The organism is Proteiniphilum sp. (genome assembly GCF_034331125.1).
Classification (GTDB): Bacteria; Bacteroidota; Bacteroidia; order Bacteroidales; family Dysgonomonadaceae; genus Proteiniphilum; species Proteiniphilum saccharofermentans.
Genome location: NZ_JAXQGC010000014.1, coordinates 1 through 57,671, shown reverse-complemented (window position 1 = coordinate 57,671; position 57,671 = coordinate 1). Strand labels below are relative to the sequence as shown.

The 57,671-nt window shown below is 42.4% G+C and carries 48 protein-coding genes, 3 tRNA genes and 2 pseudogenes (1 of these 53 running past the window's edge); 36 read left to right on the top strand and 17 right to left on the bottom strand.

The window, feature by feature from the left end:
• From U2P89_RS04015 to U2P89_RS03980, 8 genes are all read left to right on the top strand, one after another.
• Window positions 1-578, top strand: partial view of a 2-C-methyl-D-erythritol 4-phosphate cytidylyltransferase gene (locus tag U2P89_RS04015; protein ID WP_091906710.1) — the 3' portion only. It extends 115 nt beyond the left edge of the window; only the last 578 of its 693 coding nucleotides appear in the window; its start codon lies beyond the left edge, outside the window; it ends in the stop codon at window positions 576-578.
• Between the two features lie 124 nt (window positions 579-702).
• Entirely contained in the window at window positions 703-1,176 is a 474-nt protein-coding gene (locus U2P89_RS04010) for an Lrp/AsnC family transcriptional regulator (protein WP_091906708.1), read from the top strand.
• Between the two features lie 410 nt (window positions 1,177-1,586).
• Window positions 1,587-2,786, top strand: a complete 1,200-nt coding sequence (locus tag U2P89_RS04005) for a hypothetical protein (protein WP_091906706.1) — start codon at window positions 1,587-1,589, stop codon at window positions 2,784-2,786.
• Between the two features lie 10 nt (window positions 2,787-2,796).
• Window positions 2,797-4,050 carry a quaternary amine ABC transporter ATP-binding protein gene (locus U2P89_RS04000; protein WP_091906704.1) on the top strand — a complete coding sequence of 418 codons (1,254 nt, stop codon included), beginning with the start codon at window positions 2,797-2,799 and terminating at the stop codon, window positions 4,048-4,050.
• 213 nt (window positions 4,051-4,263) lie between these two features.
• On the top strand, window positions 4,264-5,130 hold the full coding sequence (locus U2P89_RS03995) for an ABC transporter permease (RefSeq protein WP_091906702.1): 867 nt from the start codon (window positions 4,264-4,266) through the stop codon (window positions 5,128-5,130).
• Between the two features lie 36 nt (window positions 5,131-5,166).
• Window positions 5,167-6,015 carry a glycine betaine ABC transporter substrate-binding protein gene (locus tag U2P89_RS03990; protein ID WP_313379792.1) on the top strand — a complete coding sequence of 283 codons (849 nt, stop codon included), beginning with the start codon at window positions 5,167-5,169 and terminating at the stop codon, window positions 6,013-6,015.
• Between the two features lie 330 nt (window positions 6,016-6,345).
• On the top strand, window positions 6,346-6,921 hold the full coding sequence (locus tag U2P89_RS03985) for a hypothetical protein (protein ID WP_091906700.1): 576 nt from the start codon (window positions 6,346-6,348) through the stop codon (window positions 6,919-6,921).
• 2 nt (window positions 6,922-6,923) lie between these two features.
• Entirely contained in the window at window positions 6,924-7,220 is a 297-nt protein-coding gene (locus tag U2P89_RS03980) for a winged helix-turn-helix domain-containing protein (protein WP_076931729.1), read from the top strand.
• 29 nt (window positions 7,221-7,249) lie between these two features.
• Here U2P89_RS03980 and U2P89_RS03975 read toward each other — a convergent pair.
• A tRNA-Pro gene (locus U2P89_RS03975) sits at window positions 7,250-7,323 on the bottom strand.
• A gap of 83 nt (window positions 7,324-7,406) precedes the next feature.
• On the opposite strand from U2P89_RS03975, the gene U2P89_RS03970 reads away from it, so the two are divergent.
• The 12 genes from U2P89_RS03970 to U2P89_RS03915 all read left to right on the top strand — a co-directional run bounded on the left by U2P89_RS03970 (window position 7,407) and on the right by U2P89_RS03915 (window position 23,913).
• Window positions 7,407-7,479, top strand: a tRNA-Gly gene (locus U2P89_RS03970).
• Between the two features lie 633 nt (window positions 7,480-8,112).
• On the top strand, window positions 8,113-9,576 hold the full coding sequence (locus tag U2P89_RS03965) for a hypothetical protein (RefSeq protein WP_322190697.1): 1,464 nt from the start codon (window positions 8,113-8,115) through the stop codon (window positions 9,574-9,576).
• A 150-nt stretch (window positions 9,577-9,726) separates the two neighbouring features.
• A complete protein-coding gene (locus U2P89_RS03960; RefSeq protein ID WP_175533516.1) occupies window positions 9,727-10,071 on the top strand; it encodes a helix-turn-helix domain-containing protein in 345 nt (114 codons plus the stop codon).
• A 1-nt stretch (window position 10,072) separates the two neighbouring features.
• Window positions 10,073-10,306: a helix-turn-helix domain-containing protein gene (locus tag U2P89_RS03955; RefSeq protein ID WP_091910238.1), complete on the top strand. Its 234-nt coding sequence runs from the start codon at window positions 10,073-10,075 to the stop codon at window positions 10,304-10,306.
• Window positions 10,303-11,832, top strand: a complete 1,530-nt coding sequence (locus U2P89_RS03950) for a DNA primase family protein (RefSeq protein WP_313379822.1) — start codon at window positions 10,303-10,305, stop codon at window positions 11,830-11,832. The genes U2P89_RS03955 and U2P89_RS03950 overlap by 4 nt, the downstream gene beginning before the upstream one ends.
• Window positions 11,833-11,940: 108 nt before the next feature.
• A complete protein-coding gene (locus U2P89_RS03945) occupies window positions 11,941-13,227 on the top strand; it encodes a DUF6371 domain-containing protein (protein WP_322190696.1) in 1,287 nt (428 codons plus the stop codon).
• 127 nt (window positions 13,228-13,354) lie between these two features.
• The gene (locus U2P89_RS03940) at window positions 13,355-15,016 is read left to right on the top strand and encodes an RNA-binding domain-containing protein (protein WP_322190695.1); all 1,662 of its coding nucleotides are present in this window, start codon (window positions 13,355-13,357) and stop codon (window positions 15,014-15,016) included.
• Window positions 15,017-15,577: 561 nt separating this feature from the next.
• Window positions 15,578-20,467, top strand: coding sequence for a DEAD/DEAH box helicase (locus U2P89_RS03935; protein WP_313379825.1), 4,890 nt, complete (start codon window positions 15,578-15,580; stop codon window positions 20,465-20,467).
• Window positions 20,468-20,636: 169 nt separating this feature from the next.
• Complete coding sequence (locus tag U2P89_RS03930; protein WP_091910025.1) at window positions 20,637-21,527, top strand: hypothetical protein; 891 nt, start codon at window positions 20,637-20,639, stop codon at window positions 21,525-21,527.
• An 88-nt stretch (window positions 21,528-21,615) separates the two neighbouring features.
• Window positions 21,616-22,695, top strand: coding sequence for a Fic family protein (locus U2P89_RS03925; protein WP_092025568.1), 1,080 nt, complete (start codon window positions 21,616-21,618; stop codon window positions 22,693-22,695).
• 307 nt (window positions 22,696-23,002) lie between these two features.
• Window positions 23,003-23,341, top strand: a complete 339-nt coding sequence (locus tag U2P89_RS03920; protein ID WP_322190694.1) for a DUF6922 domain-containing protein — start codon at window positions 23,003-23,005, stop codon at window positions 23,339-23,341.
• Window positions 23,296-23,913: a nucleotidyl transferase AbiEii/AbiGii toxin family protein gene (locus U2P89_RS03915; RefSeq protein ID WP_322190693.1), complete on the top strand. Its 618-nt coding sequence runs from the start codon at window positions 23,296-23,298 to the stop codon at window positions 23,911-23,913. The genes U2P89_RS03920 and U2P89_RS03915 overlap by 46 nt, the downstream gene beginning before the upstream one ends.
• A 178-nt stretch (window positions 23,914-24,091) precedes the next feature.
• On the opposite strand, the gene U2P89_RS03910 is transcribed toward U2P89_RS03915, so the two are convergent.
• On the bottom strand, window positions 24,092-24,385 hold the full coding sequence (locus U2P89_RS03910; protein ID WP_322190692.1) for a hypothetical protein: 294 nt from the start codon (window positions 24,383-24,385) through the stop codon (window positions 24,092-24,094).
• A 1,287-nt stretch (window positions 24,386-25,672) separates the two neighbouring features.
• On the opposite strand from U2P89_RS03910, the gene U2P89_RS03905 reads away from it, so the two are divergent.
• From U2P89_RS03905 to U2P89_RS03870, 7 genes are all read left to right on the top strand, one after another.
• On the top strand, window positions 25,673-26,452 hold the full coding sequence (locus tag U2P89_RS03905; RefSeq protein ID WP_322190691.1) for a hypothetical protein: 780 nt from the start codon (window positions 25,673-25,675) through the stop codon (window positions 26,450-26,452).
• 556 nt (window positions 26,453-27,008) lie between these two features.
• Entirely contained in the window at window positions 27,009-27,977 is a 969-nt protein-coding gene (locus tag U2P89_RS03895; protein ID WP_322190689.1) for a hypothetical protein, read from the top strand.
• A 58-nt stretch (window positions 27,978-28,035) separates the two neighbouring features.
• Window positions 28,036-29,943: a RagB/SusD family nutrient uptake outer membrane protein gene (locus U2P89_RS03890; protein WP_322190688.1), complete on the top strand. Its 1,908-nt coding sequence runs from the start codon at window positions 28,036-28,038 to the stop codon at window positions 29,941-29,943.
• A gap of 403 nt (window positions 29,944-30,346) precedes the next feature.
• Window positions 30,347-30,985 (top strand): DUF6266 family protein, encoded by a 639-nt coding sequence (locus tag U2P89_RS03885; protein ID WP_322190687.1) that lies wholly within the window; start codon window positions 30,347-30,349, stop codon window positions 30,983-30,985.
• A 163-nt stretch (window positions 30,986-31,148) separates the two neighbouring features.
• Window positions 31,149-31,652, top strand: coding sequence for a hypothetical protein (locus U2P89_RS03880; RefSeq protein WP_322190686.1), 504 nt, complete (start codon window positions 31,149-31,151; stop codon window positions 31,650-31,652).
• Window positions 31,649-32,236, top strand: a complete 588-nt coding sequence (locus U2P89_RS03875; protein ID WP_322190685.1) for a hypothetical protein — start codon at window positions 31,649-31,651, stop codon at window positions 32,234-32,236. The genes U2P89_RS03880 and U2P89_RS03875 overlap by 4 nt, the downstream gene beginning before the upstream one ends.
• A gap of 24 nt (window positions 32,237-32,260) precedes the next feature.
• On the top strand, window positions 32,261-32,842 hold the full coding sequence (locus U2P89_RS03870; RefSeq protein WP_322190684.1) for a hypothetical protein: 582 nt from the start codon (window positions 32,261-32,263) through the stop codon (window positions 32,840-32,842).
• 574 nt (window positions 32,843-33,416) lie between these two features.
• On the opposite strand, the gene U2P89_RS03865 is transcribed toward U2P89_RS03870, so the two are convergent.
• From U2P89_RS03865 to U2P89_RS03845, 5 genes and pseudogenes are all read right to left on the bottom strand, one after another.
• Entirely contained in the window at window positions 33,417-33,653 is a 237-nt protein-coding gene (locus U2P89_RS03865) for a hypothetical protein (RefSeq protein WP_322190683.1), read from the bottom strand.
• Between the two features lie 978 nt (window positions 33,654-34,631).
• Window positions 34,632-34,973, bottom strand: coding sequence for a hypothetical protein (locus tag U2P89_RS03860; protein WP_322190682.1), 342 nt, complete (start codon window positions 34,971-34,973; stop codon window positions 34,632-34,634).
• A 118-nt stretch (window positions 34,974-35,091) separates the two neighbouring features.
• Entirely contained in the window at window positions 35,092-35,994 is a 903-nt protein-coding gene (locus U2P89_RS03855; protein WP_322190681.1) for a nucleotidyl transferase AbiEii/AbiGii toxin family protein, read from the bottom strand.
• On the bottom strand, window positions 35,987-36,751 hold the full coding sequence (locus tag U2P89_RS03850) for a type IV toxin-antitoxin system AbiEi family antitoxin domain-containing protein (protein WP_322190680.1): 765 nt from the start codon (window positions 36,749-36,751) through the stop codon (window positions 35,987-35,989). Before U2P89_RS03850 ends, U2P89_RS03855 begins: the two co-directional genes overlap by 8 nt.
• 204 nt (window positions 36,752-36,955) lie before the next feature.
• A pseudogene (locus U2P89_RS03845) lies at window positions 36,956-37,099 on the bottom strand (ORF6N domain-containing protein); the annotation flags it as partial.
• Between the two features lie 32 nt (window positions 37,100-37,131).
• Between U2P89_RS03845 and U2P89_RS03840 the strand changes: the two are divergent.
• The 5 genes and pseudogenes from U2P89_RS03840 to U2P89_RS03820 all read left to right on the top strand — a co-directional run.
• Window positions 37,132-37,416 (top strand): annotated as a pseudogene (locus U2P89_RS03840) (DUF4038 domain-containing protein); the annotation flags it as partial.
• Complete coding sequence (locus tag U2P89_RS03835) at window positions 37,405-37,773, top strand: putative collagen-binding domain-containing protein (protein WP_322190716.1); 369 nt, start codon at window positions 37,405-37,407, stop codon at window positions 37,771-37,773. The pseudogene U2P89_RS03840 and the gene U2P89_RS03835, both read left to right, overlap by 12 nt.
• A gap of 105 nt (window positions 37,774-37,878) precedes the next feature.
• Complete coding sequence (locus U2P89_RS03830) at window positions 37,879-38,838, top strand: bifunctional enoyl-CoA hydratase/phosphate acetyltransferase (RefSeq protein WP_322190679.1); 960 nt, start codon at window positions 37,879-37,881, stop codon at window positions 38,836-38,838.
• 96 nt (window positions 38,839-38,934) lie between these two features.
• Entirely contained in the window at window positions 38,935-40,014 is a 1,080-nt protein-coding gene (buk, locus tag U2P89_RS03825; protein WP_322190678.1) for a butyrate kinase, read from the top strand.
• Window positions 40,015-40,079: 65 nt separating this feature from the next.
• Complete coding sequence (locus U2P89_RS03820; protein WP_322190677.1) at window positions 40,080-41,363, top strand: hypothetical protein; 1,284 nt, start codon at window positions 40,080-40,082, stop codon at window positions 41,361-41,363.
• A 16-nt stretch (window positions 41,364-41,379) separates the two neighbouring features.
• Here U2P89_RS03820 and U2P89_RS03815 read toward each other — a convergent pair whose 3' ends face one another.
• Together U2P89_RS03815 and U2P89_RS03810 are read right to left on the bottom strand one after the other, a co-directional pair.
• Entirely contained in the window at window positions 41,380-42,759 is a 1,380-nt protein-coding gene (locus U2P89_RS03815; RefSeq protein WP_313380002.1) for a dipeptidase, read from the bottom strand.
• Window positions 42,760-42,866: 107 nt separating this feature from the next.
• The gene (locus U2P89_RS03810) at window positions 42,867-43,748 is read right to left on the bottom strand and encodes an SMP-30/gluconolactonase/LRE family protein (RefSeq protein ID WP_322190676.1); all 882 of its coding nucleotides are present in this window, start codon (window positions 43,746-43,748) and stop codon (window positions 42,867-42,869) included.
• A 209-nt stretch (window positions 43,749-43,957) separates the two neighbouring features.
• Between U2P89_RS03810 and U2P89_RS03805 the strand changes: the two genes are divergently transcribed.
• A complete protein-coding gene (locus U2P89_RS03805) occupies window positions 43,958-46,024 on the top strand; it encodes a hypothetical protein (RefSeq protein ID WP_322190675.1) in 2,067 nt (688 codons plus the stop codon).
• 131 nt (window positions 46,025-46,155) lie between these two features.
• Window positions 46,156-46,242: transfer RNA gene (locus U2P89_RS03800), tRNA-Ser, on the top strand.
• Window positions 46,243-46,653: 411 nt separating this feature from the next.
• On the opposite strand, the gene U2P89_RS03795 is transcribed toward U2P89_RS03800, so the two are convergent.
• The 4 genes from U2P89_RS03795 to U2P89_RS03780 form a co-directional block, all read right to left on the bottom strand.
• Entirely contained in the window at window positions 46,654-46,818 is a 165-nt protein-coding gene (locus tag U2P89_RS03795; RefSeq protein WP_322190674.1) for a hypothetical protein, read from the bottom strand.
• A gap of 46 nt (window positions 46,819-46,864) precedes the next feature.
• The gene (gene feoB / locus U2P89_RS03790) at window positions 46,865-49,381 is read right to left on the bottom strand and encodes a ferrous iron transport protein B (RefSeq protein WP_313379855.1); all 2,517 of its coding nucleotides are present in this window, start codon (window positions 49,379-49,381) and stop codon (window positions 46,865-46,867) included.
• 102 nt (window positions 49,382-49,483) lie between these two features.
• Window positions 49,484-50,038 carry a PepSY-associated TM helix domain-containing protein gene (locus U2P89_RS03785; protein ID WP_076931691.1) on the bottom strand — a complete coding sequence of 185 codons (555 nt, stop codon included), beginning with the start codon at window positions 50,036-50,038 and terminating at the stop codon, window positions 49,484-49,486.
• Entirely contained in the window at window positions 50,019-50,564 is a 546-nt protein-coding gene (locus U2P89_RS03780) for a hypothetical protein (RefSeq protein WP_092025621.1), read from the bottom strand. Before U2P89_RS03780 ends, U2P89_RS03785 begins: the two co-directional genes overlap by 20 nt.
• Before the next feature lie 535 nt (window positions 50,565-51,099).
• Between U2P89_RS03780 and fumC the strand changes: the two genes are divergently transcribed.
• Together fumC and U2P89_RS03770 are read left to right on the top strand one after the other, a co-directional pair.
• Window positions 51,100-52,497 (top strand): class II fumarate hydratase, encoded by a 1,398-nt coding sequence (gene fumC, locus U2P89_RS03775; protein ID WP_092025636.1) that lies wholly within the window; start codon window positions 51,100-51,102, stop codon window positions 52,495-52,497.
• A 109-nt stretch (window positions 52,498-52,606) separates the two neighbouring features.
• Window positions 52,607-54,247 (top strand): fumarate hydratase, encoded by a 1,641-nt coding sequence (locus U2P89_RS03770; RefSeq protein ID WP_091909935.1) that lies wholly within the window; start codon window positions 52,607-52,609, stop codon window positions 54,245-54,247.
• 129 nt (window positions 54,248-54,376) lie between these two features.
• Here U2P89_RS03770 and U2P89_RS03765 read toward each other — a convergent pair whose 3' ends face one another.
• From U2P89_RS03765 to U2P89_RS03750, 4 genes are all read right to left on the bottom strand, one after another.
• The gene (locus U2P89_RS03765; RefSeq protein ID WP_092025624.1) at window positions 54,377-54,817 is read right to left on the bottom strand and encodes a PepSY-like domain-containing protein; all 441 of its coding nucleotides are present in this window, start codon (window positions 54,815-54,817) and stop codon (window positions 54,377-54,379) included.
• A 106-nt stretch (window positions 54,818-54,923) separates the two neighbouring features.
• Window positions 54,924-55,364 carry a PepSY-like domain-containing protein gene (locus U2P89_RS03760; RefSeq protein ID WP_322190673.1) on the bottom strand — a complete coding sequence of 147 codons (441 nt, stop codon included), beginning with the start codon at window positions 55,362-55,364 and terminating at the stop codon, window positions 54,924-54,926.
• A gap of 72 nt (window positions 55,365-55,436) precedes the next feature.
• Window positions 55,437-56,708 (bottom strand): HAMP domain-containing sensor histidine kinase, encoded by a 1,272-nt coding sequence (locus tag U2P89_RS03755; RefSeq protein WP_322190672.1) that lies wholly within the window; start codon window positions 56,706-56,708, stop codon window positions 55,437-55,439.
• Between the two features lie 6 nt (window positions 56,709-56,714).
• Window positions 56,715-57,392, bottom strand: coding sequence for a response regulator transcription factor (locus U2P89_RS03750; protein WP_076932322.1), 678 nt, complete (start codon window positions 57,390-57,392; stop codon window positions 56,715-56,717).
• Window positions 57,393-57,671 lie beyond the last annotated feature (279 nt).

The window sequence follows — 57,671 nt, the reverse complement described above, 5'->3', positions numbered from 1 at the left end:
ATACCATCAAAGCTTTTTATGATTATGACTACAGGATACGTATTGTCGTGGTGCTTCCGGAGGAAGCGCAGTTGTTGTGGTCACAATTGTGTGAGGAACATCGATTTCCTGTCCCGCATACAGTCGTGCCTGGTGGAGAAACACGATTCCATTCTGTGAAAAACGGGTTAGAAGAAATTTCGGAAGAGGAGATCGTAGGTGTTCATGATGCAGCACGACCGTTTGTAACACCACTGCTGATTGGGCGATGTTTTGAAGCTGCCTTCGAGAATCAGTGCGGAGTGATTCCGGTAATAGATGAAGTGAACAGTGTGCGTCAACTCACAGGAACAGGAAGCCGGATGGTCGACCGGAAACAGTTGAAACTCGTTCAGACACCACAGGTCTTTCCGGCGGGGGAATTGAAAAAATCTTATGAGGCCGGTTTTGATCCTTCTTTTACCGACGATGCATCGGTAGCGGAGAAATGGGGTATGGGTATTCAACTGGTTGAGGGGGAGGTGACCAATATCAAAATCACCACCCCTTTCGATATGGCACTTGCCGATTATTACTACCAGTTGATGGCAAATCGATAGGTTTTCGGTATTTTCTTCAGTAAATGGTATAGAAAAGTGGGCTAATTCAAAAAATATCATTCCATTTTGTCAAAATATCATAGAAATTTATTACTTTTGAAGGATCAATCAAAAGCAGACACCTATGGAAAAAATAGATAAGTTAGATCGGCAGATTCTGGAAATTATTTCCCAAAATGCCCGGATTCCTTTCAGAGATGTGGCGGAGCAGTGCGGTGTGTCGCGTGCCGCTATCCATCAACGTGTGCAACGGATGATCGAAAATGATGTGATTACCGGTTCCGGATACCATGTAAACCCAAAAGTGCTTGGTTATGCCTCCAGTGCTTATATCGGGGTAAAACTCGAAAAAGGATCGATGTATAAAAATGTGATCCCCGAATTCGATAAGATTCCTGAAGTGACCGAATGTCATTTTACTACCGGTCCCTATACCCTTTTGGTGAAAATTTTTGCCCGCGACAATGAACACCTGATGGATCTGCTGAATAACCGGATCCAGGAAATACCGGGTGTGGTAGCCACGGAAACCATGATATCACTCAGCCAGAGCGTGAAGCGGGGTATCCCCATCGTAAAAGGAGCGGATGATATATAACCATCGCGGTATTATAAAATACATATATACTAAGAAGCTGTTTAAATTTGTTTCGCAGGAAATTTAAACAGCTTCTTGGTATTTATAATCAGGATGTTGATCCGGCTCTCCCCGGATTTTATGGTCATTTATTTTTTATCGGGTCATTTTTTTTATACCTTTGTGCCACATTTTGCAATTCTATAAAGGTGCAATTGCAGTCATAGCAGGTTAATTGTTAACGGTCGCACACTGACAGCGGCCAACCGGCTGTATAGCTTTTATTTTCCCTGATTGTTAAAATCGGTTACGGGATTACCCTCAACATCATATGGGGGTGTCTTTGTGTGTCGGAATCGCCCGGCTCCTTCTTCTGTTTTTTTCCGGGGGATTGTTTTTTGGGAATATAAGTTAAATCAAATAATGTATATATGGATTTAAAAAGAACGATTTTTATTTTTTCACTGTTAGTTTTTTCAAGTTTAGTTATTGCACAACCGCAGGAGCGGGAAGATGGCTTCAAGATCGGGGGCGCGATGCGGTATAATATTTTGTCGACCAACTACGAGAGCGGCGGGAGTAAGTTGAACCCGGATGCTACCTGGGATACCTGGCGGTTGAACGTCGACGGGTCGATGTCGGGCATTGACCTCAGTTTTGAATACCGCTTCTATCCTACTTTCGACACCCACTTTATTCATCATGGATACCTCGGATATGCTTTTTCTGACAAGGTATATATGAAACTGGGCGTGTCGCAGGTGCCTTTCGGTATCCCCGGTTTCGCGTCCCACTCCTGGTGGTTCCAGATACCTTATTACCTGGGACTGGAAGATGATTATGATATGGGCCTCAGCTTCGATCTGAAGCCGGCCGAAAATCTCGACCTGTCGCTGGCGTACTTCCGGCAGGCCGAACCGCAGGGGCCGGGGGCAGACGCTTCCACCGGGCGGTACTCCTACGATATAGTGCCGGGAACCGGCGCTTTTGTGAATAATGATGGTGAAATCGATGGTGCTACCGCAAGCCTGCGGGAACTGGACCAGTTCAATGCCCGTCTTGTCTGGCATTTTACCGACAACTGGCAGGTAGGACTGTCGGCCCAGGCCGGAGGAATTTATAATTCAGCACTCGACGAGACCGAACTCTCCACTGCCTTTGCCGGACATGTGACCGGTGATTTCGGGCGGTTTAATCTGAAAGCCGAGGTGATCCGGTATGACTATAATGCCAAAGGCGATGAGGGACAGGATCTCGATGTGGTGCAAATGGGCGGATACGGCTACGCCTATGGCGGTGGCGACGGATACACCGGCGGTGTGGCATCAAAAGCCAATATCTACGTGGCCGGACTGGCTTATACCATTCCGGTGAAGTGGGGTCCCATCACTTCTATCCAGCCCTATATCGACTATTCCATGGTAGATAAAGATGTGGATATCTTCCATGATACCCACCACCTCGTGCCGGGTATGATGGTCACTGCCGGACCGGTATATACCTACATTGATTATGCGTTAGGCAAAAACCAGCCATGGCTGACCGACGATTTCGGGAAGGGACTCGGCTCGGGCGTGGAAGACGCGGACTGGAACAGCCGGTTCAATGTAAATATAGGTTACTATTTTTAAAGAGAAGAGAATGGCAAAGATCGATAAAGAGAAGAAAGTAAAACTGAGGGTGGAAAACCTGACCCTTATCTTCGGTAAAAGGAAGAAAGAAGCGCTGGCGATGCTCAATAAAGGGGTTTCCAAGGAGGAGATCCTGCGTAAGACCAAATGTACGGTCGGCGTCAATAAGGCTAACTTTGAAGTGTATGAGGGTGAGATATTCGTCGTCATGGGACTCTCGGGGAGCGGAAAATCAACTTTGGTCAGATGCCTTAACCGTCTGAATGAACCGACGGCAGGAAAGGTTTTCTTCGGCGAGGAAGATATTACCCGCAAAGGGAATAAAGAGCTCCAGGATACGCGCCGGCATGAGATGAGTATGGTTTTCCAGAAATTCGGATTGCTCCCACATAAAACCATCCTTGAGAATGCCGCCTTTGGGCTTGAGCTCAGGGGCGATCCCCGGGAAGAACGGGAAGCGAAAGGGATGAAAGCGCTTGAGACTGTCGGGCTGCAAGGCTACGAGGAGCAGTATCCATCGGAACTCTCCGGCGGGATGCAGCAGCGTGTGGGACTGGCACGGGCGCTGGCCAATGATACCGATGTATTGCTGATGGATGAGGCGTTCTCTGCCCTCGACCCGCTGATCCGGTCCGATATGCAGGATGAACTCCTGGAGATACAGAAGAAACTGAAGAAGACCATCGTGTTCATTACACACGATCTGGATGAGGCGATCAAGATCGGCGACCGTATTGCCATCATGAAAGATGGTGTGATTGAGCAGATAGGAACCGCAGAGGAGATCCTGACCAATCCAGCAAGCGAGTATGTGGAGACTTTTGTGGAGAAAGTGGACCGTAAGACGGTGATCACTGCCGAAACCCTCATGTTCAGGAAACCGACGCTCCTGCAACTGCAAAAAGACGGTCCGATGCAGGCTATCCGCAAGATGCGCTCCGCCGGGCTGGATATGTTGCCGGTAGAGGATGAAGAACGGGTGTTCAAGGGATATGTAAGGCTGAATGATGTGCTGGCCCTCAGCAAGGCGGGGGAGAACTCCCTTGAAAAGGCGTTGAGGACCCAGGTTCCCAGTATTTACAAGGAATATACGGTGGAGGAGATGCTTCCCCTGATCTCCGGGAATATTTATCCCCTGGCGGTGGTCAGCCGCGAAACAGGGCAGTTGCTCGGTTTAGTCACACAGACATCGGTGATCATCGAGTCTACTCGCTATGGTGATGAAGAGGTAAGCCAGTTGAAAGAGAAAGCCAACGAAATTTAATGGTCAATGGTATGTAATTTCCCCATTTACCTGCGAAAGTTCACTATATTAGCGTAATAAGAAATAATTAAACCCAGGTTTCGCATGCAGATTTGTAATGTATGCAGCTAAAGTGGAGACATTTAGATCTTTTATGGGTCACAAAATATCGTCAGACGCATGCTTTAGTTGCAATCATACGACTTACGAAACTTGAATAATTAAACCGAACATATGAGAAAAGTAATTGATTTAGGAAAATATATTGAGATCGGGATTGATGCCCTGGAGGAGAACCTTTCTGTCCTCTGGCGGGCGATAGACGATGGTATCTCGTGGACGGTAGACCACATGAGCGATCTGCTGCTGGGAACCCCTTTCTGGTTGTTTATACTGTTGGTCGTCCTGCTGGCATACTATGCCAAATCAGGCCGCAGATTTTTGACGAAAGAGGGGATGAAAGCAGGGGGCGGACTTGCCCTTTTCGTACTCTCCGGCTTTCTGCTGATTTACCTCATGGGCTACTGGAGAGAGGCGATGCAAACCACCACGCTGGTGATCATCTCTACCGTGATTGCCCTCTTCTTTGGTATTCCCTTCGGTATCCTGGCGGCCAAGAACAAAACGGCAGATCTCATCATCCGCCCCATACTCGATTTTATGCAGACCATGCCGGCGTTTGTTTATCTTATTCCGGCCATCTTCTTCTTCAGTGTGGGGAATACACCGGGGGTGATTGCCACGGTGATCTTTGCTTTACCGCCTGCCGTGCGGCTAACCAGCCTCGGGATACGGAATGTGCAACCCGATGTAATTGAAGCGGGACGCGCTTTCGGCGCTACCGAGAACCAGATCCTGATGAAGATACAGTTGCCACTGGCAATGCCTACGATCCTTACCGGCGTGAACCAGGTGATCCTGCTAGCCCTGTCAATGGTGGTGATCGCTTCGATGGTAGGCGCACGGGGACTGGGAAGTGTTGTCTACCAGGGCATACAACAGAACGATATTGCAAAAGGGTTCGAGTCGGGACTGGGGATCGTGATCCTCGCTATCATCCTCGACCGGATCACACAGTCATTCGCGAATAAAAAAGGTTAAAAAGTTTACATGTAAAATTGGAAAATTATGAAAAAGATGAAGTATTTAGTAAGCCTGTTGCTGGCCGTGGCCATCACATTTTCGATGAGCTCATGCGGAGGTAGCAGCAGTGGCGGTAGTGACGAGGTGACTATCCTGTACCCTAACTGGGCCGAAGGGATCGCCTTTACCTACCTGGCAAAAGTAGCGCTTGAGGACCACGATTACGCAGTGGACCTGATCAATCTCGAACCGGGACTGATCTACGGTGAGTTGTCGAAAAGCAATTCGAAAGGGGATGTTTTCCTTGATGCGTGGTTACCCTATACCCACGAGGATTACTGGAACGATTATGGCGATGACCTGGTAAAGCTGGGTGAGTCGTTCAGCGAAGGGACAACCGGGTTGGTAGTGCCTTCCTATGTAGAGATCAATTCCATTGAAGAGTTGAATGCCCACCGCGACCGTTTTGGCGGTGAGATCATTGGGATCGGTAGTGGTGCCGGTATTCATCGTAATACCCTAAAGGCGATAGAGGAATACGATCTTGATTTCGAACAGGTGACCTCCAGCGGGCCGGCCATGATAGCCAGCCTCGACAAAGCGGTGAAAAACAACGACTGGATCGTGATCACCGGTTGGAAACCTCATTTCAAGTGGTCTAATTTCGACTTGAAATACCTTGATGATCCCAAAGGGGTTTATCCTATGGATGTGTGTGCTATTATTTCCAGAAGGGGATTTGAAGAAGATATGCCCGAGGTGGCGGATTTCTTTAAGAAGTTCAACCTCGAAGAGGAACAGCTCTACAGCCTGATGGCCGCGATTGATGAGGATGGAGAGGAAGCCGGGGCTCAGAAGTGGTATGAAGCCAACCAGACCCTCGTGGATGGGTGGTTTGAATAATCCCTGATGATAACTCCTGCCATTTGGAGCACTACACTTTGCGTGCGTGTTGCCGGAGCCGGATAAAAACCGGAGCCGGATCAGTTTATATATGTGAGGCCGTCTTTTGAAGCGGCCTCACTTTTGTATTGGCCGCTTTTGTATAGGGGCATTTTGTATAGGCCTCACTTTTGTGTCGTACGGTGACACTTCCTGAAGGGGGTCGTTCCCGAAAAAATAAAATAATAATTTTTCCATTTATATTTGGTTTATAATATAAACTGATTTATATTTGCAGTGTTATTGCGGTTTAAAATATAAACCGATTTATTAATTATAAAATAAAAAGCAATGGAAGAGAGGCAATTGAACGAGAAGGAAAGTTTGGAACTTATCGCTCGAATGATCCAAAACACGCAACGGAAAATGGAGAAAAGCAACGGAATGCCATTTCTTGTCTGGGGATATACTACGATTGTGGTGTCTTTACTGATATGGTATTTTTTATCAACAACAGGGGATTACCGGATACATTATTTGTGGTTTCTGATCCCGGTGATAGCCGGTCCTATGATGTTCGTTCTTATCAGGAAATATGAAAAAGGCGTCAAAACCTATATCGACAGGGTAGTTGGGTATGTCTGGATAGTGATAGGGGTGACCGGTTTTATGATATCGATAACAGCTATGTTTTTCTGGAATTTACCGATACTGTTCATCGTTATTCTGCTGATGGGGAGTGGTACCGCAATCACCGGGCTGGTTATACGTTTTACCCCGATAGCGGTTGCCGGGTTTGTGGGAATTGTGTTATCACTTGCCTGCCTGTTTACGCAAGGTACTGATCAGATATTGGTTTTTGCCGGCTTATTTCTTGTGATGATGGTCATTCCCGGTCATATTCTCTATGCAAAAGGAAGGGGATAGTTATGTTTGCATCGCTCGATCCTTTATTACATTCCGAACTTCGTCTCGCTGTGATGTCCATCCTTATTTCGGTGGAAGAGGCAGATTTCGTTTACCTCCGCGAGAAGACCGGAGCTACTGCCGGTAACCTCAGCGTGCAGATCGACAAACTGAACGAAGCAGGGTATATTGATGTGGAACGGGGATTCGCCGGTAAGCGTACACGTACTGTCTGCCGCATTACGCAAAAAGGCATGCATGCTTTTCAACTGTACGTGCAAGCTTTGCAGAGTTACCTGAATCCGCCGAAAGAGGAATAAAAAAAGGCTGACATTCAGCCTTTTTAATGTCGGGATGAGGTGACTCGAACACCCGACCTCCACGTCCCGAACGTGGCGCGCTAGCCAACTGTGCTACATCCCGATCAATTGTGGGTGCAAAGGTAAATAATTTTTTCCTATTCCGAGAGGAATTATATGAAAATTGATTATTTTTGCATCTGTAATGCGGCAATAGCTCAGTTGGTAGAGCACTAGCTTCCCAAGCTGGGGGTCGCGAGTTCGAGTCTCGTTTGCCGCTCAATCACTTACGGCCGAAAACCGTAGGTGATTTTTTTATTTGGTCGAGCCCTGGTCGAGCAAAAGTCCATAAACATCAAAAATAAAACATTCACTATAACTATTCATTGAATCCAATTTTGCCTCTGTATATCACAATCGTTTACCCGCTTTACCCGATCAACCCCAATATTCCGTCCTGTCACAACCTGTCGATGTTCCCTTCAATTATTTCACCCAAGAAACATCCTGTTTCAATAACAAAACCATAACTATCCGAAAATCGTTTAGTAATTGTAAGAGAGGTGTAAGTCATTATCATAGCGTGAATCTATACCTGCACGCCATGATAGTTAGAGAGGATTGAAAAATTGACAGAATCTGATTATTCTTTTGCGCAACAATTCGGCTACTGTTTTTGTGCCCTACCTCTGGGCCACCGGATATCGGGTTATCTATATTGAATAATCTTGTCAGGTTCATTGTGTAACCCAACAGAATAGCTTGGGTAATTATTATCTGAATTTTGGTTAGAAGTTTTTCATGTCGTATTAGAGAATGAATGTGTTATGAGAGCCAAAGAATACCTTGAGATTAATAAGAAAAAAATTTACCATTATGATCTGGTAAAAAAGCTGTTTACGATCTTTACTCTTTGAGAAATAATAAAAGACAGACAGAAGCCTATTTCAATCAGTATCTTTTTGCGGATGCAAGATACCGGAGTCATGCACAATATTATGCAAATAAGTCACCCTCAACAATTTTCAATGAAAGTGAGAATGAAATTGACAAAACCATTGCCCATAAGGTCAGGATGGAAATACTCAATGTTATCTCCGGGGACGATACATTTGTTTTCGCCTACAATATTATAGCATTGGGAGCAAATAAGTACGATGACAACCATCCAATAATGACCGTTAACCTGAAAGAAGAAAATCTGAATACTGTTTCCTACATTGAAGATGTATGTAAAAAATACAAGGAGGATTACCCCAAGGCCAGTTTGGCGGATTATTTATTGGATGATGACAATAGGGCGATTTTTTACAATAAAAGATGCGACTTGCTGAAAGATGAAGAATGGTGGCTTTGTGCTTTCAATAAAGCCTATGAGATTTTTGACCGGCTACGTGTCAAGATCTCTGATCCGTTCAAAGCGCAATACATTGTGAAAAATATCTACTTCAATGATAAAGTCCTGGAAAGTACCATCGTTGGAATTATTAAAAGCCTTATCGACAATTACACTTATGATCTGACCGACGCACAGAAGAAAAAGTTTGCAATGTTATCCGATAATATCAATGGATATGGGAATGACCGTTTCAAAAAAATAGATGAAACGTATCTGGCAAATATATATGACATAAATCTGGATGAAACAAACTGGCTCAAATCGACACAGATGTTTAATTACGATATTATTTCTATGTGGGCCACACATGAAGCCTTTAATCTCGAACAAAGACTGCATATTATCGAGCTCATAGAAAAGAGATACCTCATCGAGAGGGAAAAACATCCCGATATTTTTATTTACGATCTCTCGCAGTTCTTTGTTTCACTTCGTGAATATGTCTGTTCCAATTGTGTGGCAGAATCCGGAGAAGGCCGTTATTCACAAACCCGATTGGAGAGGGTAGGGGAACTCAAAGAACAGATACAGCAACTCAATCAAATCATCAATGAAAAATCGGAAGAAATTGAGACACTGAAAAACACGATCGGGCAACTTAACCGGTTGCTCGATGGAGAAAAACAAAAAATCAGACAACTCAAAACCAAACTCCGGTCAGAAACACAAACACTCAAAAATACGATAGCAAAACTCACTGAAGAAACCAACACCAGGGGAATGACCATGCCCCAGCAGGTATTGGCATTTTATTATCTTTTCAACGAGATGGGGATAAACTTCAATAACTCCGACAAAACTCAATGGGCAAGATTTATCAACACCTTCACCGGAAAGAATTTCCAAAACATCCGGACCGAACTCAATATCGATTTCGAGTGCAAAAAAACACAGAAGAACCTAAGAATAGTCGCTGATCTTTTTGCAGAATTATTCCCGAGGATCCAACAAAAAGTAATAAACGATAGCCAAATCTAAAATTGTAGTGCCGGCTGTAGTCCGGCACGTAGCAAGCAACACGCACTACAAGGTTATTATTGCTTCTCATATTTGAACCACTTTCTCACTTCCGGGGAAGTGGTTTACTTTCCTATTGGTACGGAAGTGAACCTACATACCGATAGTATCATGACTGAAAAAACAATCACTTTTAACGATGTACCTGAAGCAATGACCTACCTGATTGAAAAATTAGACAGGTTAGAAAATTTAATCGAATCCGCAGTCTCCCCTAAAACCGATGAGGTACAATGGTTGGATATCGATGCCCTATGCGAGTATCTTCCCGACAAACCGGCCAAACAGACAGTCTACGGATGGGTATGCAAGAAAACTATCCCCTTCCACAAAAAAGGAAAAAAGTTGCAGTTCCTGAAAAGTGAAATCGACCGCTGGTTGCTCTCCGACGAAGCACCACCGGAAGAACAACCCGAAGTCTTCCGGATCTCCACCCGGAGAAGAAAAAACTACTAAGATGGCCGACAGTAAACATACCGGTAGCCATCATGACAGGAACGATTGGAGCGACTGGATCGATGCGCAGGATGTGATGCAAAAGCTTCACATTTCGCTGCGCACGCTCCAAACATGGAGAACCAACGGAATCCTGCCCTATTCACGAATCCGGGGAAAGCTCTATTACCGGAAATCCGATATCCTATCCCTGTTGGAAGAAAACTACAATGGAAAGAAAGGAGAACCCCTATGATTGGAAAAACAAGTACCAACATAAATGCGCGGCAACTACAAGCAAATACCAATAACGGGTTTTCTTTGGAAAACTCCGACTTTATTGATATCCTTGAAATGGATTTGCAGAAATTCAGGAGCCAGTTCAGCGAGAAACACGAAGAACCGGCAATCGACCATTCCAAGATACTCAATTCATTATTCGAGCAGATCAATGAGGTCGATTTCCGGGAGGAAGCCGGGTTTACCAATGAGGATCAAAAATTATCGAAGAAACATTACCTGGTAACCTGCGTGGAGAAAATTCTGGAAACGGCCAACCTCAACAACTGGGGAATCTGTCGCAACCACGATTTTATCTACCTCTATAATGGCGAGTATTGGAGCCTGTTGGATAACATAGAGTACCAGACCTTTCTGGGGATCGCTGCAGAGAAGATGGGAGTAGACCGGTTCGATGCCCGGCTTTACACCTTCCGGGAACAACTACTCAAACAATTCCTTGCCGTGGCAAACCTGCCAAACCCGCCACAATCCGATAAGGTGTTGGTAAATCTCAAAAACGGAACCTTTGAAATTGACGAAGGACGTCTGAATCTACGCAAACCCGACCGGAACGATTTCCTCACCTACCAACTCCCATTCTGTTACGACATAAATGCCAGATGCCCGGTCTTCGATTACTACCTCAACACCGTCCTGCCCGAAATTGAAAAGCAACAGATACTCGCCGAGTATCTGGGATACCTCTTTATAAAACCTTCGGTTTTAAAACTCGAAAAAGCATTGCTCCTTTATGGCAAAGGAGCAAATGGCAAATCCGTTTTCTTCGAGATCGTGAACGCCCTCTTGGGAGGAACCGAGAATGTAAGCAGCTATTCGCTGCAGAACCTCACCAACGAGAACGGTTATTACCGGGCCATGTTGGCGAACAAATTGGTGAATTACGCCAGTGAGATCAACGGCAAACTCGAAGCATCCATTTTCAAACAGTTAGTCTCCGGCGAACCGGTGGAAGCACGATTGCCATACGGAGAACCGTTTACCCTGATTAATTACGCCAAACTGATCTTCAACTGTAACGAGCTCCCGAAGGAAGTCGAGCAGACGATAGCCTATTTTCGCAGGTTCCTTATCATCCCTTTCGATATCACCATCCCGGAAGAAAAACAGGACAAGCAAATAGCACAGAAGATAATCAGGAACGAACTGTCAGGCGTATTCAACTGGGTACTCGAAGGACTGAAACGATTGCTCCACCAGAAGCAATTCACCCGGAGCGAAGCAGTGGATAATGTACTCGAACGGTATATGAGAGAATCCAACACCGTTATCCTGTTCCTCGAAGAAGAAGGATACCGGGCATCACTGGATGAGTATGTACAACTGAAAGAACTCTATAACGACTACAAATTATTCTGTTATGATGGAAGTTATCACCCGGTATCAAAGCGGAACTTCAGCGAACGGCTCCGGAATGTGAACATAAAATCAGAACGGAAGAACTACGGTATGGTAGTCTATGTAAAGAAATATTTTTTTTAGAACGTTCACTTCGTTCACTTTCTACACCTTTTTCGGTATTTCAGGCCCTTTTTCTCCAAAATCGTGTACGAAGTGAAGAAAGTGCAGCTTGAAAAACAAATTATTTTTATGCCACACTATAAAAAACCATATTTCCAACCCTATAAGGGAAAGTCAACCCGGCACACCTGCCCGGCTTGTAAGGACACCTACTCATTCACCCTCTACCTCAATGGGAACACCGGCCAACCCATCCATCCCACGGTAGGCAAATGCAACCACGAAAACAAGTGTGGCTACCACTATACACCTCGTCAATATTTCAACGATCATCCCGAAAAGAAAAACAAACAGCCACAAAAACAATCGACATCCCAACAACCGAAAAAGCAGCAACCATCATCGTGTCAATTGCCTTCCCGGCAATTAACACCACCTCAACAACTCCAAATCCAACACCCTCTGCAACCGGCCGAGAGTACCCCAAATAAGAAACCCTCATCAGAAATAAACCATATACCCTACACCTATGTAAAACGTTCAGCGTCCTATAATTCCAACTTTGTTCGTTTTCTCTGTAACTATTTCTCCAAAGACAAGATCGAAACTGCAGTCGAATACTATGCCTTGGGAGCGACAAAAAATAAGGAAGTCATATTTTGGCAAATAGACATCAACGGGAAAGTCCGTACAGGGAAGATCATGCAGTACAATCCCAGAACGGGCAAAAGGATAAAAAACAATACCGGAGCAATCGATTGGGTACACAACAAGTTAAAGAAGACTAATCCCGGCTACGACAATTTCAATCTCCGACAATGCTATTTTGGAGAACACCTGTTGCGTCTCTATCCTAATAGACCGATAGCCATTGTTGAGGCAGAGAAAACAGCCGTGATCACGAGTATGGTAATCCCTCAATACAACTGGTTAGCTGCAGGCAACCTCAACGGGTTGAACATTGAGAAATCAAAAGTATTCGAGAATCGGGATATAGTCCTTTATCCCGATGCCGGGTGTTATGAAAAGTGGAGTAAGAAGATGATTGAAATAAGAAAACAAATACCCTGCAAGATAGCCGTATCCGAACTAATCGAATATCATGCAACCCCTCAACAGATAGCAGCCGGTTACGACATTGCCGACTATATCATCCAACAACTGAATGCCGGAAAGCATCTCCCCCAACAACACCCACAGAGCCAAATCCCACCTCAGCCAAAACAACCGACTCAATTACAGTCGGAACAACAATCATCACCTCTTCAATCTGAACAATCATTCCAATCCCAAACAGAAGATAACACAGAGCCTCGTAACAGCACCCCTTTCAGCCCCACACTCCAACGAATGATCAGCATAAACCCCTCGCTATTAACCCTCATAAACGAATTCCAATTGGTCGAATGCCCATGAAGCAGTAAAATAAGAACCCCGTTAATTAACGAAACAAATCGAAAAAATATACCTAAATTTGCAAGGAGAGCAAAATGAAATTGGTAAAGGTGGAAATTTTACTATTCAAAGAACGATCATTTAGTGTATGAATAATACGGAATTAATAAGACTGGTCGATGAATTACGAGCTTTACCCAAAGAGAATGAATGGGTAGAATTCAAATCCGGGAATGCGGTTACCAATGAAAGATTTGGAATGTACATTTCCGCTATCTCCAATGCGGCCTGTATTCATAACAAACCTTTGGGCTATCTTGTATTTGGTATAGATGATAAAACTCATGCAGTGCAGGGCACTTCTTTCAGGTTTCATAAAAGAAAAGAAGGTAATTCAGAACTGGAACTATGGATCCGGCGATTACTCACCCCTTCAATCAAGTTCGAGTTTTTTCCTTGTGATTATAATGGTCATTACCTCGAAGTTTTTAAAATACCGGCAGCCGTTGGTGAACCCACTCTCTTTAAGAATACTCCGTATATTCGTTTTGGATCAAGCCTGACTGAATTAAGAAAATATCCCCAATACATCAAGGCAATTTATAACTCACAAGACGACTGGTCGGCCAAGATAGTTGAGAATGCCACAATCAAAGATCTCGATAGTGAAGCAATTTCCCTTGCAAGAGAAAAATTCAAAGAAAAGATGGCCGGAAAACCTTTCTTCGATGATATAGACTACTGGTCGGATGAAACCTTTCTCGATAAAGCCAGAATTACCTTAAATGGTAAAATCACCAACACCGCAATTATTCTTCTTGGAAAACCCGAATCGTCTCACTATATTCTGCCCAGTGTGGCACAGATTACATGGAAACTCGATACCGAAGAAAAAGCATACGAGCATTTTGAAATACCTTTCTTTACTACCGTGAATGATGTCTTGAGACAAATTCGCAATGTCAAATATAAATTCTTCCCCAGAAATCAACTCGTTGCCGTTGAGGTACAAAAATATGATCCCGAAGTGATACTCGAAGCACTGAATAACTGTATTGCACATCAGCAGTATAGCTACAACTCCCGTATCATTTTAACTGAACAGACCGGTAAACTGATATTTTCCAATGCCGGAAATTTCTTTGAGGGAAGTGCAGAGGATTATACCACGGGAAACAAGACCCCACAGAGATATAGGAATCGATGGTTGGCCGATGCGATGGTTACCTTAAAGATGATCGACAGCATGGGATACGGTATCCATAAGATGTATAAAAGCCAGATGCAACGATTTTTCCCTTTGCCGGACTATTCAAAGTCAACTATGGATGAAGTAGTGCTTGAAATATATGGCCATACCATTGATGAGAATTACTCAAAGCTCCTGATCGAGAAAAAAGACGACATCGACCTGACCGATGCCGTGCTTTTGGATAAAGTGCAAAAATCGCTCCCTATCAATGATGAAGCAGCCCGGAGACTAAAACAAAAAGGATTTATAGAAGGACGGAAACCAAACTACTTTATTTCCTCACAGATAGCCAGGATAACCGACAAAAAGGCCCAGTACACACGTAATAAGGGATTAGATACGGAACTACTCAAGTCATTTATTCTAAGGCATATCGACATACACGGCTACGCTACCAGAAAAGAAATAGATGAATTACTAATGGATAAGATGCCCGATTACATGGATGAAAAACAGCGTAAAAAGAGAATTGATAATATCATACAGGATATGAGAGGCGATACTATTCTAAACATTGGAAATCGCAAAGTTCCTAAATGGGTAAAAAAGAACAATTAAGTAATAAACTAGGAATAAAATCAATAGCTTTTAGGAATAAAGACAATATATATGTCTGATATACATTAAGTTGATTTTTGATAATTAGGAATAAACTAGGAATAAACTAGGGAAGGAAATGATGTTTTAAGGGAAGGAAAGCTATTCAAGTGTGTGATATTTAGATTTATATGGCGGAGTGAAATAGGGAAGGATAAGGGATAAATAATCATGAAAGCCGGTGGACTCTATGTTGAACCCTCGTCCGGAGAATTTTCCGGAAGCAAACGACTATCGTAATCCTGTAATAGCGGAGGGAATGAAAATCCTGCCATACCAGTAACCATACCAGTAACCGTACCAGTAAGTGATCACGTAAAAGTCGCAAAGTTCCTAAATGGGTAAAATATTAGCTTATTAGACAACTAGTCATCCCAATAATCCGCTTTCTCCCACAACACAGGTTAAGCGGATTATTAATTTCAAATCTTTAAACACATTTAACCGCCGGTTTCAGTCCATTCCTTTTTGACTACCAATCAAAATTATCGTTATATTTGTGGTAATTTTAACAGATACACGATGACTCCATTTCAAAAAATCCTCGAACGTTATCGCAGGTATTCGTTCTCGCAAAAGGATAAAGGGGAAAGGTTTGAAAGATTAATGCAGGCTTATCTTCTTACCGATCCTAAGTATGCCTCACGCCTTGACAAAGTTTGGCTTTGGGATGAATTTCCTGGTAAGCTCGATTTTGGAGGTCACGATATTGGTATAGATCTAGTGGCTCGAACAACAGATGGTGAATATTGGGCCATACAATGTAAATGCTTTCAAGAAAGTACAGTCATCGATAAGCCTGCTGTTGATAGTTTTCTTGCCACGTCTGGCAAGTCGTTCTTAAACGAGCAGATGAAAACCACTCGATTTTCGCAACGTGTATGGATATCGACCACGAATAAATGGGGGCCTAATGCTACCGAAGCGATACGTAATCAACAACCTTCGGTTGTTAGAATTAATCTGTTTGATCTTGTCGAAGCTCCTGTTGATTGGGAAAAGTTAGAAGAGGGTATTCATGGTGAAACAGCAAGGACACCAAAAAAATCATTATATCCTCACCAAAAAACTGTGCTCGAAAAAGCACATGAGTACTTCAAGGAAAACGATCGAGGTAAACTCATCATGGCCTGTGGAACCGGTAAGACTTTCACATCGCTAAGAATTGCAGAATACGAGACAGAGCACAAAGGGCTTATATTGTTTCTTCTTCCTTCTATTGCATTGGTAGGACAAACTCTTCGTGAATGGAGTGCCGATGCCATGGAACCCATCAATGCAATTGCCATTTGCTCAGATCCTAAAATAAGCCAGCAAAAACAAAAAAATATAGACTCTGACTCTTTCAGCCTGGTCGACTTGGCATATCCTGCCTCTACCGATACCAATTCTATCTTACAACAGTTTCGGCAGATTAAACAGAATCGGCCTAATGGCATGACGGTAGTGTTTTCCACGTATCAATCCATAGAAGTTATAGCAAAGGCTCAGAAAAAAATAATAGAAGAAGGTTTTCCGGAATTTGATCTTATTATATGTGACGAAGCGCACCGCACTACCGGTGTTTCATTGGCTGGAGAGGACGAATCCGATTTTATAAAAGTACATGACGGCGATTTTCTTAAGGCAAAGAAAAGGCTATACATGACAGCTACTCCACGGCTTTACGACGATAATGCCAGAAGTAAGGCTGCTGAAGCCGAGGCCGTTTTATGTTCCATGGATGATGATGCTTTATATGGAAAGGAGATCCATCGCATAGGTTTCGGTGAAGCCGTGGAACGAGGATTACTTACAGATTACAAAGTCCTCATCCTAACACTGAATGATAAAGATATTCCACCGGGTGTTTTGGAGATGTTCACAAAAGATCAAAAAGAAATCGATACAGACGATATCTCTAAAATTATCGGTACTGTGAACGCATTTTCCAAACAGTTCATTGGAGACGACGAACTCACGAAAAATACAGATCCGCTGCCGATGAAACGTGCCGTCGCTTTTTGTGCGAATATCGAAACCTCAAAAACAATCTCCTCTGTTTATAATTCGGTTTCAGAATCATATATCGACCAACTTCCTCAAGAAGAACAGGAAAATATGATCTCTCCCGTGGCTAAACATATGGATGGAACCATGTCGGCTCCGGTGCGTGATCAGTTACTTGGCTGGCTAAAAGAAGATACCCGTGATAACGAATGTCGTATCATAACAAATGTCCGTGTACTCAGTGAAGGGGTGGATGTTCCCTCTTTAGATGCAGTGCTTTTCCTTTCCGCACGAAATTCACAGGTTGATGTTGTTCAATCGGTAGGACGTGTGATGCGAAAGTCTCCCGGAAAGAAGTATGGTTATATTGTAATTCCTGTAGTAGTTCCTTTTGATGTAGATGCTAATGAAGCGCTCGACGATAACAAACGATACAAAGTAGTGTGGACGGTATTAAATGCACTCCGGGCACATGACGACCGGTTCAATGCTACGATAAATAAATTAGACCTTAACAAGAAAAAACCGGCTAATATTCTTATAGGTAGGCCAGCGTATGGCTTTGATGAAGATGACAATCCTATCCCGGCCCAGGAGTCTCCGGAGAAATACGAAAAAGGAAGTAATCTGGCCAACCAGCTTGCATTGCAATTCGAGCAGTTACAGGAGGTAGTTTACGCTCGAATGGTAGAGAAGGTTGGAAGTCGACGTTATTGGGAACAATGGGCAAAGGATGTGGCCATCATAGCGGAACGGCAGATAGAACGAATTACCTATTTGGTAGAAAACCGCAAAGAACAGAAAAAAGCATTCGATAAATTTCTTGTTGGGCTGCAAAAGAACATCAACCCCAGTACTTCTGAACAGCAGGCAATCGAAATGTTGGCACAGCACATGATCACCAAGCCAATTTTTGAAGCCTTGTTTGAGGATTACTCTTTCGAAAAGAATAATCCAATTTCAGAAGCAATGCAAAAGATGCTTAATCACTTAGAAGGTGAATCTGTAGCGGATGAATCCGAAAAACTGCAAAGATTTTATGAATCTGTGCGTAAAAGAGTGGAAGGAATCGACAATGCGGAAGGCAAACAACGTATAATTATCGAACTTTACGATAAGTTTTTTAAAAACGCTTTCCCTAAAATGGCCGAACAATTAGGTATCGTGTATACACCGGTCGAAATTGTAGATTTCATCATTCATTCGGTGGATGACGTACTTAAAAAGGAGTTTGACCGTTCCATCTCAGATGAGAACATTCATATCCTCGACCCATTCACTGGTACCGGAACGTTCATCACACGTTTACTACAAAGTGGGCTTATCAAGGATGAAAACTTGGAAAGAAAATACAAACATGAGCTTCATGCGAATGAGATCGTTTTACTGGCTTATTATATCGCTGCAGTCAATATCGAAAACGCTTATCACGATTTGATAGGTAAGTCCAGGAAAGTAGAGCCAAAGGAGAATTATGTACCCTTTGAGGGTATTGTTCTTACAGATACCTTCCAGTTGGGAGAAACCGAAGAGAGCGAAGAACTTTTTTCGGAAACGTTTCCCCAGAATTCTGCCCGGGCAGCAAGACAAAAAAAGACTCCCGTGCGTGTGATTATTGGAAATCCACCTTATTCTGTAGGACAAAAATCAGCAAATGACAATGCTCAAAATCAGAAATACGCCAAATTAGATAACCGCATAGCACAAACATACGCTGCCCAATCTTCAGCTGGCCTAAAAAATGCTTTATATGACTCATATATTAAAGCCTTCCGTTGGAGTACAGACCGGTTAAACTCAGACCATGGTGGTATTATTGCGTTTGTAACCAATGGAGCATGGCTTGACGGGAATAGTACCAACGGTTTCCGTAAAACGATTGAAAAAGAGTTTTCTAGTATTTGGGTTTTCAATTTGCGTGGAAATGCACGAACTCAAGGGGAATTAAGGAGAAAAGAAGCTGGCAATGTTTTTGATAGCGGTTCTCGTGCTCCCATTGCTATTACTCTGTTAGTAAAAAAACCGGAGGCCACGAACAAGAAAGCCACAATCCATTATCACGATATTGGCGATTACTTAAATCGAGAGGAAAAACTTAAAATCATTACAGGATTTGGTTCCATCGATAATCCCAAAATGGATTGGACTCAGATTAATCCCAATGAACATGGAGATTGGATAAGTCAAAGAAATAATTTATTCTCAACCTTTATTCCGATTGTTAAAAATGAAAACGAGAATTCTTCTTTTTTCAATTTTTATTCATGGGGTCAGAAATCAAATAGGGATGCTTGGGCAAATAATTCGTCGAGAAAAAAATTGCTACAAAACATAAACAAACTAATTGATTTTTATAACATTCAGCGAAACGAGTATCATTTGAATAGTGACAATGAGGATATAGAAGTAGAGGATTTCATTAATCCGGATCCTACTAAAATAAGTTGGTCAAGATCGTTAAGACGAAGGTTGAAGAATAATCAAGAGCTAACCCCAACGGAGAACTGTATCATTTCTTTGTATAGGCCCTTTTTCAAACAATATCTTTATTACGAGAGAGATCTCATTGAAGAAATTGCAAGAATCCCTCAACTCTTTCCTACAAATGACTACGATAATCGTGTAATTTGTTTAACAGGGAAAGGAGCCTCAAAAGATTTTTCGGTATTAATGACGGATGCTGTTCCAAATCTCGATACGATAGAAAAGGCGCAATGTTTCCCCCTATATTATTATGAAAAAAACAATAATCAGCAAAAGTCTCTGTTCGATGACCCAGATGAAAATGAATACATTCGTAGAGATGGAGTATCGGATTTCATTTTAGGTCGTGCTCAGAAACAATACGGAAAGAATGTATCGAAAGAAGATATCTTCTATTATGTATATGGATTTCTATATAGCCCTGATTACCGTATAGCGTTTGCCAACGATCTTAAAAAAATGTTGCCGAATATTCCCCTCGTTGATGACGTCCGTCATTTCTGGAAAATCAGCAGAGCTGGCAGGCAGCTTACTGAACTTCATATTAATTACGAGAGTATACCCCCATGCCCGAATGTAACAGTTACCGGTGATGATATCGGTTATTTCAAAGTACAGAAAATGAGATTTCCCAAGAAAGGGCAAAAAGACACCATCATTTTCAATAGCAAGATTACCATATCCAACATTCCCGACAAAGCGTATGAGTACATCGTGAACGGGAAATCTGCCATCGAATGGATTATGGAACGCTACCAGGTTACAGTCGACAAGAAGAGTAAAATTAAAAATGACCCCAATGATTGGGCCAACGAGACTGGAAATCCCCGTTACATTCTCGATTTACTACTAAGTGTGATTAATGTCAGTCTCCAAACAGTTGATATTGTCCATCAATTACCTGAACTCAATTTTCACGGTATGGAATCGAGTGATTAAGAGTGATCCACTCTATACGTTTTATCATATTGTATTACAATAGAGTAAACACTTTTACCAGTTTTCACGTAAAACAAATGTAAAACAGAATAGTATTTTCGTAAAGGGAAAATTCATTCTTTTCTTTTTCGTTATTTTTGTAATTAAGCATTTGTAATACAAAAACATCATGATTGAAGAAGAAATATTGTTTTCCTATGAGGAATTAAATTTAATTCAAGAATCAGCACTTAAGAACTCTTATTTGAGAGATCCGATGTTTGTTGCTATTTCAAAGCAGCCGACTGGAGTTTTGACGCTTTCACCCATTCATGGTTTGATTTTTGCAAAAGGGAATGAATATACTGGTTTTGAACATATTGTTCAAAGGCATCAGCAATCTAGACCACATTGGATTAAATCAAGTGATGAGAATGATAATTATTATTTCAGATTACAGGATCAAGGGTTGTTTCGACCTGACTCCGTTCCAATCTATGATTATTGTATGATTGCTGACTCTTTATATAAAAATGAAAACCTAAATGTTGAAAAGAATAAAAGGCCCGATCTTTTTGAAATGTATACAGGTGAACATACTCATCAAGACTTAGAAACTTCTAAATATAATTTGCTAATCTATAGAGGAACTAAAGTTGTACACACTATTTATCCTCAATCAAATAAGAATAATCCTAAAAGAGTAAAGGGCTTTAATTATTCAAGAGGGGCAGCCTCTTCAAGTTGGGATTTTAAGAACTCAATAACAATGATTGAGATCCCTTATTTTGATCACAATAACATAGTAAGATATCTTCTGATTTTTAGAAAAGTTTCGGATAAACTTACAGTAATAATTCAAATCAATGACATTTTAGGAAATCCCTGGAAATCTGTATTTGTTGGTAGACTTAAAATTGATTTTAATAAATTTCGTGATGATTTTGATCCATTTGACGTAATTAGATTAGAATGTGGGGATTTAAGGGTATTAGAGAGAAAAATATTAGAATTAGATAAATGCTTTATAAAGATGACAAATCAAGAAAATCAGGAAAATAAGCCGAAAAAACGAGAGTAATTTTTACCCTCATTATGCAAACGAGAGTAATTTTTTTGTATTTTTGCCCTTGTGTCAAGAACGAGAGTAAAACTTACACTTGAAAGATATGAGCAAATTTGATCGTAAGAAACCATATAATGACTTGCCATTGCTACCGCCAAAGGCAGATATTGAAACGAAAGATATACTTCGCAAAACCATTTCCGCCGGTAGGGCCCTGGCACAACTCAACGGTACTTTGTTGAATTTGCCCAATCCTACCCTGTTTCTGGACACGATCTACCTGCAGGAAGCAAAGGCGAGTTCCGAAGTGGAAAATATCATTACAACCAATGACGAACTTTACAAATCCCTTGTAGCCGACAGAAAAGTGGAAAATTCTGCAACGAAAGAGGTGTTAAGTTACAAGGAAGCACTTTGGTCTGGGTTAGAACAACTAAAGACCAAGCCTTTTATCACCACCAACCTTTGCATAAGAATTGTGCAGTGTATCAAACAAAACAACGCCTCTATCCGGGTTACTCCGGGTACAACGTTGAGCAATACACAAGGCGAAGTGATTTATACCCCGCCAAGTGGAGAAACCGTTATCCGGGAGAAATTGGCAAATCTGGAAAAATTTATCAATGAGGATGAAAGCATAGACCCCCTTATCAAAATGGCGTTGATGCACTATCAATTTGAAGCCATTCACCCATTTGCCGACGGTAACGGACGAACAGGCCGGATTTTATTATTGCTCTACCTCAAACTTTCGGGGTTATTAGACACTCCGGCCATTTATTTGAGTGAGTATATCATCAAAAATAAGACGGAATATTACCAAAGACTACGTGGTGTAACTGAAAAAAATGAGTGGGAAGAATACATCCTGTTCATGTTGGATATGATAGAACAAACCTCTGCAAGAGGACTGGAACGACTTAACAGGATAACAAAATCCATAGACGAAACCGCCGAAGAAATAAAAACAAGATTGCCAAAAATCTACTCCAAGGATTTGGTTGAAATTCTATTCCGTTTGCCCTATACCAAACGCCAACATTTAATTGCGGAGAACATCGGAAACGCCAAAACAGTCGGAAATTATTTAATAAAGTTAGAGCAGAATGGATTTTTGAAATCGGTAAAAGTAGGAAAAGAGAAACTGTACCTGAACGAAAGGCTGTTGAAGATTTTGGAATAATAAATATTGCCCGGACAGCATAAGACTCTTGCTACATTTTCAGTTCCATTGCCCCCGCAAAAACAACCTTTACATTTCTATCCCCCTCAGGTTAACTCCACCAATACCCGTCAGTTCTATCTTCAGTTGACTACAATTTGTAGTCAACTGAAGATACAATCTGCCGACGATAAATATTACAAAATCAATGTTGCTGATGTAGAACCTAGAACCAATCTCACCATCTGCTTAATAAATCCTGCCATATTTTTTCTCATTCTTTGCTGTACGGATTATTTTTCTTATTTTTGAACAAGTAAAAACGATAATGGATATCTATACGCATCTGAGAACAATGGGAAAAAACAATAAAAATAACGTTCCTGTCTTTTCGCCCAATCTGTTTTGGGACGTAAATGCTGATGACTTGGATATGGTGCAGCATAAAGCTTTTATTGTCAACCGTGTGCTCGATTATGGTCAATGGGACGATTGGAAAACTATACTTAACTATTACGGTTTGGAGCAAATCGCTTCCATAGCCAAAGATTTAAGAAGCCTGTTCCCAAAGTCATTAGCTTTTATATCAACAGTATCCCGTATTCCTGAAAATCAATTCCGATGCTACGAACTTTTACAGTCGAAAGACGAACTCTGGCACTTCTGAAACAGCTACAGCAAATGCCTTTGTTCCAAAACTCGAGGCTTGTCGGTGGTACTGCACTTGCATTGCAATTGGGTCACCGAAATTCCATAGACCTTGATTTTTTTGGTGAGTTTCAAAATTCGTATATTGATTTCCTGAATGCATTTAATAACGAGGAACTTACAGTGAATTCTTTGCAAAATACAAAATCCATCCATATTTTTGAAATAGAAGGTGTGAAAGTAGATATTGTAAACTACCCCTACAAATGGCTGGAAGATCCAATTGAAGATGATGGGATAAAGCTGTCGGGATTGAAAGATATTGCTTCGATGAAGCTTGCTGCGATTACCAATAGAGGAACCAAAAAAGATTTTATTGACATGTATTTCCTGTTACAACATTTTTCATTGAACGAAATGTTGGGATATTACAAAACAAAATACAATACAAATTCCATTTACAATGTAATTCGCAGTTTAGTTTACTTCGCCGATGCCGAAAACGATCCCATGCCTAAAATGTATATACCGGTTATTTGGGACGAAGTAAAATCGACCATCAAAGAATCTGTAGAAAAAATTTCTGTATAGTAGTAATCATAGAAGACTACTGGTTAACACCTATCCCCCCGGCAAAAACAACCTTTTACATTTCTATATCTATCCTGGTTAAACAGTACATTCCGAAATTTCTAATCCCGTAGCTACGATCATTCGGGTACAGAGAAAATTGGGGAACGAAGATCAAAGGTAAAACACATCACACCTTTCAACCCAGTCCACCAATACCAACCTCAGACCCACGAAAAAATCCCCAATTCCCCCTGTAACCCTGCCGTGCAAAGGATGTTTTTGCCTCACCGACAGTGAAACCCGTGTTCCGTCTTGTGTTCCTTTCAACATCCCCCGGAAGTCCTGATACCACCCTCATCCCTGTAGTGCACCGATGAATCCTACCGACAGTCCAATTTCCAACCCTCACCCCGGTAGTGATCCCGCCCCATCCCGGTATTCTCCCGGGATGCAGTCCACACGGCTCTTTAACCGGAAACCGTAAAACCAACCATCCCGTTCCTATTCGGTAAACTCCCGAACCCACCGGTCACCAGTATAACCAAACAGGTTATAAGGTGTTCGTCAATCGCTCCCTTAGTTTCGCAAAACATATGAGCAAGGGCAAGCAAGTGGCTTTAAAAAAATCTCCACCCTTGCTTCGCTGCAGGTAGTATTTTTTCAGCCACCCTTGCACACACCGCAGCCACACCTCACGCTTCCGCTCCAGTCCACTTCGCTTGCGGAGGACGATCCTCGATGATACCAACCTATCACATCCCCAGAAAATATCCAATAAGAAACCCCTTCAAATCGCTCCGTTTGGTGCTCATCGTGGCGTGGCTGCTTGTTTTGCTGCACAACGCTCGCTCAATCCTCACCCGTGGCTACTCTTGCCCCCTTAAACCCCGATATCGAATTCGCTACGCTCATACATCTGTTTCTAAGGGGGCAACCGCCACTCAGTGTTTCTGCTCGCCTGCTGGTCGCTCGGGCTACACGGGGTGTCACACTTTTTGTAAATCCACCGCCCTGCCGCTATTGCAGTGCTCATTCCACTCACTACGTCTGTTGCCGACCCTCATTCTTCGGGACAACAACATCCTTCGTTCGGTTCCATTCACACCGCACCCCTGTATCACGGCAAGAGCTTAATTCCGCTCGTCATCCCGTTCCATCCTTCGCTCATTACACTACAGGCGCTTTTCCCTAATCGTTGAATATCAACCAATCGTTCTCCGCTTCGCTCCGCATATTGCAGCCAAGTTTGCTCCGCACTTCGCTGCAATCCGCACCGTCTAAAGCCCCTTACGTTTCATTCGCTCAATTCCACTCACTTCCTCACTGCATCAAGCACTTGCCCAAACCGATACCCATAAACAAAAAGATGCGCCACCCCTGCTGAAATCAGTAGGCGTCACTCGCACTCGTGACCTCGTGCTTCCTTCTGCCACCACCCTCGCTCCACTCGCAACGGCTCGCGCCTCTTCACTCCGCAACAAAAAAACACTCCACTTCGTTCCGCAGTTTTTTTATTGCTCCGTTCCGGATAACCTGTTTTTCCGGCAGGCGAAGAACCCGATAATCAACCGGCAGGTCGTTCAGGTATATCCGACGCAGTATAGTGAACCGAACCTTTTCAATAGAAAAACCAGGTTGCTTCGCTCCCCCGGTTTTTGAATTGAACCTTTGAGGATAAATATTTTATCCTCAAAAATTCGATATTCTTTTAGTCCTTTTTTCGGATTTCCGAAAAAAAAGACTAAACTTGCACGGTTATTACTATTTTAAATGCATTATGTGTGATATTGAAACGATAAATCCATACGAAGAACCTCTAACAAAATATTTTGAGACAATAATTGATTTTATTCATACTTATAATAGACTAAATAAAATTCTCTTGAAAGACGCTCAAAAATATTCCCAAGAAGGCTCTATATATGATGCTACGTCTGCTTTAGTAATTAGTGATTGGACAGGTTCCACTGATAACGGATGGAAAATTAATTATTACACGGGTACAATAAAAGAAGTGAATAAGAAAAACTATCCTGATGAAATAAGCAAAATACTCTCCAGGGAGTTTGGAATGGCATATGCTCAATGTTTTGAAGCGTTCGAAACATTATTAAAGGATTTGATTTACATCAAAATTCAGAATGATCACAATTTCAAAAACTTATTGCCAAATAATGACTATTCAAGACAATCTATAAAAGGAGGAACCGACTTATTTAAATTAGTGAGAAAAGCTGGAGGTGAGAGATTTAGAAAGTATTCTAAAGAGAATAATTGTAAATTCAGGTTTAAAGAAATGTTCACCATTATATCCGAAATAAGGCATGCAATTACACACTCAAAAGGAGTTCTTGCAACGGCAAAAATTCCAAACGACAACTATTACAAGGCTCTTTTCAAATACTTAATGCCTTTTAATGATCTTGAAGGAGAAAAAATACTTTTGAAATTTGAATATGATATGTTTTATAATCTTCTTATTTATTTGTCAGAGTTTGGTTATCAGATATTTAAGATATTAAGCGAAGAAGATAATTACGAGTGTAAAATACTGTAAATAAATTCTTACTTAAAAATGACACTACACGAAGCCATAGAAAAGCTTTTACGACGGACAGGACTACCTATGACAACCCTGCAAATAGCACAGGAGCTGAATAATAATGGTTGGTATCAAAAAAGGGATAAATCACCAATTCATGAATCGCAAATTCGTATTAGGGCATATAATTATTCTAAGATTTTTCACTTGCATCGTTCAATTGTCTCACTTAAAAAACAATCTTCAAATGAAGCAATAGGGAAGGTTACAATATTATCCGATAATACTAACAAGAGGCAAAAGTGTACTCTCCTTCAAAAAACTAATCAATGTATAACGAGAATCTAAAATTCCGTTAGACATTTGTTAGAGTTCCGTTATGTTTTTTATTTCGTCCCACCTTAGGTCTGTATAACTTGCTTTTAATCATAGATAAAATGGAATAAAGAAAATAAAAATCAATAAATTCGGTAGTGTGAAAAAAAATAGTTAAACTTGCAATTGACATTATTATGCTTTAGAAACATATCAGTTCATATTATCAGATTATTATTAAATCAAGTAGAGAAGCATGACAATTAAAGAAGCTGTTTTAAAGAGTCTGGAAGATATCAATGGTGTAACAAATTATTGGGCTGTTTTCGAGCATATCATTAGCAATAATTATTATGATTTTGGTGAAGCGAAAACTCCCGGATCCACAGTATCCGCAATATTGGGGGATTTTATTAGAAATGGAGATACCAGAGTAAAAAGAATTAAGCAAGGAAGTACATATTCATATTACCTGACAAAAAATGAGCAAAACATTGGTCTGGAGATATTGAGCGGAGAAACAGAACCTTTAGTAACCGGCAAAACTAAGGCAAGGAAGACCAAAACCTATGAAGAGAGAACTTTACATAAGCTTTTGAGTAGTTTCCTGAAGAATATCGATACCTATTCAAAAACCATTTTTCATGAACATTCTAATGGGAAAGACAGCAACCAGATTTGGACTCATCCAGATATGGTTGGTATTAAATTCTTGAATTTACAGACAAAAGCCAGTCAAAACTTCTTAAAATCAATCAATCGGGTTGACACTTTCAAATTGAGTTCATATGAACTCAAAAAAGAAATTAACAGCGATAGCGAACTGAAAAAAGCGTATTTCCAGGCAGTATCAAATTCAAGCTGGGCAAATTATGGTTATCTCGTCGCTTTTGAATTTAGTGATAACCTGTATGAAGAAATGGAAAGGCTGAATCAGTCTTTCGGAATAGGTATAATTGAGCTTAATGCCAATCCCTATCAAAGTAAAATCCTTTTTCCGGCAAGTTATAGGGATCTGGATTTTAAAACGATTGATAAACTCTGTAAGATGAACAACGAATTTGAAAATTTCATCGTGCAGGTTGAAAAACTGATGACCGCAAGTGAAAAATATCTTATGGGGGCAGAAAAGGAACTTGATGAATTTTGCGACACCTACTTTGCCAATGACACAGAGGTTGAAAATTATTGTACTGAAAACCATATTCCTATAACAATTGAATAAAAAAACATTCATAGGATTGCATCCAAAGAAGTAACACTGAAATTAAAACAACATTAAAATGAATAAGGCAATCTCAATATTTCTGTCAGCCATTATCCTGATGGCATGTTCCAAATCGGATGAAGACGTTCCTTCCGGAGATGAGGATAATCGTATTGTCAAAACCACGATAACTGGTAAAATCGAAAAGGGTCCTTTCCTTACAGGCTCAAAGATTACACTGTACGAATTGGATAAAGAGTTAAAACAAACAGGAAAGAATATATTTAAGACAGAAACAACGAATGATAATGGTGATTTTGTTTTTGACAGTAAAATGGAACTACTGAGTCAGTTTGTCGAATTGGAGATATCCGGATATTTTTTTAACGAAGTTACAGGTATAAGATCTTCCTCACAAATCACGCTTAACGTTCTCGCAGATGTTTCCGGTAAAGACAAGGTCAATGTGAATATCCTCACGCATTTGGTCTATAAAAGAATTAAAAACTTGATCTCTGAGGGGTTAAGTTTTCCTGTTGCGCAAAAACAGGCGCATAAAGAACTTCTAAACGTTTTTTATATCGCCAATGAAGTCAAAAATTCCGATGACATCGGGTTAACAGACGGAAATGATGATGCAGCGGTACTGCTTGCGATATCGGCAATTCTATTGCATGACAAAAGGGAAGCTGAGTTTTCAGAATTCATTGCTAAACTGAGTAATGACTTTGCGGATGACGGTACAATTTCGGATAGTGACTTGATGGGGAAAATTCATCTGGGTCAGCAAAATGTGAACTCAATTAAAGTGATGGATAATCTGAAATCCTATTTTTCTGAACAAGGTAAAACAATAGAGGTTCAGAATATTCGCAAATTTATCGATGGTAATGGAGATGGTATATTGGATGATAAAGACGCAAATCTAGACCGTAACCCGAATGAGTCGATAACGGAGGATGAGATTTTTAAAAATGAGGAAGTATTTAAACAAGCCTTAACCGGATCCTACGATAAGGTTCGTGGCTATTTTGAGAGAATGCTTGTGCTGGATGCAGTTCGATGTAATTTAATCGATTATAGTATAGATATTTCTTCTGACAATACTATTTTAAAAGACGCCTGGGCCCAAGCATATCAAGCTATTCATAGGTTAAATCAAATCATTGAACATTCCCAGGATGATGCAAACCAATACGCAAAACCATACCATTTTACCTCACGGGTATTGCGTGCTTTGCTCTATTTGGACATGGTTCAGCATTGGGGTGATGTACCTTTCATTACAAAGCCATTGACAATGGAAGAGATATTTGTACCCAGAACTGACAAAGTTCAAATATTCAATTCTTTATTAATCGATCTGGACGAATCGATGCCTTATTTAGAAGAAGATACGGAACATAATCAGATGTTTGTTTCACAAGATCTGGCAATCGCATTGATTGCAGCCATCCAATTGGAACGTAAAGATTATAGTACCGCAGCAACATATTTCGAAAAAATAATCAATAAAGGGAATAAAATATCTTTGGATAATACTGTCTACTCTGACATAAATAATAACGAAGCATTATTTACCCTGTTGTTTTCTGAAAGCGAAGATTATCAGCCTTTTCAGGTGTTTAGTCAACACTTGAAAAAAGGCAATTTGCATCCAATATACAGAAATACAGATGTATTTCTCAGCTATGCGGAGGCTCTGGTAGCTTTAAACAAAACATCAGAATCGTTAAGCTTATTGAATAAGGTCAGGGCTGCTGATAATATGGCTCCATTACAAGACTTTCCGTTAAAACCTGAACATGAAATAGCAGATCTATGGAAAAAATTCATTGGTTCGGATTACGGTTACTTTAGTCTCCTCAAACGATTAGGAATTGCAGTTGAACTTTTAGATATTCAAAGTTATCATCAGTTATATCCTATTCCGCTAACTGAATTAATGATGAATCCAAATATAACGCAGAATCCGGGATATTAAAATATATTTATACCTCAATTTAAGACAGAGATACTTATCCCCGCCCAATCTCTCATAAATACGCACACCGCAAAGGTACGGTGGCTTTTGTGTAATCTTGCAAGGTCGAGCCCTTCGGGTTTTCGATGGAATCTCCAATTCCGCCGGGGCGGAAATAGTATTCCACCGAAAAACCTTGCCGATTACAAAGCCACCCTTTGCTATACGCTAAGTTTGTATTTAATCCATTCACTTATTTACTGATCCCCTATAACGCAAGACAAGGCATACGAAGGCACTCCATACCATGTTGTGAAGAATAAATTACTATACTATAATTTTATTCGTGGATAAGGTTATGGCCGTACCAAGTCCATACCAACTCCAAGTAATTTATGTTTAACATTTTAAAGAATACAGTTTTATGGGAACAATTAAACAAGGTATTTTAGGAGGTTTCTCCGGCAAGGTCGGAACGGTTGTCGGAGGAACGTGGAAAGGCATCCATTACATGCGAAGCCTTCCGTCCAGTGTGAGAAATCCCCGGACACCCGGGCAAGTGAAGCAGCGGACAAAATTCTCCATCACGATTGAGTTTCTGAAACCGCTCACCCCTTTCCTGCGGATAGGGTTCAAAAACTACGCCAACAGGCAGACAGCGTTCAATGCAGGGATGTCTTACAATGTAAACAACGCGGTAGATGGCGAGGTTCCCGATCTGGAGCTTGATTTTCCAAAAATCCTCGTCTCCCGGGGAAGTCTTCTGCCGGCAGAGAATGCCGCTGCAGTAGCTTCCGAAGGGAGCCTGAACTTCACATGGAATGACAACAGTGGAGTAGGGAACGCCTCTGCAGGAGACCTGGCAATGCCGCTGGTTTTCAACAGTGACAAAGGCGAATCCGTTTTCAGCACCGAAGCCGGTGAGCGCTCGGCCGGTTCTGCAACAATGAATATCCCCGACAGTTGGATGGGTGATACCGTGGAAATATACCTGGGGTTTATTTCCGAAGACGGTGTGATGGTGGCCAATAGCACCTATCTCGGTCAGCAGACAATAGCTTAAGCTATTGCTGCCCTTTCACATGGAACCGTTCCCTGCCGGAACGGTTCCATATCTACTATAATGTTTAACATACCACATACAACCACAAAATATTTTTGGTTATTGCCCTGATTGCATCGTGATATTTTTCTCAAACCGGCATCCCCAATAAAAGATTGAAAAGATGATTACCCTTCTCCAAATAAATTATGAATTACTCGCCATATTTTCGTCATTGGTAGGTGGAGGTGCGCTGGGTGGATTACTCTCGATAATCATCAACCGGAAAGAAAACAAGCGGATCAAAAAAAGTGAGGCTGTAAAGTCCGAAGCCGAAGCCAAGAAAGAAGATGTTTCGGCAGCCGTGGAAATGATGGGCTTATTGGAACGTACCGTCTCGCACATGGAACGGATGAACGACTACAACAAAACCAATTCGGAAGAACTGCTAAAACTACTTCGGGATAAGGACGATATCAACGAGAAGTTGAGGAGCGATATCAAACTACTACAGCTTCAAAGAACCGAAGATCATAGAAGGATCACCGGACTTGAAAAAGCATTCGACAGGGAGCTTCAATGGCGAAAAGATGGGGACTACCATTATTGCGGGGTTGAGGATTGCGACAAAAGACAACCCCCTCTGGGCACATTTAAACGTGAAACCCAACAAAAACAACAACAATGAATATCCAAATCTTTCTTCAGGAGATAAATACAAGTCTGTTCAACCGACGTATGAATGACAGCCAGCGAAAAGGCATCATTGTTAAGTTGACAGAATTTGGCAACCACCATATAACCGATACCCGATGGAGAGCATATATGCTTGCGACATCCTTCCATGAAACCGCCAGAACCATGCAACCGGTCGAGGAAATCGGAAAAGGCCGAGGCAAACCTTATGGTCAAAAACTGAAATATAACCGAAAACCCTATACATGGCCCGACAAAATCTACTACGGACGAGGCGATGTGCAATTAACCTGGTACGAAAACTACCTGAATATGGGGAGAATCCTCAACCTGCCGCTACTTGAACAGCCGGAGCTCGCCCTTCAGCCCGGCATATCCGCACGGATAATGATAGAAGGCATGACAAAAGGTATCTCCAACCGAGGCGATTTCACCGGTGTATCGCTCGAAAACTACTTCAACCCGTACACCGATGATCCCATACGTGCACGACGGATTGTGAATGGACTCGATCAAGCCAATAAAATAGCGGAATATCATTACAAGTTCCTGGACGCAATAAAAAAAGCATCATAAAAAACGGTATAAAAAAGTATCATCATGAGCAGATCAGCAAAACGTAGAATAATAGCTGCAGCTTTAGTAATTGCAATTCTGCAATTACTTGCAGGATGCAAATCCAATCAGGTAATCACAGAAAAAGTAGTCACGAAAATTGATAGTACTGCAATCTGGAACTTGGAGAAAGAAATCCATAAGAAAGAACTTCGGATCACCCTTCTCGAAACCGATTTAAAGCGGACAAAGGACGAAAATATCAATCTCCGGAATGAAGTATCGAAACATGAAATACATTACGATACAACCGCCCCGGTTGACACCTCAACCGGTCGGCCGCCTGTATCTGCAGAGATCATCACCATCAGCAAGAGTTGGATTGAAAAAACCATTAAGGAGTATGAAACCCTTATTCAGCAAGCATCAACTCAAAATGAAACTCTAACCACTGAAAACACCAACCTTCAGCTCACGGTAAAAACCCTGGTTGATGAGAACAAAGAGTTGAAGGAAAAAACCACCGCTGCCGGCAGCACAAAATTCAGGTTATTTTCCATCGGCCTAGTGGCCGGTATACTGTTGAGTTTGCTGATTTGCTTCGCAATTCGCAAGCTGCTCAACTAACGCTATAATGAATCTTCCGATCAACCACATTATCAGCCACGATAAAATTTTGACAATTTTAGATTGCTGTTTGCCGGTTACAGCTGTATTTACCAAAATTCAAAAAGGACACAGATATAAATCAAATTGTACAAAAACACACACGTTTAACCTCTATTTAAACAGCATTTAAGCGGCAAGCAAATTTGGTTACCTTAATTCTTGATCGAACTATTTCATAAAATAATTCACAGCCACAGATCCGAGTATACCCACCATAAGTGCTAAAAAGAATCCAACAAAAATATTATTTCTCAACTTTTTTTTATTTTCGTAGTATTGTTCTTGTTTTCCAATACAGAATATGGTTTGTGGATATAGCCAATAAAGGAAAGAAGGCACTAGTTTTGCAAGCACGAACCCAATCGCTGCAGAGAGAGCCGCTACTGTTGAAACATAATGATTAAGAGAAATTTTTTTTGAAAGAAATGCTATAAAAATAGCAATAATTATAAGAAAAATAACTACTGTGATAGAGAAAAATTGCGGGCTATTTAATATTGAATAAGAGGACTTAAAATTTAGTGAAAACTCATCAATTTTTTTTCACATAGTAGTCTAGCTCTTTGTTCGTTACATTTCTTATTTCATACTTAATAGAATAAGATGATTTACTTAAGTCTGATAGAGAAATTTCAAAATCAGGTAATAGATAGAAATCCTTTGCTACTTTGTTGGCATTGATTTCAATCTTAGTTATTTTCCTGAGTGGAGGGTTATCGTATTCTAAAATTTGGTTGATATCATCTGTATCATATATACTGCCATCCATAATATACATTTTATATCTAACCTGCTTAAATTCAGTGGATATGAATTTATTCAATGAGATTAGATCTCTGGATGTTACGGCTGTACTAAATTTAAACGTTTTTGTTATTTGCCCGACCATTTTTTTTATTTTTCTTCTTCGGCAAATATACAAACAACTTCTTGACTTTTAACAAAGAAAAAGTTTTAATTAAGTCGTCAATCAATAATTTTGTTTCTCTCACGTCATAATAAGATAGGAGCCTACAACCCCATATCGGGATTGTTTACGAAGATCGATTAAATCCGGAAGCCATAAGCGGAAACTTGCGTTTCACATCAGTGTCAAGGTTTAGGCGCAAATATAACAATTATTTGGATAAAAAAGAATAATCCAAAAACTATAGTTCAAATTTCTTTTATAGAGAATGCCACTACTTACACTCATTGTTTACCCAGCTACCACTTTACCCGCATTTATTGCCGAATATTTCTTTTTCGGGTTCAGCAATTTTGAATTCATCTCCCTTCTCTTTTTAGCCGTTAGGTTGACATATCCTGCTGTTACATCCTTCTTTGTACTGTGACCAATCATTTTCCTTACAACTATGGGGCTAATAAGTAACTCATTCGTCAAATGTGATACATAACTATTCCGTGTGTAGGAAGTTGATAAAAGGCGATCTAATTCAAGTTGGTTGGCAATTACTTTTAGCGATGAGTTGATCGGATCAAGTGTAAGATGGGCCACCTCTTTGATTTTGCGTTCATTTTTATAGTTGGTTTAATGCCATTCAGAAAGGGAAAGATATATGTTTCCTGGCTTTTATGCCTTGCCGGTTGATTATTCAACCATTGGTGGGAGCAACGGTGCATAATTATAAATAGGTTTTTCTCCTTATTGTCTTTTTCTTTGTACAAATTAAAAAAACCGGATAACCCCGGGTTCTTTAATTGAGAGGTGTATCACCTCTTATAATTACATTTACAATTCCAGATTTTAGAAAGTGGCCAAGTAAGCCGATAGGCTTTCCATATCGGAAAACTCTTTCATATTGGCATTTTCGGTTTTCCGAACTCTTTTATGGGTACGGCTTTCAGAAACAACCGACATCATTGAACCAACAATACCTTCCATGTTTATTAATACAACATTATTTCTGCTCTCATTGACTATGGTATATATTTCATCCGCAAAAGCACGGGAGATAAATTCCACACCATTAAAATCGAGCTCAACAACATCAGTACAATCAGCTATACCTTTTCGTATATGATCTGCATTCTTTCTGGAGCGAATATCTGAACCTATCAACTCCGCTATTCTTATAATCTTTTTCATAACCTTGCTTTTAGTATATAACTCATTCTATGAATGAGTTTATTTTTATTAGTTATATTGCAATAATACTGCATATATGCTAAAAATAATAAACCAAGTGTTTGATAAACCGTTTACTCTACTGCAGTAAAAAGCCTTCTAATTTTTCAATACTCCTTCTATGTTTAGCCGGATTGATTTTTTTCAATTTGCTAATATTCTGCATTTTCCATAGAACTGATGGAAAATGTAAATATTCCTGATATTCAGTATGTCGGGACAGTTCTTCCCCGGACTCGAAAGCAATTAAAAATTCTTTGTCCTGCAGGGTCAAATTTGAATTGATGAAATCGACCAATTTTTCCCGTGTTTCCTCATAATCATTATACGAAAACGGGATTTTGGTCATTCCGGCAAACTGCTTCACAAGCGTTTCCTGATGATCTACTCTATTTGGTTTGAGCGACTCAATAATGGGCCGGTCGCCACCCAGAAGGCAATAGAGAAAACCTCTTTTAATCTGGTCAAAGTTAGTGATGAAGTCGAACATCAGTTTCACATCAAACAAATCCCGTGGGTGTTGACGGTCGAGAGCTGCAGTAATTTTCCCGCCGTAGAGTTGAGAAAGTGAAACAATTCTTGCTTTGTTTGCCGTCTCGAATTCATCTTGTGCAGCATTACATAGTGGTCTTAACGAAGCCGGTTCAATTAACCCGCGTTTCGTTCCGCTCACCTCAACCTTGACCATTATATTTCTCCGTATACAGTAAATTTTATTCGGCTTTTCAGTGATGGCAATATCCGGGACAACCGTTTTGACTTTTTCCTTGATGATTGCAAGATCTTTATGGATGTCTGCAAACGACTCTTCCCGGGGTTTTATTGGTGTGTAAGTAACGTCTATATCAACGGAATACCGAGGGAGATCGAGAATATACAGGTTGATCGCCGTTCCACCATGAATGGCAAAACTCTCCACGTCCTCTAATGTCGGAATAATTCTTAGAAGTAATTCAACCTGTTGCCGGTACATTCTATTCATAATATACTAAATCTCTTGGTAAGGTTATCTGATATTTTGGATCATAAACGCCATTTTTTACATTTGAGCGTTTACCTTTACCCAGGTCTATCTTATCCAAATTCAAATCATTGAACCACGAATGCCCGGCTTTTTCTGCCATATAAAGAAATAACCGTTTCACCTTTACCGAAGTATCTTCCTCTAATAATTGCTGCAGTAAATTTGGCCTCAAACCGTTAAGCATTTCCATGATCTGGTACAAATCGGTAAGGTTGTAAAATTTTGGAGCAAGGTCTAAACTTTCCAGAAATGCCCTTTCAGGCAGGGAAACCGCCACCTCAAAATTGTTTTCATCGACTGTTGATATTCCTTTCCCGTTATATTCCGAGTATTTCTTTAGGATATCAACACCCCAGTCATATTCCGAAAGCCATTTTGGAAACCATTCACCCCGGGGGCAATATATTACTATTGTCTGCCGGCCAAGCGGAACGTAATGGGCCAATCCCCGCATTTCCAAAGCAGATACCGCCCCTATATGGAATTTCTTGCCTAACTGGCTATTGTAGCACGACAGGGCACTGAACAAGGTTGGTTCTTCACCTGTCCTGTACATCACGCCATCATCTATAGCCGTAAGCCATTGCGAATTACGGTAATGTCTCTGCAGGGAGTAGGATATTCCATTTTGATTTAACCACGAGGCAAAGTACAATGCCCCCGGTGGAAATCTCTGCAGTAAAGAGTTTATTTTTGTTTGTCCTGTTGTAGTCATACTGCAAATATACTAATAATATTAAACTATATGCGTTTGTATTAGAATTTTTATGATTATTCTCCATCGGCCTGATGGTTGGCATACTCTCGACTTTGCTGATTTGCTTCGCAATTCGCAAACTCAAATAAAAATGGATGAAGATCCTCTCCTTCGGAATGGATTATCATCCATGCCCTTTGTTCAAGATCACAATTTGTGATCTTGAAAGTTCTCCATTGTAACTTCAAACATAAAGTCATCACCTTCAAAGCGTTTTATATTGCACCTTACCGACTGTTTTAAAACGCTCGTCTCCACGCCGTACATTTCTGCCAAATCAAAATCCAGCATGACCTTTACGCCCATTATATCGTATATCTTAGGAGGATTATAAAAGGGATCCCATTAAACCTGTATTCGATTCAGAACCTTTATATGAAGACCATCCTCTGAATTTTGATGCTGCCTGTCAGAGACATTCCGTTGCTGCCGATGTAAGAAGAGCCCTCTACTGGAACCTTTTTGACGGAGTAGACCATACTTACGGGCATCATTCCATATGGCAGATGTACGATCCTGAAAAAGGAAGGAACCCCATCAATAATCCGTTGATGTCATGGCAGGAAGCGTTTGACCAGCCGGGAGTTTTTCAAATGGTTTATGGTAAAAAACTGATAGAGTCGCGTCCTTTCCTTACAAGAATACCCGATCCGTCAATTATAGTGAAGGATAAAATTCCGACTTCAGTTGCGGGGGAAGGGCGCTATCGGTTCGTGGCAACCTGCGATACGGATGGTACGTATGCGATGATTTACTGTCCTGTAGGGCATGCCTTTACCGTCGATATGAAAGTCATAAAGGGAACAAAAGTAAAAGCGTGGTGGTATAATCCGCGTAATGGTGAAACAACTCTTTTTGACACATTTGATAATGTGCAGGATGAAAGAACATTTATTTCGCCTGATAAAGGAGAATTAACCGACTGGATACTTGTACTGGATAATGCTGCTTTAAATTATCCTGTCCCTGGGAAAAAATGATCTTGACCGGCGGATATTATAGCCGGATTATATTATCTTTTCTTTGAAGGAGAATTTGGAACTCCTCCCTGTTTACTTTTTGTCAAAAAATCATTCGAAATATAGTTGAATATTACCGTATTTTTTGTTTATTTGCAAGTAAAACAGTGCAAAATAATAGTTGCTATGATTCGGGATTTGACTGAACTGCTCTGGAAAGCGAAAAGCCGGCCTGTAAGGAAAATGGTTGTAGCCGCCGCCGAGGATGAACATGTTTTACAAGCTATACAGGATGCCATAAAAGAGGAGATTATCGTTCCTGTGCTCGTTGGAGATAAAGAGAAGATTGATCAAATAGCACAGTCGGTTGGTATTCCCCTGGACGGCATCGAATTGATCGACAATCGGGAGGGAACAGCCGTTTCTGCCCGGATCGCCGCGGCACAAGTGAAAAGCGGCAAGGCGGATATCCTTATGAAAGGCTTCGTAAGCACGGGCGATCTCCTGAAAGCAGTACTGGACAAAGAGTCGGGTTTGCGTACCGATCAGTTGCTGAGCCATGTGGCTTTCTTTGAGTCACCCTATTACCCTAAGATATTCTGTGTGACCGATGTGGCGATGAACGTGGCTCCCGGACTGGAGGCAAAGGTGCAGATCATTCGGAATGCCGTGAAAGCATGCCACGGGATTGGGATTGAAAATCCCAAGGTGGCGGTGGCTGCCGCGGTCGAGACCGTAAATCCCAAAATGGAGGCGACGGTACATGCCGCTCTGTTGAAGGAAATGAACGGTAAGGGTTTGTTGGATGGGTGCATTGTCGACGGCCCTTTTGCCATTGATATTGCGGTGAACCCGGAGGCAGCCCGCCATAAGGGTATAGGGGGGGAGGTGGCCGGCGATTGTGACGTGATCCTCGCCCCCGACATAGAAGCGGGAAACATGTTTTACAAAGCTCTCAACTTTCTGGGTGGGGCTTCCTCTGCAGCCGTGGTGATGGGAGCTGCAGTGCCTGTCGTGCTGACTTCACGATCCGATGACGAAAGGAGTAAGTTGCTCTCTATCGCTTTGGCTACCCTGATCAATTGACGGAGTTTCCGGATACTGCCTGTTCAGTACTGAAGACAGGTGTGTAGTTGCCCAAATAAACAAAAATGACTTTAAACTGAAAAATAAAATATTCAAATGGCAGTAAATACGCGCATTTTAGTAATTAATCCTGGATCCACTTCTACAAAAATTGCTATCTTCCAACAGGAAAAAGTGATTTTCCTGAAGACGATCAAACATTCTCAGGAAGTGTTGAGCAAATTCAAACGGATCACAGACCAATTCGAGCACCGTAAAGAGGTGATTTATGAAGAACTGAAGAATGCCGATATACCGTTGGAGACCATTGACGCGGTGATTGGCCGCGGAGGCTTGGTGAAACCAATCGGTTCGGGCGTTTACCGGGTAAACGATGTAATGAAAAAAGATCTGCTGGAATGTAAACGCGGTGAACACGCCAGCAACCTTGGAGGATTGATCGCTGCAGACATTGCAAAGTTACTCCCCTCTGCCGAGGCTTTTATTGCCGATCCCGTGGTAGTGGATGAACTTGATCCGCTCGCCAGGTATTCGGGACATCCCGACTTTGAGAGGAATTCTATTTTCCATGCACTCAATCAGAAAGCGATAGCTCGCTCGCACGCCAACTCCATCATGAAAAAATATGAGGATATGAACCTGATCGTAGCCCATTTGGGAGGAGGTATTACGGTCGGTGCGCATCGCAAAGGAAGAGTTATAGATGTAAATCAGGGTCTGGATGGCGATGGTCCTTTTTCCCCGGAACGCTCGGGTTCACTGCCTGTAGGAGCCCTATTGAAAGCTGCATTTAGTGGTCAATACAGTTACGAAGAGATGTACTCGATGATCGTCGGTAAAGGTGGGATGATGGCATATCTGGGAACAAATGATGCCTATTTGGCCGAACGGGAAGCGAAAGATGGCGATGAAAAATGCAGGGAGGTACTGGAAGCAATGGCCTACCAGGTGGCGAAAGAGATAGGAGCTATGTCTACCGTATTGAAAGGTGAAGTCGATGCGATCTTGATCACCGGGGGAATTGCCAACAGTAAATGGTTCTGTAATCTTGTCATTGAGCGGGTTTATCGGATAGCGCCTGTACATGTTTATCCCGGACAGGATGAGATGGGTGCCCTGGCCGAGAACGCTCTTCTCGCACTTAACGGAGACATTGAAATAAAAGAATACCAATAGGTTTATATATATCGGTAGGTTTATACAGGACCCTCTCATCCGGAACTGAACAAATGTTTTAGTCGATGTATCTTTTTAATCCCGAGAATGATCTCGCATTGGCCAATTTCTCCCTTAATTATACACCGCCGGCATCCGCGATCCGAATGGCAGAGGAGTTGGCGGTTTTGCCCATCTGGTATGCCGGGGCGGATGCTGCGAGTGCCGGAAAAGATGGATTGGTTGGTGGAATAAGTACGGCGATTGATACAAAGGCGGTTGCCTGGGACACGGTGATGGCTGCAGGAAGTGCAGACACGTCAGAGAGTAGCGATACTAAAGTGATTGCCGCAGGAGAGTTGAACCGCTCATTCCTGGAGGCTGTAAAAAAGATCCTGCCTGTAGAGGCGTCACTTGTCTCATTTTCCGATATTGCATTATACCCACACCTGAAGATTGTTCCCTGGGGGTGGAACCCTGCATTGAGAAGAAAACTAATATCAGAGGGAGTATCACAAGGATTGTTGCCGTCACCGGAAGAATTAGTGTGTTTAAGAAGATATTCTAACCGGCAGTATGCCGTGGAAATATTGCAAGAATTGCGAGTTGAAGAGGAAGGCTTTTGTGGAGAGTCTCATTTTTTCACAGATACCGAAGAATTGTATGCCTGGTTGGAGGCTCTACCTGGGACTAAAGTGTTGAAAATGCCCCTTTCGGGTAGTGGCAAAGGGCTGATATGGATATTGGGAGGGATTACCGATAAGCAACGTGACTGGTGCCGGCGGGTTGTCCGGGAGCAGGGTGGAGTAGTGGCAGAGCCGGTACTGACTAAAGTACAGGATTTTGCAATGGAGTTTTACCTGCACGAAGGGACGGTGCGTTTTGTCGGCTATTCTATGTTCAGTGCTGCTGCCTCTGGTGCATACATGGGCAATGAACTGCTCAGCGATACCCGGATTGAGGAAAAACTTGGGAGCTATGTTTCGATAGAATTGTTACATAGGCTCAGAAACTCACTGTCTGAAAAGTTGTCGAGCCGCTTCCCGCTTTATACTGGCTACGCAGGAGTAGATATGATGGTGTGTGAAACATCCGCAGGTTATTGTATCCAACCCTGTGTGGAGATCAATATGCGAATGAATATGGGAATGGTAGCACATATCTTCCATGAACGATACATGTACCCCGATGCGGAGGGTCAATTTGTTGTGGATTATTTCAAGAAGCCGGAAGGTGCTTTATCCTTCCATGAGAAAATGCAACGGGAGTCCCCTTTAAAGGTAGAGAACGGAAAGATACTTTCCGGCTACCTGTCGTTGACTCCCGTTGCCAAAACTACCAGTTATATTGCCTATGTGATTGTCTTATGAAATTACAAATTACTAATTACCGATTCCATCTTCTCATTTCACTGAAATACTGATAAAAGAGAGGCAGGGTCCTGATGCCGTTATAGAACTGTTCCAACGGGAAATTCTCATTGGGTGAGTGGATAGCGTCTGATCCCAGTCCAAAACCCATCAATATCGATTTAATACCCAAGATATCTTCGAAAGTAGCAATGATAGGGATACTTCCACCGGAACGCACGGGGACGGGATCCTTTCCGTACACATCTTTCAATGCTTTCTCTGCTGCTTTGTATGCAGGAAGATCGATAGGACAGACATAGGATGGTCCGCCATGCAGGTATTCCACCTTTACCTTTACCGATTTCGGAGCGATAGACTCAAAATATTTCACAAACAGTTTTTCTATTTTCTTATGATCCTGATTGGGTACCAGACGGGTGCTGATCTTGGCATACGCTTTGGAAGGCAATACCGTTTTGGCACCTTCTCCGGTGTAACCACCCCAGATACCGCATACATCGAAGGTGGGACGGATGCCTGTACGTTCATTGGTGGTATATCCTTTTTCCCCGAACAATTCTTTCACTCCGACAGATTTCTTGTATTCCTGAATCGAGAAAGGAGCCTTGGCCATCATGGCACGCTCTTTTTTCGATACCTCCACCACGTCATCATAGAAGCCGGGAATGAGAATATGTCCCTCATCATCCATGGTCTGTGCGATCATTTTCGAGAGCACATTGATAGGATTCGCTACCGCTCCGCCGAACAGTCCTGAGTGAAGGTCTGCAGCCGGCCCCGTCACTTCAACCTGCCAATAGGCCAGACCTCGTAGTCCGGTGGTGATAGAAGGAACATCACGGGCGATCATCGAGGTATCCGAGACAAGGATTACATCAGCCTGCAACATTTTCTTATGTTTTTTGCAGAACTTGGGAAGATTAGGAGAACCTACCTCTTCTTCCCCTTCGATAAGGAATTTTACATTGCATCCCAGTTTCCCGGATTGTATCAGGTATTCGAAAGCTTTGGCGTGCATGAACGACTGTCCTTTGTCATCATCGGCACCCCGTGCCCATATCTTGCCATCTTTTACAACCGGTTCAAAAGGATCGGTTTTCCAGAGGTCGACCGGATCGACCGGCATCACGTCCATATGCCCGTATACCAATACGGTTGGTGCTTTCTTATCAATAATCTTTTCTCCATAGGTTACCGGATTTCCATCGGTCTCCATTACCTCCGCCTTGTCGGCGCCGGCTGCCAGCAGGATTTCTTTCCATTTTTCGGCGGCGCGGTACATATCGGGTTTATGCGCCGGGATGGATGAAATGGAAGGGATGCGGATCAGTTCGAAAAGTTCATCCAAAAAACGTTGTTTGTGTGTTTCTACGTACTTGTTGATTTCGTTCATCATATTGTTTTATTTTATAGTTTGATAATAAATAGTCTTATAGATTTTCTTGCATAGCCCCTATTACGAAGCGGTATTGCAAGGTGGTTGATAATGTTGTGGAGGTATTACTTAACTCCTCTCACATTCATTTTTAGGGTATAAACCGAACTACGGGCCGTAATGAACAGGATATCCCGGTCTTTTCCTCCAAAACATACGTTGGACGGGCTCTCAGGGACTTCGATCTCCTGTCTCAGTTCTCCATCCGGTGAATAGACCCATACTTTACCCATCGTGAGATAAATATTTCCCCGCTCATCGATAGTCATTCCATCGGAACCTTTAGGTGCGAAGAAAGTTTTACCGGAGAGGCTCCCGTCGGGCCGGATCTCATATTTCCATATCTTCCCATCATTTATATCTGCTACGTACAGTGTCTTCCCATCAGGTGTGCCTATGATGCCGTTAGGTTGCTTGTAATCATCGATTACCCGTGATATGGCTCCGTCGCGTGAAAGGTGATAGACGCCCCGTCTGTCCTGTACCTCGGTATGTCCTTCCTCCCAGTAATCACGGTGGTAATAAGGATCGGTAAAGTAAATATCTCCATTGGGGGCAATCCATAGATCATTTGGCCCGTTCAGATGTTTGCCTTCGTAATTCTCAAAAAGAAGTTGTCTCTTTTTGTCTCTATCGAAATATACAAGTTGGTTAAACAGGTCGGCGCAAGCAACCAACTGGCCGTCAGCATTGAAATACATACCGTTGGATCTTCCGGTATCTTCCGACCATAATTCAATTCCCCTGATTTCATCCCATACATAAATACGGTCGTTGGGCTGATCGGTAAAGAAAATTCTCCCGTCCGGTGAAACGGCCGGGCCTTCGGTAAAAGCATAACCGGTACCGGCTTGTTGAATCTCTGCGTCTTCGGCGATAATGCCGGACTCCTGTCCGTAAAGGACGATAGTTGCTGATAGAAGAAGCACGGTATTTATTAATTTCATTTAAAATAATTTGGTTTGTTTGTTTTTCCATATCGCAAACATCAGTTTCTTCCGTAAAATAAATTTACTCCGATCAATGTTGTGGTGTAAAACTATAAAAAAAATCCGGAACACTGGGCCGGTTAGTGATGTTTTTTGATTGATTTTTATATCTTTGTGAAATATCTACAATATCAAGAGTCTTTATGTTTTAAACTAAAAACAAAGTCATGAAGAAATTCTTATCGTTTACCTTTTCTACTTTTCTTATCGGATTAGTGGCATGTAACAGTTCCGTTCAAAATAACAAAAACAGGATGCAAACAACTGATTTTATCCCCCAGGCCAAAGTCGAGGCGGTTATCAAACAACTCAAAGATTCTCTTGGAGATTCTCACGCATTCCGCATAGAGCGGGGTGTACGGCAGGTAGCAGGGCAATGGGGCGAACAGGATGGTACCGTAGACGATTTCGCAGGGTTTTGTAAGAATTCGTTTATTAGCGATACAGCACAACTTTCCGGCCTTTTTAGTGCGTTGGAACGTAATTTTGAAGTGATCTACGGTTACTTCCACAAGATAGATGTGATGCTCAAAGCTCCCTTGCAATTAGAAGGGCCTGAGATCACACCAGTGGACATGATGTTCGGTGGTTACGATGTCTCTGCCCATTTGACCGATGATTTGTATAACAATAAAATTGCGTTTCTTAGTGCGCTGAATTTTCCTTTCTATACGCTGGAAGAAAAAACTGAACAGGGCGCAGGATGGTCGCGGAAAGAGTGGGCTTATGCCCGGATGGGAGACAGGTTTACATCACGAGTGCCGGCAGCTATTTTACAGGATATTTCCAGAACGGTTACTGAGGCCGATGCTTATATCTCCGATTATAATATTTATATGGGAAATCTACGAAATGAGGCCGGGGAACAACTGTTTCCGGATAATATGAAACTAATTTCCCATTGGGGGTTACGCGACGAACTGAAATCAAACTATGCTGACAACCAAAAGGGGTTAGAAAAACAGCGGATGGTTTACAAGGTGATGCAACGTATTATTGACCAATCTATTCCTCTACAGGTGATCAACAATGATGACTATTCATGGGATCCGATAACGAACGAGTTGTTTGACAAGAATGGGGGATCCGTTGCTTCCAAACCTGAAGATATCCGGAGATATGAAGTGTTCTTAAAGAATTTTCATGCGATGCGTCAGTTAGACACCTATTCTCCCGATTATCCCACTCAGCTTGTCCGCGCATTCGATGGTACAATGGAAGTACCTCAAAAAGATGTGGAGGAACTATTCAGGGGATTACTCTCTTCGCCGCAGGTGAAAGAGGTGGCTTCATTTATTGAATCGAGGCTGGGACGGAAGCTGGAACCGTTCGATATCTGGTACAACGGTTTCAAATCGGGAGGAGGTATTCCCGAAGAGGACCTGACAGCCATTACTTCCCGGAAGTATCCCAACGCACAAGCACTTGAAGAAGATCTTCCCAATATTTTGATAAAGTTGGGTTGGAAGCCTGCTAAAGCCAGAGAGATTGCTTCACTTGTTACGGTGGATGCTTCCCGTGGTGCCGGCCATGCTTGGGGAGCTGCCATGCGGAATGATGTAGCACGCTTGCGTACCCGTGTCGGGACGGAAGGTATGGATTACAAAGGCTACAATATTGCTGTGCATGAGTTCGGACATAATGTGGAGCAGACTATTACCATGAACGATGTAGATTATTATATGTTGAACGGTGTTCCCAATACTGCCTTTACTGAAGCAGTAGCATTCATTTTCCAGAAGAGGGATCTGGAGTTGTTGGGATTGAAAAATCCGAACCCGGAAGATGAGTATTGGCTGGCGTTGGATAATTTCTGGTCTTGTTATGAGATCATGGGTGTTTCTCTTGTCGACATACAGGTATGGGAATGGCTATATGCTAACCCTGATGCTACGGCGGAACAACTGAAAGAGGCGGTGATTAGTGCTGCCAAAGAGGTATGGAACAGCTATTATGCCGGTATATTGGGAGGAGAGGATGAGACATTGCTTGGTATCTATTCACATATGATTGACTATCCGCTCTATCTGCCCAACTATCCCATGGGACATCTGATCGCTTTTCAGATCGAACAGCAGGTGCGGGGTAAGAATCTTGCCGACGAGATGGATCGCATGTATACGCAGGGAAGTATTATTCCCCAGCATTGGATGAAAAATGCCGTGGGTTCACCTATTTCCATTGATCCGTTGCTTGCCGCAACCAATGAGGCATTGCAGGCGTTAAAGAAATAAGCCGGCCTGTTGGCTGGGTTAAATGAGCATAATACAAGCTGTTTGCTTTATGCCATAGCGAGGGATATTCTAATTTTATTCAGCGATTAACACTGTTTTACGGGAAAATAGCGTAATTTTGTACCTGATCAGGAAAGATGCCGGAGTGGTCGATCGGGGCGGTCTCGAAAACCGTTGTACTCTCACGGGTACCAAGGGTTCGAATCCCTTTCTTTCCGCTGAAAGATATAGAGACTGTCTTAAAATGAAGTTTAACTTCAAGGGGACAGTCTCTTTTTTTGGATCACGTATGCATACTGAACTCGGATGTAAAATTGTTACCTGTGAAGATAAATAAAGTCCTAACATAAAAGTAGAAAAGTCCATATGAATAAAGGTATGAGTAAAAACTATCTACTAAGGGAATGGAGTTTATCGCCTGATAAAGGGGTAAAGTCTGGGTTATTTCCGTTATTTGTTGTATCTTTCGCATGTGTTTTTGGTCGGATTTCCCCGTTTTTGGCCTCCAAACCGTATTTTCGGGGTTTTCCATAAAGATACAAAAATGCCAACTATCTCACAAGTAAATAGTTGGGTATTTTTTTTAATTTAGCGAACGTGCCTAGATAAGGATCGCTTTTGTATCCCTATTATCGATTAAGATGGCGGGCCTGTTCTTTGTGTATATCACATCCGGTACAGCCGCCACAGATAGAGTGGTCTCTTTCGGTGAAAAAGAAACGATAGATTGCCCGTATGAGGATGATCCCCACAATGATACCGATGATAATAACGATGAAAAGTTGTATATCCATACCTTTTAAACAGTATTATAACAGGAAAAGTTTTTAGATACAACTCCTAAATCAACAGGTTTCCTATCTGGTATACCAGGAATGCTATAAGCCAGGCGAGACCTGTAGAGTAAAGTACACTGAATAGTGCCCATCTCCAGGAATGCGACTCTTCTTTGATGGCTACTACTGAGGCTACGCAGGGGAAGTAAATCAATACAAAGAGCAAAAAACCGGCTACCACAAGAGGGGTGAAGATAGGCGATCCGTCCGCATAAGACTCTGCCTTTAGCCGGTGCTGCAATGATTGCTGGTCTTCACTATCACCGGTGTATAGTACGCCCATGGTGGAGATGACGATCTCCTTGGCTGCCATTCCCGATAGCAGGCTCACTGATATTTTCCAGTCGAATCCGAGCGGGCGCATCGCAGGTTCAATGAACTTTCCGATATTCCCGATATAGGAATTCTCCTGATGAGTTGTATTACGTAGATGTTCTATCCCGGTGACCTTTTCCTCTCTCTCTTCGTGGCTTATTTCATTCCGGTCGTATTGTGCATCGACCATGGCGATCTCACTGTCGAACGCGGCGTCTCTCTCTGCATTCTGGGGGAAATATCCCAGGAACCAGATTACAATAGAAGCAATCAGGATGGGGCCTCCCATTTTCCGGAGGTATTGGCTCGACCGATCCCACATATGGGTGATGATAGATTTACTGGTGGGCATCCGGTAGGGAGGAAGTTCCATTACAAAAGGTGTCTCCTCTTCTTTAAAGGCTGTTTTGCGAAGTATTCGTGCCGTGAACGCGGCAATCAAAATGCCGAAGGCATATAATCCAAGCATTACCAGGCTCCCGTATTTAGGGATAAAGGCGCTGACGAAGAGAATATAAACCGGTAATCGGGCGCTACATGACATGAACGGTACAATGAACATGGTGATCATGCGGCTACTCCTGCTCTCGATGGTGCGTGTAGCCATGATGGCGGGAACATTACAGCCGAATCCCATGATGAGAGGGATAAACGATTTCCCGTGCAAGCCGATGCGGTGCATCAGTTTATCCATGATGAAAGCTGCACGTGCCATATATCCCGAGTCTTCCATAAAGGCAATGAAAAGATATAATATCACAATATTGGGGAGGAAGACGATGACGCCTCCTACACCTCCGATGATACCATCTACAACTAGTGCCTTTAATGGTCCCTCCTGCATATTGCCTCTGACGAGGTTACCCAGTTGTTCCACCAGCCATTCGATCCATTCCATCGGGTAATTCCCCAGCCGGAAAGTCGCTTCGAACATTACCCACAAAAACAGGAAAAAGAGAGGGAATCCGATATATTTATGGGTTACTAAAGCATCTATTAATTTTGTTGTTTCGGAAAACTGGGTCTTTTCAGTAAGCGTTTCTTTTAATCCGCCGGCGATAAAACCATAGCGGGCATTGGTAAAGGCCGATTCCGGATCTTCACGCAACAGCTTTTCAATATAGGCCCGCTCTCTGTCTCTGCGGCTGAATATCTGTTCCGGTTGCGGCAATGTGCGGACACGCTTCTCAATATCTTTATCACCTTCAAGTAATTTGACGCAGATATAGCGTAATGGCATATTCCATCCGGCATACAAGGTCGGATCCACGCTTTTGAATTCCCGTTCCATGATGCCGATGGACTTCTCCAACACCCGTCCATAGGGGATCTGCACATAATCGAACTCCTCCTGTTTGTAGATATCGATTACTTTTTCGAGTAATTGGGGGATACCCTCACCCCTTTTGCCCACAGTGGGTACCATAGGAATATTGATCAATGATCCGAACGTCTCGTAATCGAATGTACGGCCGCTCTCTTCCAGTTCGTCATACATGTTCAGTGCGATCACCATCGGCACTTTCAGATCAATCAGTTCCGTGGTGAGATAGAGATTTCGCTCTGCCGCCGATGCCGATACCACGTTCACAATCACATCAGGCTTTTCATCCAGTATATGTTTCCGGACGAATAATTCTTCGGGGGTATATGCCGATAACGAGTAAGTGCCGGGAAGATCTATCAGTGTGAACTCATAGCCATTGTGGCGCAAGGTGCCCTCTTTCGAGTCGACAGTCACACCACTGTAATTACCCACATGCTCGTGTGCACCGGAAGCCAGATTGAAAATGGTGGTTTTTCCCGAATTGGGATTTCCCAGAAGTGCGACTTTTATTTTCTTATCGGTATGATTTCCTCCATTTTTATAGTGATGTATCCGTGGTTCTGTCCCACTGTCGTGACTGGCCTCTGTGTTTTGCTGAACTTCCTCTTCAGTTATGGGTTTCTTCTTATATGGGGCGTCATTTTGGATATCTCCTGCCAGTATCGATATTTCAATCATTACCGCCTCGCTCCGGCGTAGCGATACCTCGTACTCCATGATCTCATATTTGATGGGATCTTTTAATGGAGCGTTCAGTATCGATTTGACTTCCTCTCCGCGTATGAACCCCATTTCGAGGATACGTTTCCTGAAAGCCCCGCTACCATTTACTTTTACGATGTACGCTTTTTGTCCCGTTTGTAATTCTGAAAGACGCATTAATGATTGATTTTCTTATTTCGGCTTGCAAAGATAAGGCTTTTTGCTTTAATTATTTATATTGTTTCTAAATAATGGGATTCGTTGTCGCTTTAAGCCTTCTTATCCTGCCAGTAATATATATAAGATAGGAATAAGCAGGCCGATGACCAGGTACCATTTCCCTCTTTTCGTGATGCCATGTTTCCCCTTTACCATAAACAGTCCTGATACGGCCAGAAAGATCAGTGATCCGGCGAATATATCGGCCATGAGCGACCACCCTTTGACGCGGTTATAATGGAGCCGGTTCACCCAGTAGGCAATCGGTTTTTTCCTGCTTATCTGGTATTGAGCTATACCTGTTTGTGGGTCATATTCTCCGATACCGCCCTGCAGCATTAACCTGTATTTTCCTGTGGTTTCGCCGATATTGTTCAGTCCGGGCCTGTCGGGTTCGGATTGCCATTCTTGTGTGAACTCTTCCGTTGTGAGCCCTTTGGTGAAAGTCAGGCTCTTATTCTCAACTTTATATGAAGGGTCTTTGTGGTCCATATGGTTGAGCAAAATACCGGAAATTCCATAAACGAGGGAGAGTCCTACCATTACGAACCCGATGTCACGATGGAGGATTCGTATCCATTTTCTTATTTTTGGACTAATTGTGAACTTTTTCATAGTTCAACCCGTCTACATAATATATCGAGTAATAATCTTTGCCCCGGGCTTTCATCCAATCTTTCATCTCGTTGATATTGGCCAACTCTGCCTGGCAAGTTTCAGCAGAGGCTTCTTCTTTCGTCAGTTTTTCGTTGACACTACTTTCCATATCTGCTATTTCAACTTCGGTGAGTCGTCTTTCTCGCAATATACCGTTTACTTTTAATTGTGAACCGACCAATTCCTTGTCGAATGACCCTATGTCCCCTTTGGCTTCTACCCGGATTGAATACTTCTGTCCCTCTCCGGTCAGAAAACAGCGTTTACCTGAATGCTCACAGGTATGGGTTACATACCCTTTGATTGCCACCGGTTCACCTATCAATGATTCGGCTACGGCATAAAGGGAGTCGGCATCGAAGACAATCGCTCCGGTTTCCGCCACGGTCTCTTTACTTTCACTGCTCTTTTGTGTTTGTCCCGCATTGTTACAGGACGCGGCAAAGAAGGCAAATGCCACTAAAATAAAAGTTAACTGCTTCATACGATTATTCTATTATGATTAAAACTGTAAATTTACAGCTTTTTGTTGATTATTAATTAGATATTACGATATAAGAAACTGTTTTGAATTTTATGAGTAATTTTTCACACTTATTTTTCCGCTCTTTCATATTGTTTTTTGCCCTTTTTTGCGCCTTTGAACTTTCATTTCTTTCAAGTAGCCCGCTACATTTCAATAAATGAAAATCCAAATCCATCAAAAAATTACTAAAAAACAATGGATGAAAAAATTCAAAACAGTTTCTAAGTGAAACTTCAAAATAACATTTTTTTTCATTATAAAACCATCCCCTAAAATGAGTATATTTATGTGATGATATAGCATGAAATGGTAGTAGTTTTTCAATGCCGTCTTTTCTTTATATTTTTGCAGACAGTGATTATAACTGGGGGATTTATTTACTTTTTCTGATTGCCGAATTGGGAAAAGAGGAAAGATACTGCTAGTGAATGTGTGCAGGGTGAAGGATTGAAGAGGGTAAGAAAATTTATATAAATATTAAATGCATGGATCTATGAATTACAGAATTGAAAAGGATACGCTGGGTGAGGTACAGGTACCTGCCGATAAGCTGTGGGGTGCGCAAACCGAGCGGTCGCGCAATAATTTCAAGATTGGAAGTCCCGCTTCCATGCCGAAGGAAATCATTTACGGATTTGCTTACCTGAAAAAGGGAGCGGCGTATGCCAACCATGAATTGGGTGTGTTGTCGCTGGAGAAACGCGATTATATTGCGCAGGTATGTGATGAAATTCTGGAGGGCAAGCTCGATGACCAGTTCCCGCTGGTTATCTGGCAGACAGGGTCGGGGACGCAGAGCAACATGAATGTAAACGAAGTAATTGCCAACCGTGCCCATCAACTGGCAGGAAAGACGATCGGAGAGGGTGAAAAAACATTACAACCCAACGATGATGTGAACAAGTCGCAGTCGTCGAATGACACTTTCCCAACCGGAATGCATATCGCCTGCTACAAAAAGATAGTAGAAGTGACTCTTCCCGGATTGCGCCAACTGCAGAAAGCATTGGCCGCCAAATCGAAAGAGATGGCGGATGTGGTGAAGATCGGGCGGACACATCTTATGGATGCCACTCCCCTTACATTGGGACAGGAATTCAGCGGATATGCCGCACAACTCGCGTATGGCATCCGTGCGATTGAAAATACCTTGCCGCATTTGGCTGAACTTGCTTTGGGTGGTACTGCTGTAGGAACGGGATTAAATACTCCCAGGGACTATGATGTGACTGTAGCCCGTTACATTGCCGAATTTACCGGCCTTCCTTTTGTAACTGCCCCGAATAAATTTGAAGCGCTTGCGTCACATGACGCCATTGTGGAAACACATGGAGCACTGAAACAGGTCGCTGTATCGCTTAACAAGATAGCTAATGATATCCGCCTACTGGCCTCGGGGCCCAGGAGTGGTATCGGTGAGATTATTATCCCCGCGAATGAGCCCGGTTCGTCTATCATGCCCGGGAAAGTGAATCCGACCCAGTCGGAAGCGCTCACCATGGTATGCGCCCAGGTAATGGGAAATGATGTGGCAATTACCGTAGGAGGCATGCAGGGACATTTTGAGCTGAATGTCTTTAAACCGGTGATGGCTGCTAACTTCTTGCAAAGCGCACAACTCTTGGGTGATGCTGCCCTGTCGTTCGATATCCATTGCGTATCGGGTATTGAGCCTAACAGGCCGCGTATTAAGGAATTGCTCGACAATTCATTGATGCTGGTAACCGCTTTGAATACGAAGATCGGTTATTATAAAGCTGCCGAGATCGCCAACGCGGCTCACCGGAACGGAACTACGCTCAAAGAGGAAGCTGTCCGCCTGGGTTATGTCTCTGCGGAAGATTTCGATAAGTGGGTGCGTCCCGAGGATATGACCGGTCCCTTGGCTTAATCTTAATAATAAGTATTTTTGAACGGCATCGTTTTCCGATGCCGTTTTTTCTTTGTATTTTTGCCTGCTAATGCAAAATAACCCGGACTTATTGAACAAAATCATATTTATGGCAACAAAACCATTTATTTATCAGGAGCCTTTTCCGATGTCGAAAGACCAGACATCCTATTATCTGCTCACAAAGGAGCATGTATCAGTGGCATCCTTTGAAGGGAAAGAAATCCTGAAGGTCTCGAAAGAGGGATTAACCCTATTGGCGGAGACTGCTTTCCGTGATGTGGAATTCCTGCTGCGCCCCGACCACCAGGAGCAAGTGGCTGGCATTCTCGCCGACCCCGAAGCGAGTGACAATGATAAGTTCGTGGCGCTCACCTTCCTGCGTAATGCCGAGATATCGGCGAAAGGGATTCTTCCTTTCTGTCAGGATACGGGCACGGCGATTATCATGGGGAAAAAGGGACAGCAGGTATGGACTGACGGGAACGATGAGGAGGCCCTTTCGCGGGGAGTGTACAATACTTTCGTGAACGAGAACCTGCGTTATTCCCAGAATGCGGCATTGAACATGTATGATGAAGTGAACACGGGCACGAACCTGCCCGCGCAAATCGACCTCTATGCAACGGAGGGAGACGAGTACAAGTTCCTCTGCATTGCCAAAGGAGGCGGTTCGGCCAATAAAACCTATCTCTATCAGGAGACCAAAGCGCTGCTTACTCCCGGTAAACTGGAAGAGTTCCTGATCGCAAAAATGAAGTCACTGGGAACTGCTGCCTGCCCTCCCTATCACTTGGCGTTCGTGATTGGTGGCACCTCGGCCGAAGCAAACCTGAAGACGGTGAAGCTTGCCTCCGCCAAATACTATGATAACCTGCCCACGGAAGGGAATGAGCTGGGACAGGCTTTCCGGGACATTGAACTGGAGGACAGGCTGAAGAAAGCCTCTGAAGAGTTGGGGCTGGGCGCACAGTTTGGAGGGAAATATTTCGCCCATGACGTGCGGGTTATTCGCCTGCCGCGCCACGGTGCTTCCTGTCCCGTAGGGATGGGAGTATCCTGTTCGGCCGACCGCAACATCAAGGCAAAAATCAACCGCGAAGGTATCTGGATCGAAAAACTGGAGGATAACCCCACCCGTCTTATTCCTGAAGAATACCGAGAAGTGGGTGAAGGAGGGGGAGTGAATATCGACCTCAACAGGCCTATGAATGAAATCCTCGCGGAGCTTTCCAAATATCCGGTCTCCACCCGCCTTTCGCTGAATGGTACGATCATTGTCGGTAGGGACATAGCCCATGCCAAGCTTAAAGAACGCATCGATCGCGGGGAAGGGCTCCCACAGTATATCAAGGATCATCCTATTTACTATGCGGGCCCGGCCAAGACTCCGGAGGGTTATGCTTCCGGATCGATGGGACCCACCACGGCAGGGCGCATGGACTCATACGTGGATCTGTTCCAGTCGCACGGCGGCAGCATGATCATGCTGGCAAAAGGGAACCGCAGTCAGCAGGTGACCGATGCCTGTAAAAAGCATGGAGGTTTCTATTTAGGCAGTATTGGCGGCCCGGCAGCCATCCTGGCGCAGGATAGCATCAAGAGCCTTGAATGTGTGGAGTATCCCGAATTGGGGATGGAAGCGATATGGAAGATTGAAGTGGAAGATTTTCCGGCATTTATCCTGGTGGATGACAAGGGAAATGATTTCTTCCAGGTAGTGACACAGCCTAATTGTGCAGTAGGGTAAATACACGTTAGGGTAAATAGCAGAGAAAAAACCGGTGCCGACTTTCCGTAACCCTTTGGAGGTAATGGAAAGCCGGCATCTCTATTTAACCGAAGTAGCGTTTGAACCCCGGTTGAAGGGGTTTTGGCTTTAATTTAATACTTTTCCGGTTTCATCGATTTTTACTTTTATTTCGGAGTTACCCTTTTCAAGTTCCAGCAGGTAGTAATTGCCCCGAGGCGTTTCTACAAAGTCGGCATCATCGATATGGTATCCACTGTATGCGGGATCATTTGCTATGTTACTTATCGCCTGTGGTAATTCGGAAACCCTGACATCCCATGATGTGTGCAGCCAGTTATTATTCAGGTCGAAGACAACATCTTTGCTTAAAGTGTCATGGATTATATCCACCTCGATGGTGTTCCTTGCCCGGTCAATCTCCACGACCTGTGCACCCGGATATTTGTTTTCGATAAATGCCCTGATATCGCTGGCGGCAGCATCCGATAATTTGTCGTCATCACAGCTCAAAAATGGCAGTGTTATTACAGCCAGAGCCAATATTATTAAGATAGCTTTTTGTTTCATACGTTTTTAATTTGTTTGAGTCAGAAATTAGTACTAAGAAATCAGAAGTTAAGAAGTGGAGAAGTTAAGAAGCGGGATAATCTCCCAAATCCGAGATCCGAATTTTTTAATCATCAATATCAATTACATTAAAGTTAGCGTCGAATTCCAGTTCCATGCCATTCAATAATTCGATCTCATGCCGGTTTCGGCTCTTTTTTTCTATTTTGGTTATTTTTAAATCGGGATAATTCGTCCTCACATAATTAGCGATTTGCGGAGGCACTACTTCCGAAGGAAGTTCCGTGTACTTGCAATCAATCTCTTTCCAGATACCTTTCCTGTCAAATTCTGCTTTGTTTCCATTGGTGAAAATGACTTCATAGCTTTTTCCCGAAAATTCACGTTCCATTTTAACCAATGCAACGGACTGGTTGGGGAAATATTTTTTGATCATCTGCTGAGACTGGGCCGGCAGTTGATCAAAACTGATAGGTCTGTCGTTGCCGGCTTGGGTTGATACGTGAATAGCTGTCACACATAGGAATAGAAGAATTAATTTTTTCATTTGTAATTTCTTTTTATTTCAGTGAATACATTGGCAAAGCTATAACTTGATTCTGAAAAGAAAATGAAATTTTTACCGGGAGATTTCAAAACGATGAAAATTATTCTCAAAAGCATAGCTTATATGTAGTTTTTCCAAATCGCATATTGATTTGATCAAGGCCAGACCCAGCCCTGAGGACTCAGGTTTTTTATTCCCCTGGTAGAATCTCTTGAAAATAAGTTGGGAGTCAAGGGTGAATTCCTGTCCGCTGTTTTTGATAACAAGTTTCGACGGAGAGATTTCGATAACGATCTTTCCATTTGCGATGTTGTGGACAAAAGCATTTTTGATAATGTTGTTGACCAGTATATCAGCCAACGTTTCATTCATTATTACTTTAAATATACCGGATTCCCTGATTTCAACTTCTACATTCATATGGGCATACACTTCCCGATAGTCGTTGATATTCTTTTTTATGATAGAGTTTAACTCAATATGATGTGTGCCGGGAAACTGCCTGTTTTCTATTTTGGAGAGCAGTAGTAGTGTTTTATTTAACCTGGTGATCTGTTCAAGGGTCCGGAGTGTTTTCGACAATTCTTCCAGTTGGGTTTCGGTGAGGGACTCGTCTTCCATCAGGTTTTCAAGACGATTACGGCATACGGCCAGCGGAGTCTGAATTTCGTGGGAGGCATTTCCGATAAACTGTTTTTGCTCTTCGAAAACCTGCTCGCTACGTTGCATGCTCTTGACCACTGCTTCGTTCAGTCTTCTGAATTCAGTGATATCTGTATCATTGTTCAATGGGACATTTTTTCCCCCTATCTTGTATCTATTGAACCATGCAAGTAATTTATGTAGAGGCCGGTTGCTTTGGTGGTACACCCAGATATTGATCAGAAGGATACAAAATAACAGTCCGAAATACAGAAAGATCATCCAGTAAAGAATGGCCTCTTTGAGATCTTTCTTTTCAATGGTGGGGATAGCAACAACCAATTCGTAGTATTTTCCGTTTTCATCCCTGTAAACGGTAGTGAGTATACGAGCCGGCTCTGTTTCCCTTTTGAGTGGTATGTATATCATGGAATCGGTATAATGAATATGGGGTTTGCTTTGTGCCTCCCCGGCAGTTATTTCTTTCAGGTAATATTGGTTATTTGAGTTGTTACTTTCAGAAGGCATTTCTTCTCCTGCAAGCTGACGCATGATGATCTGTTCGGAGTAATCTTCCAGTGAGTCGTCGGTTTCATCGTTTATTTCATCGATCATCCTCATATAAAAGAAGACAGCCCATATAGCCAGGACAATACTGAGTACAATGCTCAAACGGATGATGATATGGTAGATCAGTTTCATTAGCGATTATTCAATAATTAGTTTGTAGCCGATACCGTATACGGCTTTTATTTCTATGCTTGCCCCGGATTCTTTCAGTTTCTTCCTCAGGTTTTTGATCTGCGCATAAATGAAGTCGAAATTATCGACCTGATCGATATGGTCGCCCCACACCGCTTCTGCGAGTGTGTGCTTATTGATCAGCCGGTTGCTGCGATTTGCAAAATAGAAAAGTATGTCGTATTCCTTGCGGTTAAGGTCTATATCCTTATCGCCAACTGTAACCTTGAATCCATCAGGATAAATTTTCACATTGCCTGTCTCAATGGCCATGTTGCCGTCCTGTTGTTTCCGTCGTATAACACTCCTGATCCGGGCAATCAGTTCGGCCAGATGAAAGGGTTTAGCCAGATAGTCATCTGCGCCCAGTTCCAGCCCTCCAATTTTATCTTCCAGTGCGTCATTAGCCGAGATAATGATCACACTGTCCGGTTTTTGCATTTTCTTTAAAGCTTCCAGTATCAATAACCCGTTACCATCGGGAAGCATAATATCCAACAGGATACAATCGTATTCGTAATCTTCAATCTTCCGAAGGGCCGATTGATAGGTTGAAGCACATTCCACCACATACCTTTCTCTTTCCAGGGTTCGCCTGATCAACTCCTGCAAGGAGGGTTCATCTTCCACTATCAATATCTTCATATGAACATTTATATTTAGAGTCAAGAACCAAGAGCCAAGATGCAAGACTTGAAACTTGGAAGCAAAGAACGGCATAATTTCTGAATTAAATCTGAAAAATCTTTTTAAGTCGTATCAATGATTTTTTTTGTGCCCGTCTGAAGGTAACAGATCATAAAATCAAGGGGTTAAGATAATCAGACAGGCGAACAGTCCAATCAGTATTATAGCTAAAAGGATATAAATAAGGCTCTATAACGTTTGGTGTGGGTAATTTTGTTTTGTAGTTTTACCTTTGTG

Bases quoted from the DNA above. Each gene is read 5' to 3' on its own strand.
- U2P89_RS04010 (WP_091906708.1), top strand. From the start codon at position 703: ATGGAAAAAATAGATAAGTTAGATCGGCAGATTCTGGAAATTATTTCC.
- U2P89_RS04005 (WP_091906706.1), top strand. From the start codon at position 1,587: ATGGATTTAAAAAGAACGATTTTTATTTTTTCACTGTTAGTTTTTTCA.
- U2P89_RS04000 (WP_091906704.1), top strand. From the start codon at position 2,797: ATGGCAAAGATCGATAAAGAGAAGAAAGTAAAACTGAGGGTGGAAAAC.
- U2P89_RS03995 (WP_091906702.1), top strand. From the start codon at position 4,264: ATGAGAAAAGTAATTGATTTAGGAAAATATATTGAGATCGGGATTGAT.
- U2P89_RS03990 (WP_313379792.1), top strand. From the start codon at position 5,167: ATGAAGTATTTAGTAAGCCTGTTGCTGGCCGTGGCCATCACATTTTCG.
- U2P89_RS03985 (WP_091906700.1), top strand. From the start codon at position 6,346: ATGGAAGAGAGGCAATTGAACGAGAAGGAAAGTTTGGAACTTATCGCT.
- U2P89_RS03980 (WP_076931729.1), top strand. From the start codon at position 6,924: ATGTTTGCATCGCTCGATCCTTTATTACATTCCGAACTTCGTCTCGCT.
- U2P89_RS03960 (WP_175533516.1), top strand. From the start codon at position 9,727: ATGACTGAAAAAACAATCACTTTTAACGATGTACCTGAAGCAATGACC.
- U2P89_RS03955 (WP_091910238.1), top strand. From the start codon at position 10,073: ATGGCCGACAGTAAACATACCGGTAGCCATCATGACAGGAACGATTGG.
- U2P89_RS03950 (WP_313379822.1), top strand. From the start codon at position 10,303: ATGATTGGAAAAACAAGTACCAACATAAATGCGCGGCAACTACAAGCA.
- U2P89_RS03945 (WP_322190696.1), top strand. From the start codon at position 11,941: ATGCCACACTATAAAAAACCATATTTCCAACCCTATAAGGGAAAGTCA.
- U2P89_RS03940 (WP_322190695.1), top strand. From the start codon at position 13,355: ATGAATAATACGGAATTAATAAGACTGGTCGATGAATTACGAGCTTTA.
- U2P89_RS03935 (WP_313379825.1), top strand. From the start codon at position 15,578: ATGACTCCATTTCAAAAAATCCTCGAACGTTATCGCAGGTATTCGTTC.
- U2P89_RS03930 (WP_091910025.1), top strand. From the start codon at position 20,637: ATGATTGAAGAAGAAATATTGTTTTCCTATGAGGAATTAAATTTAATT.
- U2P89_RS03925 (WP_092025568.1), top strand. From the start codon at position 21,616: ATGAGCAAATTTGATCGTAAGAAACCATATAATGACTTGCCATTGCTA.
- U2P89_RS03920 (WP_322190694.1), top strand. From the start codon at position 23,003: ATGGATATCTATACGCATCTGAGAACAATGGGAAAAAACAATAAAAAT.
- U2P89_RS03915 (WP_322190693.1), top strand. From the start codon at position 23,296: ATGCTACGAACTTTTACAGTCGAAAGACGAACTCTGGCACTTCTGAAA.
- U2P89_RS03905 (WP_322190691.1), top strand. From the start codon at position 25,673: ATGTGTGATATTGAAACGATAAATCCATACGAAGAACCTCTAACAAAA.
- U2P89_RS03895 (WP_322190689.1), top strand. From the start codon at position 27,009: ATGACAATTAAAGAAGCTGTTTTAAAGAGTCTGGAAGATATCAATGGT.
- U2P89_RS03890 (WP_322190688.1), top strand. From the start codon at position 28,036: ATGAATAAGGCAATCTCAATATTTCTGTCAGCCATTATCCTGATGGCA.
- U2P89_RS03885 (WP_322190687.1), top strand. From the start codon at position 30,347: ATGGGAACAATTAAACAAGGTATTTTAGGAGGTTTCTCCGGCAAGGTC.
- U2P89_RS03880 (WP_322190686.1), top strand. From the start codon at position 31,149: ATGATTACCCTTCTCCAAATAAATTATGAATTACTCGCCATATTTTCG.
- U2P89_RS03875 (WP_322190685.1), top strand. From the start codon at position 31,649: ATGAATATCCAAATCTTTCTTCAGGAGATAAATACAAGTCTGTTCAAC.
- U2P89_RS03870 (WP_322190684.1), top strand. From the start codon at position 32,261: ATGAGCAGATCAGCAAAACGTAGAATAATAGCTGCAGCTTTAGTAATT.
- U2P89_RS03865 (WP_322190683.1), bottom strand. From the start codon at position 33,653: ATGGATGGCAGTATATATGATACAGATGATATCAACCAAATTTTAGAA.
- U2P89_RS03860 (WP_322190682.1), bottom strand. From the start codon at position 34,973: ATGAAAAAGATTATAAGAATAGCGGAGTTGATAGGTTCAGATATTCGC.
- U2P89_RS03855 (WP_322190681.1), bottom strand. From the start codon at position 35,994: ATGAATAGAATGTACCGGCAACAGGTTGAATTACTTCTAAGAATTATT.
- U2P89_RS03850 (WP_322190680.1), bottom strand. From the start codon at position 36,751: ATGACTACAACAGGACAAACAAAAATAAACTCTTTACTGCAGAGATTT.
- buk (WP_322190678.1), top strand. From the start codon at position 38,935: ATGGCAGTAAATACGCGCATTTTAGTAATTAATCCTGGATCCACTTCT.
- U2P89_RS03820 (WP_322190677.1), top strand. From the start codon at position 40,080: ATGTATCTTTTTAATCCCGAGAATGATCTCGCATTGGCCAATTTCTCC.
- U2P89_RS03815 (WP_313380002.1), bottom strand. From the start codon at position 42,759: ATGAACGAAATCAACAAGTACGTAGAAACACACAAACAACGTTTTTTG.
- U2P89_RS03810 (WP_322190676.1), bottom strand. From the start codon at position 43,748: ATGAAATTAATAAATACCGTGCTTCTTCTATCAGCAACTATCGTCCTT.
- U2P89_RS03805 (WP_322190675.1), top strand. From the start codon at position 43,958: ATGAAGAAATTCTTATCGTTTACCTTTTCTACTTTTCTTATCGGATTA.
- U2P89_RS03795 (WP_322190674.1), bottom strand. From the start codon at position 46,818: ATGGATATACAACTTTTCATCGTTATTATCATCGGTATCATTGTGGGG.
- feoB (WP_313379855.1), bottom strand. From the start codon at position 49,381: ATGCGTCTTTCAGAATTACAAACGGGACAAAAAGCGTACATCGTAAAA.
- U2P89_RS03785 (WP_076931691.1), bottom strand. From the start codon at position 50,038: ATGAAAAAGTTCACAATTAGTCCAAAAATAAGAAAATGGATACGAATC.
- U2P89_RS03780 (WP_092025621.1), bottom strand. From the start codon at position 50,564: ATGAAGCAGTTAACTTTTATTTTAGTGGCATTTGCCTTCTTTGCCGCG.
- fumC (WP_092025636.1), top strand. From the start codon at position 51,100: ATGAATTACAGAATTGAAAAGGATACGCTGGGTGAGGTACAGGTACCT.
- U2P89_RS03770 (WP_091909935.1), top strand. From the start codon at position 52,607: ATGGCAACAAAACCATTTATTTATCAGGAGCCTTTTCCGATGTCGAAA.
- U2P89_RS03765 (WP_092025624.1), bottom strand. From the start codon at position 54,817: ATGAAACAAAAAGCTATCTTAATAATATTGGCTCTGGCTGTAATAACA.
- U2P89_RS03760 (WP_322190673.1), bottom strand. From the start codon at position 55,364: ATGAAAAAATTAATTCTTCTATTCCTATGTGTGACAGCTATTCACGTA.
- U2P89_RS03755 (WP_322190672.1), bottom strand. From the start codon at position 56,708: ATGAAACTGATCTACCATATCATCATCCGTTTGAGCATTGTACTCAGT.
- U2P89_RS03750 (WP_076932322.1), bottom strand. From the start codon at position 57,392: ATGAAGATATTGATAGTGGAAGATGAACCCTCCTTGCAGGAGTTGATC.